Origin of the sequence: Streptomyces sp. NPDC093795 (assembly GCF_044764665.1) — a bacterium.
Lineage (GTDB): Bacteria > Actinomycetota > Actinomycetes > Streptomycetales > Streptomycetaceae > Streptomyces.
On record NZ_JBIWIO010000004.1, the window covers coordinates 339,452 to 397,122 of the forward strand.

45 protein-coding genes and 4 pseudogenes (1 of these 49 cut by a window edge) are annotated in these 57,671 nt (G+C 71.5%); 30 read left to right on the forward strand and 19 right to left on the reverse strand.

Translation table 11 applies throughout. The features are described 5' to 3' along the window. Positions 1-443, reverse strand: the beginning of a protein-coding gene (locus tag ACIRB7_RS13695; protein ID WP_403596941.1) for an ATP-binding protein. 1,765 nt of this gene lie to the left of the window's left edge; 443 of the gene's 2,208 nt are visible here — the first part of the coding sequence; its start codon is at positions 441-443; the stop codon falls past the left edge of the window. 297 nt (positions 444-740) lie between these two features. Here ACIRB7_RS13695 and ACIRB7_RS13700 point away from each other — a divergent pair. Beyond that, positions 741-1,112 (forward strand): annotated as a pseudogene (locus ACIRB7_RS13700) (PPOX class F420-dependent oxidoreductase); the annotation flags it as partial. 69 nt (positions 1,113-1,181) lie between these two features. After that, the gene (locus ACIRB7_RS13705; RefSeq protein WP_403597687.1) at positions 1,182-1,553 is read left to right on the forward strand and encodes a VOC family protein; all 372 of its coding nucleotides are present in this window, start codon (positions 1,182-1,184) and stop codon (positions 1,551-1,553) included. An 18-nt stretch (positions 1,554-1,571) separates the two neighbouring features. Here the strand turns inward: ACIRB7_RS13705 and ACIRB7_RS13710 are convergent, their stop codons facing one another. Beyond that, on the reverse strand, positions 1,572-2,606 hold the full coding sequence (locus ACIRB7_RS13710; protein WP_403596943.1) for a sigma-70 family RNA polymerase sigma factor: 1,035 nt from the start codon (positions 2,604-2,606) through the stop codon (positions 1,572-1,574). A 198-nt stretch (positions 2,607-2,804) separates the two neighbouring features. Between ACIRB7_RS13710 and ACIRB7_RS13715 the strand changes: the two genes are divergently transcribed. Together ACIRB7_RS13715 and ACIRB7_RS13720 are read left to right on the forward strand one after the other, a co-directional pair. Next, entirely contained in the window at positions 2,805-3,200 is a 396-nt protein-coding gene (locus ACIRB7_RS13715) for a hypothetical protein (protein ID WP_403596945.1), read from the forward strand. Positions 3,201-3,380: 180 nt separating this feature from the next. Then, positions 3,381-4,889: a right-handed parallel beta-helix repeat-containing protein gene (locus ACIRB7_RS13720; RefSeq protein ID WP_403596947.1), complete on the forward strand. Its 1,509-nt coding sequence runs from the start codon at positions 3,381-3,383 to the stop codon at positions 4,887-4,889. Positions 4,890-4,968: 79 nt separating this feature from the next. On the opposite strand, the gene ACIRB7_RS13725 is transcribed toward ACIRB7_RS13720, so the two are convergent. After that, positions 4,969-5,457, reverse strand: coding sequence for a carboxymuconolactone decarboxylase family protein (locus ACIRB7_RS13725; protein WP_403596949.1), 489 nt, complete (start codon positions 5,455-5,457; stop codon positions 4,969-4,971). Between the two features lie 357 nt (positions 5,458-5,814). Between ACIRB7_RS13725 and ACIRB7_RS13730 the strand changes: the two genes are divergently transcribed. Both ACIRB7_RS13730 and ACIRB7_RS13735 read left to right on the forward strand, forming a co-directional pair. Beyond that, a complete protein-coding gene (locus ACIRB7_RS13730) occupies positions 5,815-7,410 on the forward strand; it encodes a hypothetical protein (RefSeq protein ID WP_403596952.1) in 1,596 nt (531 codons plus the stop codon). A gap of 185 nt (positions 7,411-7,595) precedes the next feature. After that, a complete protein-coding gene (locus tag ACIRB7_RS13735) occupies positions 7,596-9,167 on the forward strand; it encodes a carbohydrate-binding protein (protein ID WP_403596955.1) in 1,572 nt (523 codons plus the stop codon). A gap of 34 nt (positions 9,168-9,201) precedes the next feature. On the opposite strand, the pseudogene ACIRB7_RS13740 reads toward ACIRB7_RS13735, so the two are convergent. The 3 genes and pseudogenes from ACIRB7_RS13740 to ACIRB7_RS13750 form a co-directional block, all read right to left on the reverse strand. Beyond that, positions 9,202-10,541 (reverse strand): annotated as a pseudogene (locus ACIRB7_RS13740) (ABC transporter substrate-binding protein). Between the two features lie 537 nt (positions 10,542-11,078). Further along, on the reverse strand, positions 11,079-11,921 hold the full coding sequence (locus ACIRB7_RS13745; RefSeq protein ID WP_403596958.1) for a pyridoxamine 5'-phosphate oxidase family protein: 843 nt from the start codon (positions 11,919-11,921) through the stop codon (positions 11,079-11,081). Next, positions 11,918-13,231, reverse strand: a complete 1,314-nt coding sequence (locus ACIRB7_RS13750) for a globin domain-containing protein (RefSeq protein ID WP_403596960.1) — start codon at positions 13,229-13,231, stop codon at positions 11,918-11,920. Before ACIRB7_RS13750 ends, ACIRB7_RS13745 begins: the two co-directional genes overlap by 4 nt. 651 nt (positions 13,232-13,882) lie before the next feature. Here ACIRB7_RS13750 and ACIRB7_RS13755 point away from each other — a divergent pair. Beyond that, a complete protein-coding gene (locus tag ACIRB7_RS13755; RefSeq protein ID WP_403596963.1) occupies positions 13,883-15,160 on the forward strand; it encodes an extracellular solute-binding protein in 1,278 nt (425 codons plus the stop codon). Between the two features lie 121 nt (positions 15,161-15,281). On the opposite strand, the pseudogene ACIRB7_RS13760 reads toward ACIRB7_RS13755, so the two are convergent. The 4 genes and pseudogenes from ACIRB7_RS13760 to ACIRB7_RS13775 form a co-directional block, all read right to left on the reverse strand. Then, positions 15,282-15,581: pseudogene (locus ACIRB7_RS13760) on the reverse strand (FAD-dependent oxidoreductase); the annotation flags it as partial. Positions 15,582-15,699: 118 nt separating this feature from the next. Further along, positions 15,700-17,256, reverse strand: coding sequence for an FAD-dependent oxidoreductase (locus ACIRB7_RS13765; protein ID WP_403596966.1), 1,557 nt, complete (start codon positions 17,254-17,256; stop codon positions 15,700-15,702). Continuing rightward, complete coding sequence (locus ACIRB7_RS13770) at positions 17,253-17,972, reverse strand: class I SAM-dependent methyltransferase (RefSeq protein ID WP_403596969.1); 720 nt, start codon at positions 17,970-17,972, stop codon at positions 17,253-17,255. The genes ACIRB7_RS13765 and ACIRB7_RS13770 overlap by 4 nt, the downstream gene beginning before the upstream one ends. A gap of 64 nt (positions 17,973-18,036) precedes the next feature. Next, positions 18,037-19,233, reverse strand: coding sequence for a lycopene cyclase family protein (locus ACIRB7_RS13775; protein WP_403596972.1), 1,197 nt, complete (start codon positions 19,231-19,233; stop codon positions 18,037-18,039). Between the two features lie 219 nt (positions 19,234-19,452). Here ACIRB7_RS13775 and ACIRB7_RS13780 point away from each other — a divergent pair, with 219 nt between their 5' ends. The 4 genes from ACIRB7_RS13780 to ACIRB7_RS13795 are packed head-to-tail and all read left to right on the forward strand — an operon-like array spanning position 19,453 to position 24,588. Further along, positions 19,453-20,967 (forward strand): polyprenyl synthetase family protein, encoded by a 1,515-nt coding sequence (locus ACIRB7_RS13780; RefSeq protein ID WP_403596975.1) that lies wholly within the window; start codon positions 19,453-19,455, stop codon positions 20,965-20,967. After that, a complete protein-coding gene (crtI, locus tag ACIRB7_RS13785; protein WP_403596978.1) occupies positions 20,964-22,487 on the forward strand; it encodes a phytoene desaturase family protein in 1,524 nt (507 codons plus the stop codon). The genes ACIRB7_RS13780 and crtI overlap by 4 nt, the downstream gene beginning before the upstream one ends. Then, a complete protein-coding gene (locus ACIRB7_RS13790) occupies positions 22,484-23,581 on the forward strand; it encodes a phytoene/squalene synthase family protein (protein ID WP_403596980.1) in 1,098 nt (365 codons plus the stop codon). The genes crtI and ACIRB7_RS13790 overlap by 4 nt, the downstream gene beginning before the upstream one ends. Further along, positions 23,578-24,588: a DUF5914 domain-containing protein gene (locus ACIRB7_RS13795; RefSeq protein WP_403596983.1), complete on the forward strand. Its 1,011-nt coding sequence runs from the start codon at positions 23,578-23,580 to the stop codon at positions 24,586-24,588. The genes ACIRB7_RS13790 and ACIRB7_RS13795 overlap by 4 nt, the downstream gene beginning before the upstream one ends. Before the next feature lie 77 nt (positions 24,589-24,665). Here ACIRB7_RS13795 and ACIRB7_RS13800 read toward each other — a convergent pair whose 3' ends face one another. Then, a complete protein-coding gene (locus tag ACIRB7_RS13800; protein WP_403596986.1) occupies positions 24,666-25,244 on the reverse strand; it encodes a fasciclin domain-containing protein in 579 nt (192 codons plus the stop codon). 105 nt (positions 25,245-25,349) lie between these two features. On the opposite strand from ACIRB7_RS13800, the pseudogene ACIRB7_RS13805 reads away from it, so the two are divergent. The 16 genes and pseudogenes from ACIRB7_RS13805 to ACIRB7_RS13880 all read left to right on the forward strand — a co-directional run. Beyond that, positions 25,350-26,138, forward strand: a pseudogene (locus tag ACIRB7_RS13805) (cryptochrome/photolyase family protein); the annotation flags it as partial. 210 nt (positions 26,139-26,348) lie between these two features. Continuing rightward, positions 26,349-26,612: a hypothetical protein gene (locus ACIRB7_RS13810; RefSeq protein ID WP_403596989.1), complete on the forward strand. Its 264-nt coding sequence runs from the start codon at positions 26,349-26,351 to the stop codon at positions 26,610-26,612. 9 nt (positions 26,613-26,621) lie between these two features. Beyond that, positions 26,622-27,734 (forward strand): AI-2E family transporter, encoded by a 1,113-nt coding sequence (locus tag ACIRB7_RS13815; protein ID WP_403596992.1) that lies wholly within the window; start codon positions 26,622-26,624, stop codon positions 27,732-27,734. Positions 27,735-27,873: 139 nt separating this feature from the next. Then, positions 27,874-29,406, forward strand: coding sequence for a hypothetical protein (locus ACIRB7_RS13820; protein WP_403596995.1), 1,533 nt, complete (start codon positions 27,874-27,876; stop codon positions 29,404-29,406). 267 nt (positions 29,407-29,673) lie between these two features. Further along, positions 29,674-30,942 carry an AAA family ATPase gene (locus ACIRB7_RS13825; RefSeq protein ID WP_403597689.1) on the forward strand — a complete coding sequence of 423 codons (1,269 nt, stop codon included), beginning with the start codon at positions 29,674-29,676 and terminating at the stop codon, positions 30,940-30,942. 158 nt (positions 30,943-31,100) lie between these two features. Next, positions 31,101-32,306: a VWA-like domain-containing protein gene (locus ACIRB7_RS13830; protein WP_403596997.1), complete on the forward strand. Its 1,206-nt coding sequence runs from the start codon at positions 31,101-31,103 to the stop codon at positions 32,304-32,306. Between the two features lie 256 nt (positions 32,307-32,562). After that, complete coding sequence (locus ACIRB7_RS13835) at positions 32,563-32,715, forward strand: hypothetical protein (RefSeq protein ID WP_403597000.1); 153 nt, start codon at positions 32,563-32,565, stop codon at positions 32,713-32,715. After that, positions 32,712-34,718 (forward strand): ATP-binding cassette domain-containing protein, encoded by a 2,007-nt coding sequence (locus ACIRB7_RS13840; protein WP_403597003.1) that lies wholly within the window; start codon positions 32,712-32,714, stop codon positions 34,716-34,718. The genes ACIRB7_RS13835 and ACIRB7_RS13840 overlap by 4 nt, the downstream gene beginning before the upstream one ends. 234 nt (positions 34,719-34,952) lie before the next feature. Next, positions 34,953-36,419: an NUDIX domain-containing protein gene (locus tag ACIRB7_RS13845; RefSeq protein WP_403597006.1), complete on the forward strand. Its 1,467-nt coding sequence runs from the start codon at positions 34,953-34,955 to the stop codon at positions 36,417-36,419. A gap of 49 nt (positions 36,420-36,468) precedes the next feature. Then, positions 36,469-36,870, forward strand: a complete 402-nt coding sequence (locus tag ACIRB7_RS13850; RefSeq protein WP_403597008.1) for a hypothetical protein — start codon at positions 36,469-36,471, stop codon at positions 36,868-36,870. Next, on the forward strand, positions 36,792-38,003 hold the full coding sequence (locus ACIRB7_RS13855) for a methyltransferase (protein WP_403597011.1): 1,212 nt from the start codon (positions 36,792-36,794) through the stop codon (positions 38,001-38,003). The genes ACIRB7_RS13850 and ACIRB7_RS13855 overlap by 79 nt, the downstream gene beginning before the upstream one ends. 132 nt (positions 38,004-38,135) lie before the next feature. Next, entirely contained in the window at positions 38,136-39,194 is a 1,059-nt protein-coding gene (locus ACIRB7_RS13860; RefSeq protein WP_403597012.1) for an NUDIX domain-containing protein, read from the forward strand. Further along, on the forward strand, positions 39,095-39,559 hold the full coding sequence (locus tag ACIRB7_RS13865; protein WP_403597692.1) for a phosphotransferase family protein: 465 nt from the start codon (positions 39,095-39,097) through the stop codon (positions 39,557-39,559). Before ACIRB7_RS13860 ends, ACIRB7_RS13865 begins: the two co-directional genes overlap by 100 nt. 123 nt (positions 39,560-39,682) lie before the next feature. Continuing rightward, positions 39,683-39,820, forward strand: coding sequence for a hypothetical protein (locus ACIRB7_RS13870; protein ID WP_403597015.1), 138 nt, complete (start codon positions 39,683-39,685; stop codon positions 39,818-39,820). After that, the gene (locus ACIRB7_RS13875) at positions 39,817-40,020 is read left to right on the forward strand and encodes an NUDIX domain-containing protein (protein ID WP_403597018.1); all 204 of its coding nucleotides are present in this window, start codon (positions 39,817-39,819) and stop codon (positions 40,018-40,020) included. The genes ACIRB7_RS13870 and ACIRB7_RS13875 overlap by 4 nt, the downstream gene beginning before the upstream one ends. A 47-nt stretch (positions 40,021-40,067) precedes the next feature. Continuing rightward, a complete protein-coding gene (locus ACIRB7_RS13880; protein WP_403597020.1) occupies positions 40,068-40,214 on the forward strand; it encodes a hypothetical protein in 147 nt (48 codons plus the stop codon). Positions 40,215-40,338: 124 nt separating this feature from the next. Here ACIRB7_RS13880 and ACIRB7_RS13885 read toward each other — a convergent pair whose 3' ends face one another. Then, positions 40,339-40,578 carry a hypothetical protein gene (locus ACIRB7_RS13885; RefSeq protein WP_403597023.1) on the reverse strand — a complete coding sequence of 80 codons (240 nt, stop codon included), beginning with the start codon at positions 40,576-40,578 and terminating at the stop codon, positions 40,339-40,341. Positions 40,579-40,749: 171 nt separating this feature from the next. Between ACIRB7_RS13885 and ACIRB7_RS13890 the strand changes: the two genes are divergently transcribed. Then, positions 40,750-41,022: a hypothetical protein gene (locus ACIRB7_RS13890; protein WP_403597025.1), complete on the forward strand. Its 273-nt coding sequence runs from the start codon at positions 40,750-40,752 to the stop codon at positions 41,020-41,022. A gap of 121 nt (positions 41,023-41,143) precedes the next feature. Here ACIRB7_RS13890 and ACIRB7_RS13895 read toward each other — a convergent pair whose 3' ends face one another. The 3 genes from ACIRB7_RS13895 to ACIRB7_RS13905 all read right to left on the reverse strand — a co-directional run bounded on the left by ACIRB7_RS13895 (position 41,144) and on the right by ACIRB7_RS13905 (position 51,440). Further along, the gene (locus ACIRB7_RS13895; RefSeq protein ID WP_403597028.1) at positions 41,144-49,327 is read right to left on the reverse strand and encodes a SpvB/TcaC N-terminal domain-containing protein; all 8,184 of its coding nucleotides are present in this window, start codon (positions 49,325-49,327) and stop codon (positions 41,144-41,146) included. A 582-nt stretch (positions 49,328-49,909) separates the two neighbouring features. Beyond that, positions 49,910-50,125 carry a hypothetical protein gene (locus ACIRB7_RS13900; RefSeq protein WP_318211914.1) on the reverse strand — a complete coding sequence of 72 codons (216 nt, stop codon included), beginning with the start codon at positions 50,123-50,125 and terminating at the stop codon, positions 49,910-49,912. Between the two features lie 397 nt (positions 50,126-50,522). Beyond that, on the reverse strand, positions 50,523-51,440 hold the full coding sequence (locus tag ACIRB7_RS13905; protein ID WP_403597694.1) for an NADP-dependent oxidoreductase: 918 nt from the start codon (positions 51,438-51,440) through the stop codon (positions 50,523-50,525). Between the two features lie 293 nt (positions 51,441-51,733). On the opposite strand from ACIRB7_RS13905, the gene ACIRB7_RS13910 reads away from it, so the two are divergent. Further along, positions 51,734-53,428: an alkaline phosphatase D family protein gene (locus tag ACIRB7_RS13910; protein ID WP_403597031.1), complete on the forward strand. Its 1,695-nt coding sequence runs from the start codon at positions 51,734-51,736 to the stop codon at positions 53,426-53,428. A gap of 235 nt (positions 53,429-53,663) precedes the next feature. On the opposite strand, the gene ACIRB7_RS13915 is transcribed toward ACIRB7_RS13910, so the two are convergent. Further along, on the reverse strand, positions 53,664-54,026 hold the full coding sequence (locus ACIRB7_RS13915) for a PRC-barrel domain-containing protein (RefSeq protein ID WP_403597033.1): 363 nt from the start codon (positions 54,024-54,026) through the stop codon (positions 53,664-53,666). A gap of 220 nt (positions 54,027-54,246) precedes the next feature. On the opposite strand from ACIRB7_RS13915, the gene ACIRB7_RS13920 reads away from it, so the two are divergent. After that, positions 54,247-54,441, forward strand: a complete 195-nt coding sequence (locus tag ACIRB7_RS13920) for a hypothetical protein (RefSeq protein ID WP_403597036.1) — start codon at positions 54,247-54,249, stop codon at positions 54,439-54,441. Between the two features lie 220 nt (positions 54,442-54,661). Here the strand turns inward: ACIRB7_RS13920 and ACIRB7_RS13925 are convergent, their stop codons facing one another. From ACIRB7_RS13925 to ACIRB7_RS13935, 3 genes are read right to left on the reverse strand one after another with little or no spacing between them, the layout of a single operon-like run. After that, positions 54,662-54,874 carry a hypothetical protein gene (locus tag ACIRB7_RS13925; protein ID WP_403597038.1) on the reverse strand — a complete coding sequence of 71 codons (213 nt, stop codon included), beginning with the start codon at positions 54,872-54,874 and terminating at the stop codon, positions 54,662-54,664. Beyond that, positions 54,871-55,836, reverse strand: coding sequence for a class A beta-lactamase (bla, locus tag ACIRB7_RS13930; protein WP_403597041.1), 966 nt, complete (start codon positions 55,834-55,836; stop codon positions 54,871-54,873). Before bla ends, ACIRB7_RS13925 begins: the two co-directional genes overlap by 4 nt. Before the next feature lie 52 nt (positions 55,837-55,888). Then, positions 55,889-57,571 carry a penicillin-binding transpeptidase domain-containing protein gene (locus ACIRB7_RS13935; protein WP_403597044.1) on the reverse strand — a complete coding sequence of 561 codons (1,683 nt, stop codon included), beginning with the start codon at positions 57,569-57,571 and terminating at the stop codon, positions 55,889-55,891. Positions 57,572-57,671 lie beyond the last annotated feature (100 nt).

Sequence of the window (57,671 nt, forward strand, 5' to 3'; positions counted from 1 at the left end):
CGGCTCCCGGCAGCGAGGCGGAGGGCCACCGAGGTCGTGCCGCTCCCCGGGGGCCCGGACAGCAGCGCGACCCGAGGCCGCCCCTCCCAGGGCCGGGTCGCCTCCCGCATCAGCTGCTTCAGGACCTTCTGCCGGTTGGTGAACGCCCAGGGGGCGGGCGGCATGTCGCCGCCGGAGGCCGCCGTCACCTGCTCCTGACCGCTCTCCACGAGCAGCGCCCACGCGTCCGCCTGCTGGGGATCGTGGCCCAGCCGCGCGTACAACCGGCCGGCCAGCGCCTGCCGGTCCTCCGCGGCGGCCGGAAGCGGGGTCTCCCGCCCGAGGGTTCTTCTCACCAGCGCGCCGGCCGACAGGGTCAGGTTCTTGCCGACCTCTCCGGCGGCCCCGTTCCCCACCCCCAACAGGAACGTGGTGAGTGCGCTGAGCGCCACGACCTCCAACACGTAGGCCCCTTCCCCCTGGTCGCCGATCCGGCTCTGACCCGACTGCTGTCCCGACTGTCCGGACTGTATCGCCGGGACTCCGGATCGAGGCAACACCATGCGGTTGTCGGCAACTGCTGTCCCGGCCGCCGTACATGGGACGGACAGGCGACAGCGCGCCCCGGGGGGCGTGCCCCGGCGCGCGGTCGTACCCCGAATGTGTCAGCTCTCGATACGGGGGGTGGAGTGGAGCATCCGGCCTTTATCCGGTGCACCCCACCGGTGACTTTGATTAGCCTCTCCGGCATGCCCATTGCGATGAACGACACCGTACGCGGCCTGCTGGACGCCCCGCTCCCGGCCGTCCTGGTCACCCTCAACCCCGACGGCGGCCCGCAGAGTTCGGTGGTCTGGGTGAGCCGTGACGGTGGCGAGCTGCTGATCTCCACCGAACAGGGCCGGCGCAAGGAGCGGAACATACTCCGCGACCCCCGCGTCGGCCTGACCGTCTTCGACCCGGCCGACCCGAACCTGTACGTCGAGATCCGCGGCACGGCCACCGTCACCGTGGACGCGGGCCGCGCGGTGGCCGTACGCATCGCCGAAGAGTACGAAGGTCCGGGCGCCGGCAAGGAGTACCTGGAGGCCCCGCCGGAGGAGATCCGCGTAGTCGTCCGCATCACCCCCACCAAGATCCTCGGCAACGCCACCAAGGCAGTCCAGGGAAGGCACGAAAGGCTGGAGCGCCCGGTTTCGGCACTGCAGAACGTGGCGGTCGACTGTGCGGATGCCTACGAGCTGGCCCGGTTCTGGAGCGGTGTGACAGGCCGTCCGCTGCACCCGGACGTCAGGCCGGGTGACCGGGAGACCCAGGTGATGCTGGCGGAGGGCCCGGTGCTGTACTTCAACCAGGTGCCCGAGGCCAAGACGGTCAAGAACCGGATCCATCTCTGTCTGCGCCCCGAGACCTCGCGGGATCAGGAGGTGGACCGGCTCCTCGGCCTCGGTGCCACGTTCGTCGGTGACCACCGGAATCCCGACGGTTCGGGCTGGGCCGTCCTCGCTGATCCCGAGGGCAACGAGTTCTGCGTTCTGCGCAGTGACTCCGACCGCGCCGCCGTGAACGCCTGACGCTGACGGGCGGGTTCGTCAGCTCTGTCCGTCCTCGGTCCACGGACGAAGCTTCTCCGGGTTGCGGATCGCCCAGATACGAGCGATGCGACCGCCGGCGAGGCTGAACGCCGCCACGGTCACCGTGACGCCCGCGTGCTGGGCGACGAGGCCGGGCCGGCCGTTGACCGTGCGCTCCAGGAGCGTCAGCCCAGGGGCCCTGTCGGCGATGTGGATCAGGTACTGGGCGATGTGCTCGCTGCCGTCGACCGGGCGGAGGACGGTACCGACCAGGCCGCCGCCGTCAGCGGTCATGGTGGCGTCCGGGTCGAGCAGCGCGACGAGGGCAGCGATGTCCTTGGCCTCCCACGCCTCTTTGAAGCGCCGCACCAGCCCGGCCTGTCCAGCGTGCCCGGCCTGGCCGGCCTGCCCGGCCTGCCCGGCCGCAGGAACCGCAGGCCCCTCCGGAACTTGCGGAACCTCGGTGACCACCGGCTCCGCGGGATCCTGTGCGGCGCGCATACGCCGACGGGCAGAGGACGCCAGCTGCCGACAGGCCGCCGGCGTCCGGCCGACGATCTCGGCGACCTCCGCGAAGGGGTACCGGAAGACGTCGTGCAGGATGAACGCCACGCGTTCGGCCGGCGTCATCGACTCCAGTACGACGAGAAAGGCCATGCTCACCGACTCGTCCAAGGTGACCCGGTCGACAGGGTCGGCCGACTCGGCCCCTCCCCCGCCCGACGCCCCGCCGGTCCACTCCGTCCGGTCGGGCAGCGGCTCGGGTATCCATGCGCCGACGTAACGCTCGCGCCGGACCCGTGCGGACCCCAGCAGATCCAGGCAGACGCGGGTGGCCACCGTCGTCAGCCAGGCACCGGGCGACTCGATGGCCTCCTGGCGTGCGCGCGACATCGCGTACCAGCGGGCGTAGGTCTCCTGTACGGCGTCCTCGGCTTCGGCCAGCGAACCGAGCAGCCGGTAGGCGAGGTTGATCAGATGCCGCCGCTCACCGACGACTTCGGCGAGTCCCGGCTCGGACCGTTCGGGCCCCGACTCGATCGACGTACTCATGACCCCGACGCCCCCTGCGTTCCTACTCGTCTGCTTGCGCTTGCGCTTCCGCGTCGTCCGCGTCCGCTCCCGCCTCTTCGACGAAGGACCGCGCCGAAGTGTGAGGCAGGCGCTCACCTCACATTTCGCGGGCCCACATCGTCGGACCGTCGAGACAGTACCGATCCACCGCCGCGAGGCAGAAGAGGGGGCCGCGCCATGGCCACACAGACGACGGCAACGAGGGCAACGCCGGGCAGGCTCACGTTCCTCCAGGTCACGATCGCCCTGCAGACCTTGGCGCTCGCCTTCCAGGCCGCCACCTCCGGCATGCTCCTGTCCTCGGCCCTCGGTGCGATGCTGCACGACGTCGGATCGCGCGTGATGTACGGCGCGTCGATGCTGTACGTACTCGCCGCGGTCCTGGCATGGCGACCGGGCGGCGGTTCACCCCGACCCGTCCTGTACGCGTCGGGCTTCCTCGTACTCGCCTCGCTGCAGGTGGTACTGGGCATCGCGCACATGCCGTCGCTCCATGTCCCCCTGGGCGTCCTGATGTGCACCCTGAGCGTCCTGGCACTGGCCCGGTCGATACCCCGTCGCCCGGTGGGGTGAAACGTACCGGCTGCCCGCCGATACCCGCGCGAGCCGACCACCGAGCTGTTCCTGTCCGGCAACGCACGACGGATCTTCGATCCCTGATCGAAACTCGATCAATCGACGGAACTTCATTGACGCGATGATCGAGCGCACATAGCTTCTGGCGGCACCAGACCCCCAGAAAGGTGTCGCGCCATGACCATCGGAGTCTTCCCCGGGCGGCAGGTGATGGGCCGCGGGCTCATCGCCGCCGCCCTCGCGCTGACCGGCACCGTCGCCCTCACCTCCGCGCCCGCTTCGGCCGCGGGGACCACCGTCCACGTGGACTGCTCGCGGCCGACGGCAGGTGACGGCAGTCAGACCGCGCCGTTCAACAGCATCGGCCAGGCCAACGCGCGGACGTACTCCCCCGGCGACACGCTCGCCTTCGCGTCGGGCACGACCTGCACCGGTTCGCTCGCCCCCAAGGGCAGCGGCACCGCCTCCGCCCCCATCAACCTCACCCGTTACGGCGTCGGCGCACTGCCCGTGATCGACGGCGGCGGAGCCCCGAACGCGGTCTCCCTCACCAACCAGGACCACTGGCGGATCAGCGACCTCAAGCTGACCAACCCCGCCGCCTCCCTCGCCCGACGCACGGGCCTGCGGATCTCGGCCACCGACGGGGCGGCGCACCGCGGTTTCGACATCGGATATCTCGTCATCGACCGCGTCGCCGGTCAGACGAACAAGAACAGCCCCACCACCGAGGACTTCGTCCAGTCCGCCGGCATCGTCACGGGCGCGAGCGGCGCGAACTCCACCCTCAACGACGTCCACGTCCACCACAACCAGATCAGCAACACGGGAGGCGGCGGCCTCAAGATCCGTGTCGGCGCCATGGCGGTCAAGGGTTCCGGGGTCCTGATCGAGCACAACGTCATCAAGGACGTCGGCGGCGACGGCATCATCGCCAGCTACGCCGACGCGCCCATGATCCAGTACAACAACGCCTCCGGAGTCGGCAACGGCGCGTACCCCTTCTCCGGCGGCAACTTCGCCGGCATCTGGGTGCTCGGCGACCACAACCCGACCATCCAGAAGAACGCCGTGTACGGGATCACGCGGATGTCCGTGGCCGACAGCCAGGCGTTCGACTGCGACTGGGGAAACACCGGTACCTGCACGATCCAGTACAACTTCAGCCGCGACAACATCGGCGGCTTCTTCCTCGACTGCGACGGGTGCGGCACCATCGGCGGCGCCAAGCAGATCATCCGCTACAACATCTCCGAGAACGACTGTCGTATGAGCAGTGTCAGCGCCGGCCGTTCCGCGCTGCACATGTACAACAACGTCTTCTACTGCACGGACAGGAAGTTCGCCATCACCCTGCCCGACGAGAGCGTCGTCGAGAACAACATCTGGGTGGGCACGAGCGACTCCCGACTGCCCACGGGACCCGGGGTCTCCTGGCTGTGGAACGTCTTCCAGGGCGTGCCCAGGCCGACCGCGAACGGCATCGTCGGTGATCCGCACTTCGTGAACCCCGGCGCGGGTGGCGACACGATCCACTCCGTCGACGGCTACAAGTTGCGGTCGACGTCTCCCGCTCTGAACAACGGCTCCGTCATCAGCGGCAACGGCGGCCGCGACTACTGGGCCAACCCGGTGTCCTCGACGACGAAGCCCCACCGCGGCGCGTACACCGGCCCCGGGCTGTAGGGCCCGTCGGCCTTGGCGGCAGGCAGGCCCGCAGAGGCGTGCCTGCCGCAGAGAGGCCCGCGCTGTCGAACGGATCAGCTCAGTCCCACTGTTCGTCGCCGAGAGAGGTCACCGGCTGCGGCTTTCCGATGACCGCGAGGGCGATGAAGAAGTTGATCTGGCCGATCGCGATGGTGAGGGTGGCCAGCGCCTTGTCGTCGTAGTGCTTCGCCACCTCGGCGTACAACTCGTCGGAGACGCGCTCCTTGCCGTGCGGGGCCGGCTGGAGGGTGGCCTCCACCAGGGCGAGGGCGGCGCGCTCGGCACCGGTGAAGTACGGGGCGTCCTGCCAGGAGGAGACGGCGGTGATGCGCTCCTCGGACTCGCCGGCCTTACGCAGGAACGCCGTGTTCAGGATGGTCAGATAGGTGTTGTGGACGATCTGACCGGCGCGGAGATGGACGAGGTTCATCGTGGTGCGCGGCACCGAACGGTTGCCGGTGGCCCGGAAGAGGGCGGCGCTGACGTCGCTCAGCTCGGGGACGAACTCGCCGGGGTCGGTCATCCGGGAGATCGAGGGGTTCGCCATGGCTGCTCTCCTTGTGTGTCGCCGCGTCGGCTTCGTGTCGCCGTGAGCGGTTCCGTATCGCCGTGGTCGGCGTCTTCACAGCACTGACGGACGGACCCACGACGATGTGACAGCAATCCAGGAAGAGTTTCCGCGCGGTGGGCACCGTAGCTCGCCGCAACCTCCACCTCTCCCTCACCGATCGGCACCCGAGCTCGCCCGAACGGCTGAGATATGCCTGATTTGACATCAATTGCGCTGCCGACGGGTGTCGTTGTCGACATGGTGATCGAGTTTGCGTTTCGCTCAAGCGTTCTGAAACCCTCCGTTCGACCTGTCTGAAACACATGAGCACATGAACAACGGAGGCAACCTCACATGCCCACTAGGCGCATCCGACGCGCTTGGCTGACGGCGGCTGCCGCGGCCTCGCTCGCGTTCACCGGCCTCGCGGCCCCGGCCCAGGCGGAGGACGTTCCGCCGGGCGCCCCGGAGGCCTGGGTCCAGGAGCCCCGTACGACCGAGGGCACCACCCCGCCGTTCACGACCCACGCCTGGACCGCCCCCGGCGGCCCGGCCTCGCCCGGCGACTTCACGATGTCGCCCGGCGCGCTGAACGCCGAGACCACCACACGGGTCGCGCGCCTGGACTCCGTACTGCCCAAGTCGGGCGTCCAGAACCTGCTGGCCGGGGCGAACCGCACCATCGAGCCGTGGTGCTCCCGCGATTCGTTCGGCACCGCCCCGAACCCCGACATCAAGTACTGCCTGCAGAGCGACGACTCCACCTCGCGCGAGTGGGTTCCCCAGGGCATCACCGGCGTCTCCGACGCCAAGGACAACGAGCTGTGGGGCGACGCGGGGAACATCCAGCTGTTCGCCTCGTACGACGGCTGGGACCCGGGCCGTGAGACCGACCCGGACCCGGCGACCGGCGACTGCACCACCGCCGAGCTGGAGGCGGACGACGCCTGCAACCAGAAGGGCGTCCGTATCACCTTCGTGCAGAGCCGGACCAACCCGGCCACCGGCAGCCCCGAGGTCAAGTACCGGCACGTGCTGCTGGGCTGGACGTACGTGAACTCGGCCGACCACGTGTCCTTCGACGGACTGCACGCCGCCGAGTACCCGATCCAGAAGGGCGTCCACGCCGGCGGGATCGTCTGGTACGGCAACTACCTCTACGTCGCGGACACCCGCAACGGTCTGCGCGTCTTCGACATGCGCTACATCATGGACCTGGACCCGGACGGCGACCCCACCACGCACGACGTGATGGGGACCGACACCGACGGCGTGAAGACCACCTCCAACGTCGAGGTCAAGACGAAGGTCGGCCGCCACAACAACGTCTGGTACAGCTTCGGCTACCGCTATGTGATGCCGCAGGTCGCCGCGTGGAAGTTCAAGGCGACGCAGAGCAACCCCAAGGGTTCGTACGCCTGCGTCTCCACCGGCGCCCCGAAGGCCTCCCACATCTCGCTGGACCGCAGCACCACCCCCGACCGCCTGCTCATGGGTGAGTACTGCCGACCGGCGAGCGGCTACCCGTCGACCGGCCGCATCGCCTCGTTCCCGGTCGCGGCCCTCGAGGGGCGCTCGGCGGACGTGACCGCCGAAGGCTGGGCCAACTACCTGCCCCTGACCAACGGTGGCGCGCAGGGCGCGGCGGCGCACGGGGGCACGCTGTACGTGAACGAGTCGAAGGGCACGGACGAGCCGGGCAACCTCTGGCGCTACACGTGGAGCAACGGCCAGCTGGTCCAGGACGGTCAGGCCGTCAAGACGGCCCGTGGCGCCGAGGACCTCTACGTCGAGCGGGGTACGGGCCGGCTGTGGTCCCTCTCCGAGCACCGCCCGGGAGTGGCCGCGGACTGCACCGCGAACCGGGACACCGCTGATCCGGTGGGTACGGACTACTGCCAGCGGGTGCTCTACGGACACAAGCTGAGCTGGCTCGACGGCCAGCCGTAGCCGAGGAGGGGCGTCCCCGCCACCGACGGATCCGTATCCGCGCGGCGAGGGCGCCCGATCACGTATCTGAACAAGAGTCACGGACGTAGCCATTGACGTGTCCAGGAGGACAGCCCTAGCGTCTCAGGAAAGCGCTTTCTCGTCCAGTCCCCGGAACGCCCTCCCTCCCCTCCTGGAGACCTCAGATGCATCTGCGATCCGTCACAGCCTGCGTCAGCCTGCTGGCGGGCACGCTCGCCGCCCTGTCCCTGAGCCCGGCTCACGCGGCCTCCGCCCTGTACGAGGCCGAGGCCTCCCCCGCCGTCTGCAGCGGCACCATCGACTCCGACTGGTCCGGCTACACCGGCGGCGGCTTCTGCAACGGCACCAACGCCACCGGCGCCTACGCGCAGTTCACGGTGAACGCCCCCGCCGCCGGGACGGCCACCCTCGCCGTCCGGTTCGCCAACGGGACGACCACTCCGCGGCCGACCGGCCTGGTCGTCAACGGATCCACCGTGCAGACGCCGACGTTCGAGGGCACCGGCACCTGGACCGCCTGGACCACCAAGACCCTGACCGTGACGCTCAACGCGGGCAGCAACACCATCCGCCTCAACCCCACCACCGCCGCCGGGCTGCCCAACATCGACTCCCTGAACGTCACGACGGGCGACGCCCCGCCGCCGGCGGCCGGCGCACTGTACGTCGCTCCGAACGGCACGGACAGCGCGTCCGGAACGCAGTCGAACCCCACGACGCTGACCTCCGCGATCAGCCGCATCGCCGCCGGCGGGACGATCTACCTCCGGGGCGGCACGTACCGCCACTCCACGACGATCACCGTCCCGCCCGGCAACGACGGCACGGCGAGCGCACGCAAGAAGCTGTCGGCCTACCCCGGCGAGACCCCGGTGCTGAACTTCTCGGCCATGACCGAGGACCCGGCCAACCGCGGCCTGGCCCTCAACGGCTCGTACTGGCACGTCAACGGCGTCGTCGTCGAGCGGGCCGGCGACAACGGGATCTTCGTCGGTGGCAGCAACAACGTCATCGAGCGCACGGTGACGCGCTTCAACCGCGACACCGGGCTCCAGCTCTCCCGTATCGCCTCCACCACGCCCCGCGAGCAGTGGCCGTCGAACAACCTCGTCCTGAGCGCGGAGTCGCACGACAACGCCGACTCCGACGGCGAGGACGCGGACGGTTTCGCCGCGAAGCTCACCGTCGGCGGCGGGAACGTCTTCCGCTACGCCGTGGCCCACCACAACATCGACGACGGCTGGGACCTCTACACCAAGACCGACACCGGCCCCATCGGAACGGTGACGATCGAGGACTCCCTCGCGTACGACAACGGCACCCTCAGCGACGGCTCCCAGGCCGGCGCCGGCGACCGCAACGGCTTCAAGCTCGGCGGCGAGGACATCGCGGTCGACCACGTGGTCCGGCGTACGATCGCCTTCCGCAACGGCAAGCACGGGTTCACGTACAACAGCAACCCGGGCAGGATGACGGTCACCGGCAACATCAGCGTCGACAACGCCCAGCGCAACTTCTCGTTCGACGCGGGAACTTCGGTGTTCCGGAGCAACACCTCCTGCCGCGCAGGCAGCGGGACGAACGACCGGACCATCGGTGACGTCGACACCTCGAACCAGTTCTGGTCCGGCACGAACGGCACCCGCTGCTCCTCGTACACCGGAGCCCTGAGCTGGTCCTACGCCTCGGACGGCCGCCTCGTCACGGCCTTCGGCGGCCGTACGGTCACCTGGTGAACCCGGAGTCCTGAGCGTCGACCACGCCGGAGGGCTATTCGTTGACGGTGAAGCCGTGGTCGGTCCCGTACGTGACGCCGGCGTCCTGCCAGGCCTTCAAGCCGTCGGCGAGTGTGGTCGGGGAGACGTACGCCTTGCCGACGGTGTCGTTGAAGATCGAGTTCGCGTACACCTGGAAGGGCAGGTAGGACCAGTCGGCGCCGACGTTGCGGGCGGACTCGGCGAAGATCCGGTTGGCCTGCTGGCCGCCGAAGTACGGGAACCTGGTGTCGAGGAACGCCTTCGACTCCAGGTCCGTGCGGGTGGCGGGGAACGCGCCCTGGGCGACCCGGGTGCTCGCGCCGGCACCGGTGGTGGCGAACTCGGTGAAGGTGTAGGCGAGTTCCTTGTTCTTTGCGGCCTTCGGGACGGCGAGCGAGCTGCCGCCGTTCTCGGCGGTGGTCTTCTCGCCCTTCGTCCACTGCGGCAGCGGGGCGACCCGCCAGTCGCCGGAGGCGGAGGCGACACCGGAGGTGAGGTTGGCGGGCATCCAGGCGCCGATGGCCAGGGTGGCGATGGAGCCGTCCGCCAGGCCCTTGTACCAGGCGTCGCTCCACGTGCTGATCGGGGCGACGAGCTTCTCGTCGAGGAGCTTCTGCCAGATGGCCGTGTACTTCCTGGTGCCCTCGTCGTCGAAGTTCACGGTGACGTCGGTGCCGTCGGTGCGGTACGGACGGCCGCCGGCCTGCCAGACGAGGCTGGTCGTGGCGCCGGCGTCACCGGTGTCGTTGGTGATGAAGATCTTCGGGTCGGCCTTGTGGAGGGTGCGGGCCGCCTCCACGTACTCGTCCCAGGTGGTCGGCACCTTGACGCCGTGCCTGTCGAAGACCTTCTTGTTGTAGAAGAACGCCATCGGGCCCGAGTCCATCGGCAGGGCGTAGACCGCCTTGTCGCCGGTGACGGCGTTCCACGGGCCGGGCGTGAAGGTCGTGCCGTACTTCTGGGCGCCGTAGGGGGAGAGGTCCTCGACGGACTTGTCGAGGTCAACTGGCCGAGGGCGTAGTACTCGATCTGTGCCACGTCGGGGGCGCCGTTGCCGGCCGCGATCGCGTTCTGCAGGGCGGTGTACTGCTTGTCGCCGGTGCCCGCGTTCACCAGCTCGATGTCGACCTTCGGGTACTTCTTCTCGAAGTCCTCCGCCACCTTCTTCAGCGTGGGCTCCCACGCCCACACCGTCACCTTTCCGCCCTTCTCGAGCGCGGCGTTGATGCCCATCGGCGAGGCGGTGGCAACTCCGGTGTCCTCGGCGTCGGAGCCGCAGGCCGTGGCGGTCAGCGAGAGCGCGGCGAGAACGGCGAGCGGGCCGAGCAGTCTGCGGAGGGTGAGCGTACGCAGGGGAGGCGTTCCTCTGTTCCGGCTCGTGAGCCTGGAGGATGCCCGTCCGTAGCCCTGCCGTCGTCTCCGCGTTCATGCCTTCAGAATGAGCCGCCGTGGAGTGCTCGGCATGTCGTGAGGCGGCGGAACGGGCGCGCGTCGTGCCGCGTCTCGCGCCCGCACTCGGGCAGTCACCGCACCTCCTTCGACGGCGTCCACCGCCGCCGGAGGAATGACGGCCGCGGACAGGGGCAGCCGGGGTGTGACACCCCTGTGGAATCGAACGAGGAGAGCCTGATGCACAGCACGCCCGAGCCGGAACTTCCCGACCCCGTTCCGGCGACTCGTGACCCCGTCACGCCGGACTTGCCCGCGCCGGGACCGGGCGCCCCGGACCTCCGGGGCGCTGGAGGCAACCGGCCCCCGTCCGATGAAGAAGTAGACGACGACGGCAAGCAGCAGAAGGACACGGAAGAACACGACGAGGGCCGCCCGGCTGCCGGCCCGGGCACTCCGGCGCCCCAGGAGCAGACCGACTAGAACCGGTCCGGCCGCACGTCATCCGGCGGAGGCGCTCCTGCTGAACCAGCCCCTGAACATCGGCGCCTCCGCCACGGCCTCGGCTTCGGCATGCCTGCCGGTACGGGCTGCGGTCGCGGGCCGCTCGGCCCTCGCAAGCAGCTTCTCCGCCTCCGCCCGCCAGGCCGCCGCGTCCGCACGGGGCGGCGGCAGGAACGGGCCCCGCTCCGGCGCCTCGGCAGCGGCGCCGAAGAAGTCGCCGCCCTTGCGCTTGAAGTCGTCCGTGCCCCACGAACGGCCGGAGCCGTGCCGCGGGGCCTTCTGGAGGTGGGGAATGTGCTTGGCGCAGTGGATGTACGCCTCCTCGACGGCGACCACCACCCACACCAGGGCCCGGCGGCCGGGCACCGGGTCGACCGGGAGCCCGGAGTGGGCGCGGCGCATCTCGTCGTCGGCCACGACCCTGGCCCGGCCGTTGACGTGCAGGCCGATGCGGTCGCGGAGGAAGTCGACCATGAGGATGCCGACGTGCGGGTTCTCCTCGATGTTGCCGAGGCTGGCGTGGACGCCGTTGCCCCGGTACTCGGGGTAGGCGAGCGTCGCGTCGTCCAGGACGTGGAGAAAGCCGGGCGGGCCGGCACGGAAGGTGTTGTCGCACTCGCCGTGCCGGTCGGCGGTGGCCAGGAAGAACATCTCCTGCCGGGCGACGAACTCCCGCATCCGCGGATTCAGCCGGTCGAGGACCTGGTCGGCGTAGAAGCGATCGGCGCGCTCCGCGGTGCCCAGACGCTGCTGGACCTGATGCTCGCCGTCGCTGCCCGGGCGGTGGACGCGCAGGGAGTTCTCCCCCCGCTGCCCGGCTGTCTGTTCGAACGTACTCACGTCGTCGCCCCGACCAGTTCCTCGATGGAGTCGTGTCGTATGCGGTGGGCGGGGATGCCCATGCCCACCAGGGAGTCGACGCTGCGGCGGATCATGCCCGGCGGGCCCGACAGGTAGGCGTCGTAGGTGTGCCAGGGGCCGAACTCCCGTACGGCCTCCGGGATGCCGCCCGACAGCAGGCCGACAGGTCCGTCGTCCACGACGGGACGGACCGAGAGCCAGGGGTGCGACTGCTGGAGCCTCAGCATGGTGTCGATGTCGTACAGGTCGTCGTTGCGGCGGGCGCCGTAGAACACGTCGACGGTGCGGCGCCGGCCGTGCCGGGCCACGTCCTCCACCAGGGCTTTGATGGGCGCTATGCCGGTGCCGCCACCGAGACAGAGCAGTCCGCTGTCGGTGGTGTGGTCCACCGTCATGGAACCGGCCGGGGGACCGAGGCGGATGACGTCCCCCGGGCGGGCCTGGTGCACGAGCGCGTTGGAGACCCAACCCGCCGGTACGGCCTTGATGTGGAAGGAGAGCAGTCCGTCGGAGCGGGGGGCCGAGGCGAACGAGTAGTGCCGCCAGACACGCGGCCACCAGGGAGTCTCCAGGGTGGCGAACTGTCCGGCGAGGAAGGGGTACGGCTGGTCGGGCCGGACCGTGACGATCGCGATGTCCCTCGTACGCATCTCATGGCCGACCACCTCCGCCTGCCACCAGGCCGGCGAACGCAGCTCGTCCTCCGTCGCCGCGTCGATCATGATCTGGGAGATCGTGGTGTACGCGCCGACCCACGCGGCCTCGGCCCTGGGCCCCCAGCTTGACGGGGCGTAGCGGGCGAGGGCACCGATCAGCGCCTCGCCGACGGCCGGATAGTGCTCGGGGAGCGTGCCGTACTTCCTGTGACCCCGGCCGAGGTGGGTCAGGTACGCGGTCAGGGTGGCGGTGTCGTCGGCGTGGGTCGCGGCCGTGAGCAGCGCCTTGAACAGGCGGTCGCGCTGGGTGTCCATCGCGGCGGGGAAGAGGGCCCTGAGCTCGGGGTGGCGCAGGAAGAGAAGGGCGTAGAAGTACGAGGTCACCTTGTCGGCGATGGGCTCGATCTCGGCCATGGTGCGGCGCAGGAGCGCGGCGTCGGACGTGTCCTCGGGCGTCGGCCGGGGGTCGGCGTCCTGGCGTACGGCCCCGGGGTCGAACGCGTGCGCCTCCGGGCGCGCCGGCTGCCGAACCGTGGCCGCCGCCTCCCCCGGACTGCGCCCGAACCAGGCTCCGCCCCCGGCACTGTCGCCGGATCTGCCGCCACCGGCCGAGGGGTTCGTCGGAACTGCCATCGGTCTGCCTCGCCTCGAACGTCTTCGATCGGTCTCCGCACGCGGGCCCGCGTGCGCCCGGCTTCCCTCTCTCCGCGGAATTCCCGCCTATGCACCCCTGGCCCTGCAAAACCGCCGGCACACGTCACCGGCGACGGAGGACGTTCACCTGGACGAGTGGACGGGCCCGACCATACATCGCCCGTCCTACTCCCGGGTGACGCCGCCTCCACGGTCCAATGTGGTCATGGATGCGCTGGTCAGACCACGGTTACCGATGGGTCAGGCCGATACGCGAAGCCGTTTTCCCCGGCGCGGGACCCGTGCGCCTACCGAAAACGCACGGGGTGAACAAACTTCCTTCACAACGCGCTACCCAGCGACATCCCTACAGATAAATGACAAAAGCCGACGGGCAGCCTCCCTTCCGCACCGTCCTCGGTGTGGCGCGACAGCGGGGGGCGTTCATCCGTCAACGCTCCTCTCCGGAGTCGTTCTGGACATCGTGGCGCGGTTTACGCGCGCCGGAATCAGCGTCGGCATATCGGAAAACACCACTCGGAAACGTCGCCGTTGGAGATACGACCACAAACGTCGACCGGGGGGCGCAATTCGCCCCGGGGTCGGAGAGAATTCCCGGCGCACTGTCCAGAAGAACAAGAGGAACGATCCGTGCGACCAAGACTCTTCGGCGTGACCGCCTCCATGGCCGCCTTCGGGCTGCTGGGCTCCCTCGTCACCGGCTGCGGCTCGTACGAGAGCGGGGGGACGACGCTGCGCCTGGTGGTCCCCGAGTACGGCGACACCCCGACGACCAGCTCCAAGGCGTACTGGGACAGGCTGACCACGGCCTTCACCGCGGCCCACCCGGGCACGACGGTCGAGGTGACGATCCACCCGTGGGCCGACGTCGACCGCGAGGTCACCCGCATGCTCCAGGAGGACAACGCCCCGGACGTGGCGCTGATGGGCGCGTACTCCGACTTTGCCGCGCAGGGCCGCCTCTATGCCGCCAGTGAGGTGATGTCGATCAGGACGGAGGCGAACTTCCTGCCCGCACTCGCGGACGCGGGATCGGTCGACGGCACCCTTTACGGCTTCCCCTTCGTAGCCAGCAGCCGGCTGCTCTTCTCCAACACGGAATTGTTCGAGAAGGCAGGGGTGAAGCCGCCGAAGACCTGGTCCGACCTGAAGGACACGGCCAAGGCGCTGAAGGAGGAGGGCGTGCTCTACCCCTACGCCCTACCGCTCGGCCCCGAGGAGGCACACGCAGAAGCCCTGATCTGGGAACTGAGCAACGGCGGCGGCTACACCGACGAGCAGGGCAACTACAGCCTCGCGTCCGAACGGAACATACAGACGTTCCGCTGGATCCAGGACAATCTGGTCGCACCTGAGCTGACCGGCCCGGTCCCGCCGGCCCAGCTCAACCGGAAAGACGCCTTCGCGGCCTTTCTGCGCGGCGACGTCGGGATGGTCAACGGCTATCCCTCACTCCTCCACGAAGCCCGGGAGAAGGGCATGAAGGTCGCCACGTCACGCATGCCGGTGTCGGACACACTGGAGGCCGAGAGCGCCCCGCCGGCCGTGGGCGTCGCCGACTGGATGATGGCCTTCAAACGCGACGACAACCGGCAACTGGTCGGCCGCTTTCTCAACTTCGTCTACGAGGACAAGAACCTCACCGAGTTCGCCAGGCTTTACCACCTGCTGCCGTCGACGGTGACCGCCACCGAGGCGTCCCAGGACTCGGCGGCGGACCCCGGCGCCGAGCAGTTCTTGAGCGCCCTTCGCGGTGCGCGGCTCTATCCGGTCGACGATCCGTCCTGGCTGCAGGTCAGCGACACCGTCAAGCGGAACATCGGCAAGGCTGTAGCGCCGTCCGCCGAACCGAAGGCCGTGCTGCAGGACATCGCCGAGCAGGCCCGGGAGGCGGGGCGGCAAAGGTAGCGACGACCCGACGCCGGGTCCGCCTCGGCGAGTCCGTCCCGGGACGGAGGTCGTGGCGACATCGCCGAGGCGGCCTGTCCTCTGCGTTCCTCACCCTGAGGTCAGCCGCTCCCTCGTCCGGCGGTCTGCGGCTGGGGTCGCTGAAGCGGAGTCGGCCCGAGGGGATGTGGATGAGGACGCCGGGGGTGAAGGGCCGCAGTCGCAGGTCCTTCAGGGGCAGTCGGCGCCGGACCTGGGGGTAGGACGTGTTGAAGACCTGGAAGCCGCGGTCCACCACGAAGCCCTCGACCCGGTCCGTACCCATCCGGCCGCCGACCTCGTCGCCGGCTTCCAGCACCCGTACCCCGACGCCGGCCGCCAGCAGGTCCCGGGCGCAGGCGAGCCCGGCGACACCGGCTCCGATCACCAGCACGTCCGTCACGTCCTGGGCTGTGGGGACACGACCACCTCTCCCGTCGCTCGTTCTCGTTCCCTGTTCCGGTGTTCCGCCCGCCACCGGTCCCCGGATGCGGCAGCGCCCGCCGCCTGCCGCCGCCTCTTCAGCGGCCCGCCCACGCGGCGGCCTTCCGCAGGACGGCGGCGCGGCCGCGCTCCGGCACCGTCCAGAGGGTCTGCCCTCGTACGCCCCACCGCTCGAGGAGGGCGTTCGCGGCCAGGAACCCGGTCGTGGCCGCCCGTTCCATCAGTGCGACGGGCAGGTCGGTGCGTACGACGTCGCCTGCCACCACAAGGCCGGGATCGGAGGTGCGGACGGTGGGGCGGTCGGCGTAGCCGCCCACGGGGAACAGCGGGCAGTCCTCACGCCATTCGTGGCGCGCGTCGACCACCGTGGCGGTCCGGGTCTCCGGGTACACGCGGTGCAGCTGCTCGACGAGGCTCCGCTGGACGGCGGTGCGGGGCGCGCGCGGGTCGACGGCGTAGGCGTGGAGTTCGACCACAGATCCTCCGGTACGGGCCGCCCAGTGGGCCGCCTCGTCCTCCCAGCGGTCCAGCACGCTGATGTTGTCGAGGCCGCCGAAGCCGCTGGTGCCGAGGAAGCCGGGCCGGTCGGGGGCGACGGGCCGGTCCAGCCACAGCCGGGTGACCAGGAAGGGCGGGGCCGTGCGCAGGCGGGCGACGCGCTCCCGCCAGGCGGGGTCGCCGAGCCGCTCGGAGCGGGCGACCAGGGACCGCAGACCGGCGGTGTCCAGGGCGAGGACCACGGCGTCGTACCGGCGCTCGCCGTGGTCCCCGGCGACCTCGAACCCACCGCCCCGGGCGGGGGTGACGTGCTCGACGGCACTGCCGGTGCGCACCTCGGTCCCGTGCCGCCGCAGGTATCCGACCAGGGGGTCCCACAGCGCCGTCGGGAAGGGCGAGCGGGGTACGTCGAAGAGCAGGCCTTCGGCGGAGCCGAGGAAGTAGATGTGGAACATCAGCGCCATCTCGGCCGCCGAAAGGTGTCGCGGGTCGGCGAAGAAGCTCCGGGAGAACACCTCGAAGGCCAGGTGGCGGGCGCGTTCCGGGAAGCGGACGGCCTCCAGGAAGTCGTAGGCGCTGACGGAGTCGAGGCGGTGATAGACCTCGGGCACGCGGACGTCGAGCAGCGGCAGGGCCGCGACCGGGTCCATGGCACGCAGGTCGCGCAGCCCGAAGGAGGGGCTGAGGGCGACGAAGCCGAGCGCGCTCCACGGCGGGGTGCGCGGCACGTGCCGGAAGCTGTCGCGCAGCCCGTCCGCGTGCAGCAGGGGGTAGTCGGGCAGTCCTCCCAGCCGGGCCAGGGCGGGGTCGGTACGGCGCAGCAGGCCGCGCAGGTTGTAGTACTGCCGAAAGAACGCGTGGAAGCCACGGCTCATCGTGACGGTGCTGCCGTCCCGCAGTCGGGTCGGCCAACCGCCCACCCGGCCGCCGACGTGGGGGTCGCGCTCGTACAGCGTCACCGCCACCCCCCGCTCGGCCAGCGCGGTGGCGGCGGCGAGGCCGGCGACCCCGGCGCCGACCACGGCGGCCGAGGGCCGGCCGGCGGCGTGACCGGCTCCCGGGCGGGCCGGCAGGACACGGGCCCGGCGGTCCCGGCCCCTGCGCGCCGCGGGAAGGCGGTACGCCGGTACGGTCATCGGCCGTCCTCCCCGCGTGCGGCCACGAAGGTGTGGGTGATGCCCGTCTGCCAGCCCGGCAGGGGCAGGGCCCGGACCTGGTCGAAGCCCGCCGCGCTGATCCGGTCGGCGAACCGGTCGGCCGTGTCGAAGCCGACGACGCTGCGCCAGAGGTGGCGGTAGAGCGGGCCGTCCCCCAGGAGGGTCGCGGCGGGCTGGACGATGCCCCGGCACACCAGCGTCCACACGGCCCGGTCGGCGCGGCGCCCGCTGAGGCTGTACTCGTGTACGCCGAGCCGTCCGCCCGGTCGCAGGACGGCACGGGCCGTGGCGAGGACGGCGTCGGGATCGGCGACGTTACGGAAGAGGTAGGCGGCGAACACCGCGTCGAACGGTCCCTCCACCCCCGCGTCCGCCAGTCGCTCGGCCGGCGCGTGGACGAACCGCACGCCGTCCGCCCACGGCTTGGCGGCGGCCCGCTCCAGCATGCCGGCCGAGGCGTCGACGGCCGTGACGGCGGCGGCCGGGAGGACGGACCGGATCGCGGCGGTCGAGGCGCCGGTGCCGCAGCCGAGGTCGAGCACGCGCAGCCCCTCCCCCCGCCCCCGCAGGCCGAGGCGTCGCACCGAGCGCCGCAGCTGCCCGTGGTAGCCGGGATTCACGGCCACCAGCGCGTCGTAACTGCGGGACGCGTGGTCGAACGCGGCGGCGAGGTCCTCGTCGCGCAACAGGGTCATGCGGTCTCCAGGGGCGGGGCGGGTGGGGGTGGGCCGGTCGCAGGGGCTGGGCGGCGGTCCGGCGTCAGCCGAAGGGGCGGCGCTGCAGGCCGGGTAGTTCGGCGGCGGTGCGCAGCATGGGGCCGACCGGGGTGTGCCGGCCGATGGAGAGGTCCTCGAACAGGCCGGTGCTCCCGTCGAGGAAGCGCAACAGCCGGCCCATCGGGACGCGGGTGAACAGCCGGGCGAAGAGATCGGGGCCGTCGACCCGGCCGCTGTCCAGAGCGCGCAGGAGTACCGAATCCATGGCGCGGGCCCGGGCGGAGTAGGCGGCCGGTGGCACCGGTCTGCGCCCTTGCCGCAGCGCGGCGGCGACAGCCCGTGTCTGGCGCTGGAGTCCGGCGAAGGCGTATCCGGTGGACGGCCGGGTCGCACCGCCCGCGGCCCCGATCCGGAACACCGAAGCGCCGACCCTTCGCGGCATGGGAGCGTCCGTCATGGGGATCACCCCGGTCTCGGTCGCGACGATCTCCAGGTCACCGACACGCAGCACGTCGTCCGCGTAGTGCCGTACCGCCGCCTCGTAGCCCCTCGCCGTCAGGACGCGGGGGGAGAACTCCGTGTACTCCACCAGGGCTTCGCACGGGCCGGTGGGCAGGACGTAGCCGAAGGAGAGCCCGGCGGGCGGCTGGGGGGTGCGGAAGTCCATCAGGTCCGCGGTCCCCCGGTCGAAGACGGGCCGCGCGGTGCGTACGAACCAGCCGTGGAAGTGCTGGAGCAGGGTGGTGCGGGCGGCCGGGAGGCTGCCCAGAGGACGCGAGTCGAACACCCAGCGGGCCTCCAGGACGTGGGGGCCGTGGGGGCGTCCGTCGGGCCCGGCCAGCCGCACGAGGGCCCCGGAGGGGGTCTCCTCCACGGTGTCCACGACGGCCTCCACGTGCCGGACGTTGGGGCTGCGCGCGAGGTCCCGGGCGACCAGGGACTCGAAGTCGTCGGAGCGGATCATCTTGTACCGCAGCGGTGCGATGTCCCCCTCGATCGCGGGCCCGGTCGGCGGCCGTACCCGCAGGTGGCGCCAGTCCGATCGCACCGCGGCGTCGAAGCGGCCCCGGCCGGCCTCCCAGAAGCACCAGGTGCGCGGGGCCGGCCGCAGCGGGCCGGGCGGGGCGCCGACGAGGATCACGGAGGGCGTACGGGCCCCGGGCACGTGGCCGTTCAGCCGGTGGGCCAGGGACAGCCCGGCGGCTCCCGCCCCGATCACCACCACGTCCGCCTTCAGCACGCGGCTCCCTCCGTCCCGGTTCTGGTGCCCCCGACCCGTACCGATTCCCCCCTGAGCGGGCATTCGGATGCGGTCGTCGAAGACAGGCCACCCAGACAGATGAGTCCATACGGTGGCATTAGCGCGCATTACGGGTACCCGATCGACACCGCATCCGTATCACGGGAAGGGACCGAAGAGGCGTAGAGAGCGATCGATGCCACGACGAGAGGAACCGGGATGCGCCCCACCCAGGCGAAGGACCACCCCGCGGCCACGCCGTCGCCCCTCCCCCGCCTGGTGGCCCCCTCGGGGTCCTCGGCGGGGCCGCCCGCGGGGTCCTCGCCGCGGCGGACGCGCCCGGGCCGGGCGGGCACCGACACGGCGTCGCACGGCGCGGGCCCTCCGGAAGGCGTCGTCCTGACGACGGTCGGACCCCCCGCCTCCGACACGGTCGAACCCGCGTCCGTCGACGCGGACGTGCCCGCCGCCATCGGCCACGTGCTGGAGCGGTTGCTCGCCGACCGGCTGACCCGGGCGGGCGCCCTGGACGCCCTCTTCGCGCGCGAACTGGCCGAACGGGTCGCCCACTTCACCCAGGACGGCGGCAAACGCACCCGGTCGCAGCTCCTGTGGTGGTCGACGCGCGCGTGCGGCGGGTCAGGCGCGTCGACGTCCACGGCGGCCCTGCGCATCGGGGCGGCGCTCGAACTGCTCCAGACCTGCGCCCTCGTCCACGACGATGTGATGGACGGCTCGACGCTGCGGCGCGGCCGTCCGGCGCTGCACACGGACGTGCGGGACCGCTACAGCGGCACCACGTCACCGGCCCGCGTCACCCGATTCGGCGAGGCGACCGCCATCCTGGCCGGGGACCTGGCGCTCGCGTGGTCGGACGACGCGGTGGCCGAGACGCCGCTCGACCCGGGGACGGCGAGCGTGGTGCGCCGGCTGTGGAGCGACATGCGCACGGAGATGGTGGCGGGCCAGTTCCTCGACCTCCAGGGCCAGCTGACCGGTTCGCGCTCCCAGCCGCGCGCCCTGCGCGCCGCCTGTCTCAAGAGCGCGTTGTACTCGGTCGAGCGCCCCCTCGGGCTGGGCGCTGCCGTGGCGGGCGCGGACGACCGCACCATACGGGCGCTGTGCTCGGCGGGACGCCACATCGGCATGGCCTTCCAGCTCCGCGACGACCTCGACGACGTCTTCGGTGACCCCGGGCGCACCGGCAAGAGCTGCGGCGGGGACATCCGCGAGGGCAAGCCGACGTTCCTTGTCGCCGTGGCGGTGGCGCGCGCCGAGGCGACGGACGACCAGGCGGCCCTGAAAGTGCTCGAACAGGCGCTCGGCGACGAGGGTCTGACTCCGGAGGGGCTCGACGAGGTGCGGGACGTCCTGGTGCGTACGGGCGCCCGGGCGGCGGTCGAGTCGAAGATCGACCGCCTGTCGGCGCAGGGACTGCGCCACTTCGACGGCGCCCTGCCCGACACGGACGCCAAGGGCCGTCTGCGCGGGCTGCTGACCGCGGCGACGGTGTCCCGCGCCACGGACGGCGCACCGGCCCACTCGTATCCGGGGCCGTCCACGGCACCGGCAGCCGCCGCGGCTCCGGCTCCGGCGTCCGCTGCGGCTTTGGCGTCCGCTGCGGCTTTGGCGTCCGCTGCGGCTTTGGCGCACTCTTCCCTCCCGGTCGGCTCCCCCACCCCACCCGGCTCTCTCGCCCCGGTGGGCTCCGGAGCGCCGGAGGTCCGTCGATGACGCCTCGCTCGCTGTCCGGCCGTACGGACCACGTGGTGGTCGTCGGCGCGGGCCTGGCCGGTCTGTCGGCGGCCCTCCATCTGCTGGGCGCGGGGCGCCGGGTCACCGTCGTCGAACGGGACGACCTGCCCGGCGGCCGTGCGGGCCGACTGCATCTGAACGGGTACCGGATCGACACCGGGCCGACCGTGCTCACCATGCCCGAGCTCGCCGACGAGGCCTTCGCGGCGGTCGGCGACAGCCTGCGCCGACGGGTCGACCTCATCCCGCTCCACCCGGCCTACCGGGCGTCGTTCGCGGACGGCGGCACGCTGGACGTGCACACCGACGGCGAGGCGATGGCCGCCGAGGTGGAACGGTTCGCCGGGGCCCGTGAGGCGGCGGGCTACCGGCGGCTGCGGGTCTGGCTGGAGCGGCTCTACCGGGCCCAGATGCGCCGTTTCATCGACGCGAACTTCGACTCCCCCCTCGACCTCCTGAACGGAGACCTGGCCCGGCTGGCGGCGCTCGGCGGCTTCGGCCGCCTCGACCGGCGTATCGGAAGCTTCCTCAAGGACGAACGGCTCCAGCGGGTCTTCTCCTTCCAGGCCCTGTACGCGGGTGTGCCACCGGCCCGTGCCCTCGCCGCGTACGCCGTCATCGCCTACATGGACACGGTCGCCGGGGTGTACTTCCCGCGCGGCGGCATGCACGCCCTGCCGCAGGCCATGGCGGACGCCGCCGCCGACGCGGGCGTCGAGCTGCGGTTCGGCGCGCCGGTGACCCGGCTCGAACGGTCGGGCGAGCGCGTCACCGCCGTCGTGACCGCCGAGGACCGCATCCCCTGCGACGCGGTCGTCCTCACGCCGGACCTGCCCGTCGCCTACCGGCTCCTCGGCCGCCGCCCCCGCCGGCCGGCGCGGCTGCGGCTCTCGCCGTCCGCCGTCGTGCTGCACGCGGGCACGGACCGCACCTGGCCGCAGCTGGCCCACCACACCATCTCGTTCGGCGCCGCCTGGCGGACCACGTTCGACGAACTCACCCGTCAGGGGCGGCTGATGAGCGATCCGTCCCTGCTCATCACCCGGCCCACGGCCACCGACCCGGGCCTCGCCCCGCCGGGCCGCCATCTGCACTACATCCTCGCTCCCTGCCCCAACACCGACATCGGCCCCGGCGGCGCCGCCTGGGGCGAGCTCGGCCCGCGCTACCGGGCCGAGCTGCTGGCCGAGCTGGAGCGGCGCGGTCTCCACGGCATCGAGGCGGCCGTCGAGGACGAGTCCCTCGTCACCCCGGCCGACTGGCTGGGCCAGGGGCATGCGGCGGGCACTCCTTTCTCGGTGGCCCACACGTTCCTGCAGACGGGGCCGTTCCGGCCCCGCAACCTGGTGCGGGGCACGGAGAACGCCGTGCTGGCCGGCTGCGGCACCACCCCCGGCGTGGGCGTCCCGACCGCCCTGGTGTCCGGGAAGCTGGCGGCGGCCCGGGTCACCGGCGGGGCCCGGCGGCGCTCCGTCCGTACCGAGGGGGCAGCGCGATGACCGCACGCGAACTCGACTCCGCGGGCATCACCGACCCGGCGCTGCGGGCGGCGTACCGGCGGTGCCGTCAGCTCAACGCGGCGCACGGCAGGACGTACTTCCTCGCCACCCGACTGCTGCCGGCCGATCGCAGGCCCGCCGTGCACGCGCTGTACGGGTTCGCCAGGTGGGCCGACGACATCGTGGACGCGATGGAACCCGACGGGGAGGACGGCCCGCGCGGTACGCGTCTGGCGGCGCTCCAGCGGCAGCTGCACGACGGCCTGCGGCAGGGCGGCGGCGACGAACCGGTGGTGCTCGCACTCGCCGACACCGCGCGCCGTCACGCCATCGCGCACCACTACTTCACGGACTTCATGGCCGCCATGAGGTCCGACCTGGAGGTCACGGACTACGCCACCTACGCCGACCTGCGCGGCTACATGCACGGCTCGGCCGCCGTGATCGGCCTCCAGATGCTTCCGGTCCTCGGCACGGTGGTGCCGCACGAGGAGGCCGAGCCGCACGCGGCGGCCCTCGGGGTGGCGTTCCAGCTGACCAACTTCCTGCGGGACGTCGGCGAGGACCTCGACCGCGGGCGGGTGTACCTGCCCGCCGACCTGCTGGCCGGGCACGGCGTCGACAGGGAGCTGCTGCGCCGGTGCCGGGACACGGGGCGCCAGGACCGGCGGGTCGTGGCCGCGCTGCGGGAGTTCGAGGCCCTCACCCGCCGCGTCTACCGCGAGGCGGAACCCGGCCTCGCCATGCTCGATCCGCTGTCCCGCCCCTGCATCCGCACCGCGTTCATCCTGTACGGCGGCATCCTCGACGCCGTCGCCCGGGACGGGTACGCGGTGCTGCACCGCCGGGCCGTGGTGCCGCGCCGGGAGCGGGCGACGGTCGCCGCGGACGGCCTCGTGCGGGTGCTCGCGGCCCGACTGCGCCACTGGAGCCGGCCCGCGCCGCCGCGCATCCCGACGCGCCCGACGCCACCCGCCGGCCCGGCCCGACAGGCGCCACCCGCCGCTTCGGCGAGCCCGGCGTCACCCTCCCCCCAGGCCCGACCCGCGCCGCCCGCCACCCCGGCCCGGCCGGTTTCCGAGGAGGTCGCGTGAACCCCGAACCGTCCGCACGGCGCCCCCGTCTGCCCCTGTCGCTGCGCCGCGGTCCCGTCCCGTGGGACCGGCAGCGGCCCACCTGGCGGGATGCCAAGCCGGCCCTCATCGCGAAGGCGCTGAAGCGGGCGCAGGCCCGGCCGTCGGGGAACTGGTTCGTCGTGGGGGCCGCCGCCGCACTGCGCGACGACCGGCCCCTGGCCCGTACGATCGCGGGCCGTGAGGTGGTTGTCTGGCGCGGCGCCGACGGGCGGCTGGTCGCCGGACCCGGGGTCTGCCCGCACCTCGGGGCGCCCCTCGCGGACAGCCCTGTCCGGTGCGGGACGCTGGTGTGCCACTGGCACGGACTCGCCCTCGACGGGGCCTCGTTCGCGGGCTGGGAGCCGTTGCCGGCCTTCGATGACGGGGTCCTCGTCTGGGTGCGGCTCGACGAGGTCGGCGGGGAGCAACCCCTCGACGCCCCCGTCGTCCCGGTCCGTCCGGCGCCCGCGCGCGGGGTGACGGCCGTGTACGAGGCCACCGGGGTCTGCGAACCCGAGGACATCGTGGCCAACCGTCTGGATCCGTGGCACGGGGCCTGGTTCCACCCGTACTCGTTCGTCGACCTGACGGTGGTCGGCTCGCCCGAGGAGGAGGCCGCCGACGACCGCTTCACCGTCGACGTCTCCTTCAAGGTGGCGGGACGCCTCGTGGTGCCGGTACGGGCGGTCTTCACGGCTCCCGAGCCGCGTACCGTCGTCATGAGCATCACCGACGGTGAGGGAGTGGGCTCCGTGGTGGAGACGCACGCGACCCCGCTCGGGCCTGACGAGCGGGGCCGCCCCCGCACGGCGGTGACCGAGGCCGTGGTGGCCGCCTCCGACCGTCCCGGCTTCGGCTTCGTACGCCGGGCCGCCCCGCTCCTCCGCCCCGTGATCCGCACCGCGGCGGCCCGGCTGTGGCGCGACGACCTGGCCTACGCCGAACGCCGCTGGCAACTGCGCTCGGCGGGCCGGTTCCCGGGCTGACGCGGGGCCGACAGGGGTCGGTCACCGCCGTGGCGCAGCTCGCCTGCACCGCCGCGCGGGGGCCGCGTGCGGGCTCCTCACTTCGGCATGAGCACCGTGTCGATGATGTGGACGGTCGCGTTGGAGGTGTGCACATCGCCGCAGACGATGGCGGCGGTGTCGTTCACCTTGTACGCGTCCCCGGAGCCGGCCGTGGTCAGCGTGCCGCCTTGCAGGGTCTTGAACGATCCGTCCGCGAGGTCCGCCTTCTCGACCGGTTCGTCGACCACGTGGTAGGTGAGGATCTTGGTGAGCATCTCCTTGTCGGCGAGGACCTTGTCCAGGTCGGCCTTCGGGATCTTGGCGAAGGCGTCGTTGCTGGGCGCGAAGACGGTGACGTCCTTCGCGTTGTTCAGGGTGTCGACCAGACCGGCCTTCTCGACAGCGGTGACGAGGGTGGAGAGGGCCGGGTTGTTCGAGGCGGCTGTGGCGACCGGGTCGGCTGCCATGCCGTCGAACGAGCCGGCGCCCTCCTTCGGCACCGAGGCGCACCCGGGGCCGAACGGGCTGCCGCCCTCTTCGGCCGACGCCGGCGGAGCGAGGGCTCCGAGCGAGACCGAGAGGGCCGCGGCGGCCAGAGCGGCGGCGACGCGACGTCGGGTCAGCGTGGTGTTCATGACGTGCTCCTTCCATCGGCCGGGAGCCGAACGGCCTCGGCCGTGGATCGGTTGTCCTCTCATGGGGACATTCGGCGCCGGACGGGTCCGCGGATGGGGTCGACGGCGCTTTTCGGCGCGCACGAGGACGCCATGCTCGCCGGCGACGGCACCATGAGCCACAGCCTGCTGTCCTCCTCGCTCAATCTGGGGCTCCTCGACCCGGCCGAGTGCGTGGAGCTCGCGGAGGCCGCCTGGCGGGCGGGCGAGGCGCCGCTGAACTCGGTCGAGGGCTTCGTACGGCAGATCGCCGGATGGCGCGAGTACGTCTGGCAGCTCTACTGGTACTTCGGTGAGGCCTACCGGACGTCGAACACGCTCGGTCACACCGCTCCCCTGCCCGACTGGTGGGACGAGCTCGACGCGGACGCCGTGTCGGCCCGCTGTCTGACGACGGTGCTCCGCCAGGTCAGGGACACGGGATGGACCCATCACATCCCGCGTCTGATGGTCCTCGGCAGCTACGCCCTCCAGCGCGGCTGGGATCCCGCGGCCGTGACCGACTGGTTCCACCGCAGCTTCGTCGACGGCTACGACTGGGTGATGCTGCCGAACGTGGTGGGCATGTCGCAGTACGCGGACGGCGGCAGGATGACCACCAAGCCGTACACATCGGGCGGTGCCTACATCAACCGCATGAGCGATCTGTGCGGGCCGTGCGCATACCGCCCGGACCGGCGGGTCGGTACGGACGCCTGCCCGTTCACGGCCGGCTACTGGAACTTCCTGCACCGCCACCGCGGCACACTCCGGCACAACGTCCGGATCTCCCGCGCGGTGCAGGGCCTCGACCGGCTGAAGGACCTGCCGGCCCTCCTCGAACAGGAGCGGGACCGGGGTGAGGGACCGCCCTGAACGCCCGAAGCCTGACACATCGACTTCGGCGCGTTCACCCTCCGGTGCGCATTCCTGGCCAGTGCACGTCAAGCGTGACTCCCGCGTCGGGTGGCGGGCATGCCTCCCTCCGAGACGCCGGACGGGGCTCGAAGCGCGGGTTCTCCGCCACACCGGAGCCCTCCGGGACACCGCCTGAGGGCGAGAAGCCCGACGGACAAGGGAGTTGCCATGACGGCCATCACCAAGATCTCCGCGCGCGTGAAGACGGCGAACGTCTCGGGAGCCGACACCGGCGCCTGCGTCTACCTCGGCATCGGCGGCCGGGAGTTCCTGCTGGACAGCACCGGCGCCGACTTCACCGTGGGAGCGGACCAGACCTTCACCTTCGGTGAGGGAAACAACGTCAACAATCCCGAGTACGACGATCCGCATTCCCCGCAGCTGGACACGCTCCACCTCGGCGATATCCGGCCGGGCCGCGAGCATCAATAAGGTGAACCCATGCCTGACATGTTGAGTTCAACGAAGACTGCCGCCGCGCTGCGCAGAGCAGCCCGCGTCTCCGCCGAGTCGCTTCTGGTCCTGGTGATGGCAGCGGTGGCCCTGTGGATCCTGGGTCGCATGTGGTCGGTCGTCTGGCCGCTCATAGTGGCCCTGTTCCTCACCACCATGACCTGGCCCCTCACCCGCGTTCTGCGTCGGCTCGGATGGGCACCCGCCCTGGCCGCGGCCGTGGTCACCGTCGCCTTCCTCCTGGTGGTCGCCGGCATCGTCGCCCTGATCGCGGTGCCGGTCGCGGCCCAGTCCGGAGAGCTCGCCGACGGCGTGGTCGAAGGCATGCAGAAAGTGCGGGAGTGGGCCGCCGGGCCACCCCTGAACATCGGGGACGACCAGATCTCCGGCGCCTTCGACGCCGCGATCGCCCGACTCCAGGACAGTGTCGGCAGCATGGTCACCACCGTCGTCTCGGGCGTGGGCACCGTGTTCAACGGTCTCGTCACGGCCGTCCTGGCGCTCTTCCTGATGTTCTTCTTCCTCAAGGACGGGCCGCGTTTCCTGCCGTGGCTCACCCGCCAGCTCCCCGGCCGCCTGGCCGTCGACGTCCCTGTCGTCGCCGCGCGCGGCTGGGAGACCCTGGGCGCGTTCGTGCGCTCGCAGGCGTTCGTCGGCTTGCTCGACGCCGTCTTCATCGGCCTGGGCCTGTGGTTCCTCGACGTCCCCCTGGTGCTTCCCCTGGCCGTGCTGACCTTCGTCTCCGCCTTCGTACCCATCGTCGGAGCGCTCTTCGCCGGCCTGGTCGCGGTCCTCATCGCGCTGGTGTCGAACGGCCTGACCGACGCGCTGCTCGTACTGGCGATCATCGTCGTGGTGCAGCAGCTGGAGGGCAACGTCTTCCAGCCCATGATCCAGAGCCGCGGCCTCGGCCTGCACGCGGCGGTCGTCCTGCTCGCCGTGACGCTGGGCGGCAGCCTGGCCGGCATCGTCGGCAGCCTCCTCGCGGTCCCCGCGGCCGCGCTGATCTCGGTGATCTGGAACTACCTGCGCGAGCAGCTCGCCACCCCCCAGCAGGAACCGGACCCCGAAGAGCCGCACACCGCGTCCGTCACACCGTAGGAGCCGCGTCCCGCTGAGCGTCGTTCGATCGGCCGCCGAAAAGTCCTCAGCGGCTCGTACGACGGTGGGTTACGATCCCGGAGATGATGAACTTCTCCTCGTACCGATTGGGGGACTCGTTCGCTCAAGGTGAGTGCTGATGGCACATCACTTCGCGAACGAGATTCCGACCCGCCTGTTGATGTGGCAGCGCGTGCGCGAGTACGCCGTGCCACCGTCCATGATCGAGACCGCGACCGCACGGCGTGCGGCCGGTGACTGGGCGGGGGCTTGCGCCGCTGCCCGGATCGACGTCGATCTCGATCTGCGTGCCGTGGCCGAACGCCACGGCGCACCCCTCGCCGCCCGACTCCGTGCCGACCTGCGTCGCCTCGCGCCGGATCTGCTCCGCTGGCACATGCCCCGGATCGCCCCGGACGGACGGCTCCGCCCCGGCCTCACCCTGACCCTGGCTCGTTACGGAGATCCCGGCGCCGTGCCGCTGAGTCTGGTGGTGCGGACACCCCCGGCCTGGGCGGATGCCGGGCAGCGGGTGTCGCTCGCCGTGTGGGAGGGGTCCGGGAACGATGTCCCCGGACACCCGCCGCACGCCCACCCGCATCCGTCTCCGCATCCGTCTCCGCATCCGCATCCGCATCCGCATCCCGAACGGCGTTTCCGGTTCGACCTCCACCGGCATCTCTGGGACGCGGGAAAGAGCCGCGATCTGGCGCGGCGGTGCGGTGCGGACGAGCCACCGCCCCCGCCGCCGGTCCGAGATTCGCCCTCCCTCCAGGCTGCCCCGTGGGCGGTCGGACGGTGGGCGGCCGAGGCGGAGTTGCTGTTGCGGTCCGAGGGGCTCGCTCCGCGCGGGGCCTTCACCGTACGGCTCGGTACGGGACGACGTGCCGTGCTCGAACTCGTCGCACCCGACGACAGCCACGCCCCGACCTTCAGACCGCTACGCAACCCGTTGCCGCCGCAGGAGGTGGCGGCGCTTCCGGTACTACCGGAAGCAGCGGCCCGGTCCCTTCCCGACCTGGAACTGCTGCGCGCGGGGCTGATCACGGCGGAGCGGCTGCATCCTCTCGTCGCCGGGGCTCTGGCGGCGTACGTTCCCGGAGCCGCGTCCGGCCTCGACGCGGCGACCGGACCCGGCCGCGAGCACGGTGATCCGCACCGGGTGGAGTGCAGGGGCGAGGTCCACCGGATCGCGCTGAGGGACGGGGTGTTGTCGGCGATCGACCACGACCGGGCCACTCTGCGTCGGGAGGAGCTGCTGGTCGCCCTCGGCGGCCCGCCGCTGCCCTGCCTGCGGGCGATCGATGCGGTGCACCGCACCCCTGAGACCCTGCCCGCGGTGCGAGAGCGGCTTGCTCACGGTGACGTCTCAGGGGCGCTGGCCGTCGTCACGGCGCTCCTCGGTCCTGACGCGGTCCTGCGTGACGGTCCGCTCCGGGAGGAACTGATGTCCGCCGCGGCCCGCCGCATCGACCACGGCCTCTTCCGCGCGGGGCTGGTCTCCGAGCACTCCGCTGCTGGTCAGCGCGCCGACGCGGCGGGCGGGAAGAGCAGTACGGGCTCGGGGACCGCGTACGCGAGCCGCCGCCCGCGGCTCGACCGCAGTACCCCTCTCCTCACGCGCCGCAAGCGAACCAGCCTGGCCCGGCCCCGGAACGGCCTGTCGCGCTGACCGCTCCGCCCCACTGACCGGCCTGCCCACTGACCGGTCTGCCCCGCTGACCGGTCCGCCCCACTGACCGGTCCCGCCCCACTGACCGGTCCGCCCCGCTCACCGGTCCGCCCCACTGACCGGTCCGCCCCGCTCACCGGCTCTACCTCCTGCACTCCCCTGCTAGCTCGTAACGCGCATCGAGCGCCCTCGTATCCCACGACATCCGGGACGGGTCACCCGTCCCCTCATTCCCCTCAGGTGATGCCCATGACCTCCAGCACCCTCATGCCCTTCCCCGCCTCCGCCGACGCTCCTGGTGTCGGTACGGGTACCCGTCTCGCCCTGGCCGACGACCTCCTCGCACTCCTGCGCACGACGACCACCGAGCCGCGTCCCGACGAGCAGCTCGAAGCGCTCACTCTGGCCGTCGCCGCCGACCTGCCCGTACTGCTCTGGGGCGAACCGGGCATCGGCAAGACCGCGGCTCTGACCCAGCTCGCCACCTCCCTCGGCCTGCCGCAGACGACCGTCATCGCCAGTGTCCACGAGCCGTCCGACTTCTCCGGGCTGCCGATCGTGGGCGACGACCCGGGGGTGCTGGGTGTTCCGATGGCGCCACCGCGGTGGGCCGTGGAGCTCGTACGCGCCGGGCGAGGCCTGCTGTTCCTGGACGAACTGTCCACCGCAACCCCCGCTGTGCAGGCCGCGCTGCTCCGGGTCGTCCTGGAGCGGAGGGTCGGCGAGCTGCAACTTCCCCCGGGCGTACGGATCGTGGCCGCCGCCAATCCGCGGGCGTCGGCGGCGGACGGGTGGGAGCTGAGCCCTCCCCTGGCCAACCGGTTCGTGCATCTGTACTGGGTGCACGACCGGGAGGTGGTGGTGCGCGGCCTCGGCGGGGTCTGGCCGCGGGCCGAGCTGCCCCGGCTGGCCCCGGAGCGGCTGCCGGAGGCGGTGGCCTTCGCCCGCCGCGCGGTCTGCGGCTTCCTGCATGCCCGGCCGACGCTGATCCATCGGCTCCCGACCACCGAGACACGGCGCGGGGGTGCCTGGCCCTCGCCCCGGAGCTGGGAGGCCGCCCTGACCCTGCTGGCCTTCGGAACGGCCGCCTCCGTCTCGCGGGAGGTGCTGGCGCTGCTGGTGCGAGGGGCGGTGGGGGACGGCCCGGGACTCGAACTCCTCGCCCACCTCGACCGGATGGACCTGCCGGACCCCGAGTCGCTGCTGGCCGATCCGGGCTCCGCCGAGCTGCCGGAGCGCGGCGATCTGCGCCAAGCGGCGCTGGAGGCGGTGGTGGCCGCCGTGGGGACGCGTCCGGAGCGGGAGCGGTGGGAGGCGGGCTGGGCCGTACTCGTCCGGGCGCTGGAGACGGGCGCCCCGGACCTGTTGGTCTCCCCTGCGGCGGCACTGGCCGCGCTGCGGCGCGACGACTGGGAGATCCCGGAGGCGGTGGAACGGCTCACCGGCGTGGTCGATCTCGCCCGGCGCGCCGACCGTTCGGTGGAACGTGCCGCGGCGGCGGCCGACGCCAGGCGTGCGGCGGGGGCGCGCCGGTGACGGGGGCCGCGCGGCCCTCGGCGCCGTACCGGAAGTCCCCGTCACCGCTCCCGCGTCCCATGGCTCCTCCCCCGCCGCCCCGTCCGCCACGGGCCGCCGTACCGACGCCGCCCGCCGGCTCCGGCAGGTGGAACAGGCCGCCCGGACTCCCCCTGGACATGGAGAAGTTGCTGGCCGCGCGGCTGCACGCGGTCAAGGTCCGTCCCTATCTGGCGGGCGCGCTCTTCGCGTTGCACGTGGTGGAGGACCGGTCGGTGCCGACGATGGCTGTGGACGCGTACTGGCGCTGCTACGTCTCCCCGGGATTCGTGGCGTCGACTCCGGTGGAGGAGCTGGCGGGCGTGTGGGTGCACGAGGTCTCCCACCTGCTCCGGGATCACCACGGGCGGGGGGAGCGGTACGCGAAGGAGTACGGCGAACACGGGCCGGGCGAGCGGCTGCGACGTAACATCGCCGCCGACTTCGAGATCAACGACGACATCTACGGCGACGGCCTGCCCCGGCCGGCCGGGGCGGTGCTGCCGTCGCTGCTGCGGCTGCCCGAGGGGCAGTTGATGGAGGAGTACCTGCGGACGGCGTCGATGTCCGGGCTCGCCGCCGATCTTGCCTGGCTGGACTGCGGCAGTGGCGCCGACGGCCACGCCCGGCCGTGGGAGCTGGGGCCCGACGGAGCGCACGGGCTGAGCAGGCAGCAGCAGGACGCCGTCCGTTTCCGGGTCGCGGAGGGGATCAAGGGCCGGCCCGGAGACTCGCCGGAGGGGTGGCGGCGGTGGGCGGAGGAGGCGTTTCATCCGCCGCAGCCGTGGCGGAGTCTGCTGGGGGCCGCGATCCGTTCGGCCGCGGGAGCGCCGGGGACGGGCGAGGACCACAGTTACCGGCGCCCGTCGCGGCGCTCGGCCAGTGTGCCGGGGGTGGTGCTGCCGAGCCTGCGCCGTACGCCGCCCAGGGTCTGCGTGGTCATCGACACCTCCGGATCCGTGAGCGACGCCGAGCTGGGCAGCGCGCTCCTGGAGGTGGCGGCGATCTCACGGGCGGTGGGCGGGCGGCGCGACCTGGTCTCGGTGATCTCCTGCGACGCGGCGGCCGGTGTCGCCGTGCCGCTCTGCCGGGCGGAGAACATCGAACTGATCGGTGGGGGCGGAACGGACCTGTGCTCAGGTTTCGCCCAGGCACTCCGCGCCCGGCCACGCCCGGACGTCATCGTCGCCCTGACGGACGGCCAGACGCCCTGGCCGTCGGCGCAGCCGCCCTGCCGCACCGTCGTGGGTCTCTTCCCGCGCCCCGCCCGCGCCGCGGACGAGGAGAACCCCGACTACGTCCCCGACACGCCTCCCGCCTGGGCGCGTGTCGTCACCATCACCTGAACCGACACGGCGGACAGCCCGGCGGTCCCGCATGAGGCATGAGGTACTGGTTCGCCGAGGCGGGCCGCCGCAAGTCCCCTGAAGGGTGATCGGCGTGTTCGAGACACCCGATGGCCCTGCTCGTCAAGGCACGCCTGCCCTCTCACACGCATTCGAACATTCGTCCCGAATCTGCCCCCTCATGCCCCGTAACGGGTGAAGGAGACGGCCGTTTTACGAGCACACACGTACCCATCGAGCCCATCCGGAGGCCTCCATGCATCCCGTGCCGCTGACCACCGAGTACGCCTCCGGATTCGAACGACAGGAGTCCTGTACGCCCACGCGCGGTATCTCCCCGCGTCCGGCGTTCCCCGCCGCCGCCTCCGCCGCCTCCGCTGCCGTCTCCGGCGCGAGGTGGGCGGCGTGAGCGAGTACAGCGAGGAGAAGACCCTCGGAAACACGGTCCCCGGACCCCGGGCCGCCCCGCTCACCGCGCCGCCCCGGACCCTTCCCGTCGGTTCCGAGGACGGGGACATGACCGAGGAGATGGAGGAGGCGTACTGGTCCGTTCACGACGGTGCCGCCGCGCGTGCGACCGTACGGCAGGTCCTGGTACGACTGCCGCGGATCACGGGACGGATCGGGCAGCTCGCGTGGCGGGCCGACCGCCCGGCGACCGTCGCCGTCGTCGCGTGCCAGCTGGGTTCCGCGGCCATGAGCGCGCTCGGGCTGATCGCCTCGGTCGCGGTGCTGCACGAGCTGTTCGCCCAGGGCCCCACCCCCGACCGGGTGCGCGCCGCCGTCCCGCAGATCCTGCTCGTCGTCGGATTCATCGCCGCGCGGGCCCTGCTGGAGGCGGCGGTCGCCGTGGCGCAGGCCCGGGTGACACCCAAGATCCGTACCGCCCTCGAGAGCGAGTTCTTCCAACTGACCGCCCACGTGCGGCTTGAGGCGGTGGAGGACGCGGACTGGCACGACGAGGTCTACCGCGCCAACGACCGGGGGCTGTTCTACGCCCGGCAGATCGTCGGCCAGGTCGTGTCCCTCGCCTCCGCCGTCCTCGGTCTCGCCGGGACCATCGGGGTGCTCGGCATCCTCCACCCCGCCTTGCTGCCCCTGCTCCTGCTGTCCGTGCTGCCTGTCGGGATGGCGGCCGTACGCAGCGCCCGGGCCCGCTTCCACAGTTTCAAGCGGTGGAACGCCCTCCAGCGCCGGGTCCGGGTCTTCTCCTGGCTGCTCCTCGACCAGGACGCCGCCGCCGAGCTCCGTTCCGACACGGCGCAGGGCGCGCTCCTGGACGAACACCGCCGTCTGATCACGCGGATCGCCGCGGAGGACACGCGCCTGGGGGTACAGGCCGCCCTGCTGAACCTGGCCGGCCGCGGGGTCGGCGGGGTCGGCACCGGCGTCACGTACTGCGCGCTCGGCGCGATGCTGATCGCCGGCTGGCTGCCCCTGGCCGCCGGTGCGGGCGCCGTCCTCGCCATCCAGGCCGGGCAGACATCCCTGACCCGGCTCGTCGAAATCGCGCACCTCGTGTACGAACACGCGATGTGGGTCGACGACCTCCTCGCCGTACAGCAGCGCTGCCGCGGCCTCCAGCAGCGGGCCACCGGACTGCACGCCCCGGAGCAGGTGAAGACGATCACCCTGGAGGACGTGTCCTTCACCTACGCGGGGAAGGACACCCCCGCGCTCGACGGGGTGTCCATGACGCTCACCGCGGGCGAGACCGTCGCGTTCGTCGGTCTCAACGGCGGAGGCAAGAGCACCTGCGCCAAGGTCCTGGCCGGGCTGCACGACGTGCAGCGCGGGCGGATGTGCTGGGACGGCGTCGACGTACGGACCATGGACGCCCAGTCCCTGCAACGGCAGGTCGCCTGCGTGCTCCAGGACCCCGTCCGCTTCCCCTTCAGCGCCCTGTCCAACGTGACCGTGTCCACCGGCAGCCTGACGGAGGCCGACCCCGAACGGGCCCTGGCCGCCGCACGGGCCTCCGGCGCCGATCAGGTCCTCGCCGCCCTCCCCGGACAGTGGGAAGCCCTGCTGTCCAAGCGGTTCCGTGGCGGCCAGGAGCTCTCCGGCGGGCAGTGGGCCAAGGTCGCCGTGACACGCGGCCTGTACAAGAACGCCCCCCTGCTCCTCCTGGACGAACCGACCGCCAGCATGGACCCCCCGTCCGAGCACGCCGTCTACGAAGCGGTACTGCGCGGCCGGCTGCGCGAGGACCAGATCACCGTCCTCATCTCCCACCGGCTCGCCAGCGTCGTCGACTGCGACCGCATCTACGTGTTCGACGCGGGCCGGATCGTGGAGTCGGGGTCGCACGACGACCTCATGGCCCTCGGCGGCCTCTACACGCAGATGTTCACCCTCCAGGCGGGCGGCTACCAGGCCCGCACCACCGCCGAGGAAGGGGCCGCTTCGTGACGACGAGCACGCCCCCGACCCGGCTCGCCACGGTGACGCTCCTGCCCGCCTCCGAGTCCGGCATCGTCGCCGACTCGGTGAGGCGGAGGAGGTACGCCGTGACCATCTCCGCCGGCGCTCTTCCGACAGCATCGCACCGCCACGGACCGGACGCGCGGTCAGCCGCCGGTCCGGCCGCTCCGTCGCCCCGCGGCCTTCCCCGCATCCTCTCCCCGATCACCGTGAGGTCCTGACGTGTCCCCCTCCGCCTCGCACATCCGTGCCGTGGTCGACGCCTACCTGGGGCGCCACCCCGGCGAACGTCACGGACTGACCGACCTGCTCACCGCCCTCGAAACCGGTGGTGATCCGACCAGCCGCTCATACCTGCCGGGGCACATCACGTGCAGTGCGGTCGTCATCGACTCGAATCTCCATGTCCTGCACGTTCTTCACAGGGGCACCGGGCTGCACCTCGCTCCCGGCGGGCACGTCGAGGCCGACGACGAGACGCTGCTCGCCGCCGCGCTGCGCGAGGTGCGCGAGGAGGCCGGAATCCCTCCTGGCGCTCTCAGCCTCACCCATGTGTTCAGGGACGGGCCGATCGACATCGACGTCCACGACATCGACGCCGACCCTGCCAAGGGCGAGCCCGCGCACCAGCACTACGACGTCCGCTTCGTCTTCCACCTCGCCGACGGCGCCCCGGAGATCGAGCTGCGGGCCGAGGAGGTGTCCGGCGCCGCCTGGTTGCCGTTCGGCGAGGTGTCCTCCCCGACTCTGCGCGCCAAGTTGGCGGGGTCAGGGCTGGACGGCGTGGTCGAGCCGGTGAACGCCTCCGCGGTGATCCACGACGGCGACGGCCGCTATCTGCTGCATCTGCGGGACGCGAACAAGCCCTGGATCTGGCAACCGGGATCATGGTCGCTGCTCGGCGGCGGCCGTGAACCGCAGGACGCCTCGCTCCTGGACACGATGCGCCGCGAGCTGGGGGAGGAAGCCGGTCTCGTCATCCCGGACCTGGATCCGCTCGCGGTCGAGAACGTCATCGGAACCGACGGCACCGCGGTGCCCATCCAGCTCTTCGTCGGACGGTGGAACGGCGACCCGGGCGCGCTGCCGCTGACCGAGGGGGTGATGCTCGCCTGGGTCCACCCCGAGAAGTTCCCCCACATGACGATGCTGCCCTCGACCCGGGAACTGCTCCGAAAGCACGCGGCCGACCACCCGGCCGGGGCCGCCGACCCGGCGACCGTGCCCACGCGCTCAGCGGCCCCGCCCGGGAGCGTGCCGCACATCGTCGGTGTGCACCTGTATCTGGAGCGCGACGGCCACGTACTACTGGGCCGCCGCCACCCCGACTCCGCGTACGCCGGGAACACCTGGCACGTCCTCGCCGGCCACTGCGAGGCGGAGTCGGCGACCGCGTGCCTCGTCCGGGAGGCGTACGAGGAGGCCGGACTCGTGATCGACCCGGCCGACCTCGAGCTCGTCCACACCGTCCACCTGGTGGACCGGCCAGGGGACCAGCCGCGTATCGGACTCTTCTTCCGCGCCCGCCACTGGGAGGGCACCCCCGAGCTGCGCGAGCCTGACAAATGCGTCGGCTGGCAGTGGTGGAGCCCCAAGGACCTGCCCGAGCCGACCGTCCCCTACACCCGCGCGGCAATCGAAGGCATCCAGGCCGGACGCCCCTACACGGAGATGGGCTGGTCGCGTTGACCGACTTCGCCAGTATCGGCACCCCTCCGACTGAGCCGGGGTGCGAGCTGTGACGGCTCCGGCGAACACCGCGCTCGACGCCGGTGCGGCGGGCGCGGCATCGTGGCGCGGCAACGCGAGCTTCCGGGCGTACTGGGCCGGTGAGGCCGCGGCCCTCGCGGGCTCCTCGCTCCACGGCGTGGCGCTGCCCGTGGTCGCCGTGCTGGAACTGGACGCCACACCGGGGCAGGTGTCCTGGCCGGCAGCCGCCTCGACGGCGCCCGCATTCGTCCTCGCCCTGCCCGCAGGGGCAGCCGGCGAACGGTGCTCGAAGAAGCAGATCATGGTCGGCACCGACCTCGACCAATCCGTCGCCCACGAAGGAGGAACCTCGTGTCCACTGAACTCCACACCGCTACGAGCGGACGCCGTGCCGCCATGGTCGAGCGTCTCGAGTCCGAAGGCGTCCTAGCCGACCCACGGCTGCGGGATGCGTTGCTTCAGGTACGCCGCGAGGTGCTCCTCCCGCACGCCTACATCCGGGTCAGCGGTCCGGATGCGGACCCGATCGACTGGCGCCTGCTCGACGGCTCCCACCCCGACGACCAGGCGGAGTGGCTCGACCTGATCCACAGCGACGAGTCGATCCTGCTCCAGCGTGACGGCGAACCCCTCGACGCCCTCGGTCGGGGGCCGGTGACGGGCGGCCACATGACGTCCATGTCCACCTTCACCCCGGCCACCCTCGAAGCCCTGCAGGGCCTGCGACTCGCCCCGGGGCTGCGGTTTCTCGACCTCGGGACCGGTCCAGGTGTCTCCCTCGCGCTCGCCGCCGCCGTCACCGGCCCCGGTCTCGCCGCGGGTGTGGAGCGCGATCCGCACATGGCCGCGTTCGCCCGACGGAACCTGGACACACTCGGCCTGGGCGCGGTGGTCGTCGAAGGCGACGCCCTCGACGGACACCCGGCCGGCGCGCCGTACGACCGGATCCACTCCGGCATCGGCGTGCCCAGCGTCCCACCCGCCTGGCCGGAACAGCTCGCCCCGGGAGGCATGCTGCTGACGACTCTGGCGACCCGCACCCCGAGCTGGCCCGGGCAACTCCTCATCACCCGCACCCCGGCGGGCCGGATCGAGGCGGTCCTGAAGGGGAGACCGCGCGGGTACAGGCCGCTGCTCGGCTACCGCTGGCTCACCGCCCTTGACCACCGCGCCCGGATCAGGGCCACCCCTGGCATGGCGCGGCTGACCCCGCTGGCCCCGCCGGCGGACGACGCGTACGGCTTCTGGATCGCCGCCGCCTACCTGGCGCCGGGTCTCGTGCGCGACTTCCAGGCCGAGACGATGACCATCGTCGCCCCCGAGGACGACTCGTGGGCGGTTGCCGGCCCGGGCGACGGCACCGTACGCGTATACAGGTCGCGCGATGTCTGGGCCGAACTCGAGGCCGTGTACGCCCGCTGGGACCAAGCCGGCCGCCCGGACACGTACCTGGTCGACATCCCCGACGGTGCAGGCCCGCAGCACGTCACCTCCGGCACCGGACCGAAGGCCCTCTCCTGGGCTCTGCCTCCGCTTGCCACCGTTCCCCCACAGCCGTCGTAGTCCCGCCACACGATGCCGGTACCGACTGGCCCGGACCGGCCGGTACCGAACTCAGGAGATTGCCATGAAGGCCTTGACCACCGACGTTGCCGGGTTCATCGGCTCCACCCTCGCCTCGCTCGGGAGGCGCGCGTGAGCGGCGCCAGGCGGCACACCGAGCCGGTGGACGTGCATCTCATCGCCGTCCGCGAAGGGAAGAACGGACCTGAGGTGCTGCTCTCCCGCAGAGCAGGCGCGGTCTACGCGGCCGGCCTGTGGCACGCTCCGTCCGGCCACCTGGACCCGGACGAGAACGTCGTCGTCGCCCTCGCCCGGGAGACCCGCGAGGAGACCGGCGTCCTCGTCGACCCGAACGACGTACGCGCGGCGGTCACCGTGCACCACCGCTCCCCCGGCGGCGGCGCGCGCGTCGGGTTCTTCTTCGAGGTACGACGGTGGAACGGCACTCCGCAGATCATGGAGCCCGAGGTGTGCGACGCGATGGGGTGGTTCCCGTTCGACGCGCTGCCGGAGCCGATGGTCGCGTACTGTCGGGCCGGGCTCGACGCGTATCGGGCCGGGGCCCGCATGGCGGTCCACTTCCAGGAGCCCGGCGATCCCATCGCGTACGACCCGAAGGCAGACAGGCTCCGCCTCGTCCACGCCGCGGGTCCCGGCGGGCCGCTGCCCGGGCCGGAGGTGGAGGGGTTCGCCGAGCGGGCCGTCGGCCGGATCGCCGAGTGGACCGACGTGTCCTGGGCGCGGGCGAACAGTCGCGTGTGGCGTGTGCGGGGTGCCGCGGGCGGTGTGTGGTTCGTGAAGGTCCACCAGAACGACAGGTTCCATGCCCGGGAGACCACGGCCCTGCGCAGCTGGGTGCCGCGGCTTGAGGGCACCGGGCCCCGCCTGGTGGCCGCGGACGCCCAGCTGCGGACGGTCGTACTGACCGCGGTCGAGGGCCGGTCGCTGCACGGGGCGGTGCTGTCACCGGGCGAGGAGCTCCGCGTGTTCCGGGCGATCGGAGAACTCGGCGCGCGCATCCACGCCGGCCCCCGCCCCCGCCCGACCCCAAGGCTCCGCCCGTCGACCCGTACGCCAAGCTCGAACGTCACCTGGAGGCCGCCCGGCCTCATCTCGCGCCCGGGGATGAGGAGTACGTCCGGCAAGTCGCGGAACACGCCTTGCTGCTGCCGCCGATGGACTCGGTGGTGACCCACGGCGACTTCCAGCTCCGCAATCTCCTCCTCGCCGACGACGGCACCCTCCGGGTCATCGACTTCGAGCGCAGCGAACTGCAGGGCGCTGTAAGGGACTTCGTTCGGATACTCGACAACTTCGACGGCCGGAAGGACCTCTTCGCTGCGTTCCTCGACGGCTACGGCCGTCCCCTCACGGAGGCCGAGGAGGCGCACCTGGTCGCGAGGGCGGTCCTGGACGCGGTGTCCGGGATCGCCTTCGGGACCGTGAACGGCGACCCGGAACTCGTCGAACGCGGACGCCGAACCCTCGCCCGCCGCCGTCCCACCGGCGTCATCCTGCCTGCCCCGACAGCTCCCGACGGAGGTCCCTCGCGATGACACACAACAGCACAGGCATGCCGCTCGAGGCAGTATCCGCTCCACGGCCGGCTGCGCTCGGACTTCGTCCTCTCGGGGCCGCTCGACGAACCGTGGCTCGTCATCTGGCGCGATCACCTCGCCTTGCGGCTCCAGGCCGGGGGCGACGCCCGCGCCTACGTCGTCGACGCGCCACTGTACGAGGAGTTCGGCATCACCGGCAATCCGGCGCTGATGCGGGTGGCGAGGTGCCCGCAGGCCCGGGAAGGGGGCGAGGAATGACCGGGACGTGGCTCCCGCCCGAGGAGTACGCGGCGTCGCTGCCGAAAGCGACCGTCTTCGGCAGCGTGTTCTTCACCGACGCGGACGACCGCCCGCTTCACCTCCACGCCGTCTACAGCGCCGAGCATCCCTGGCAGTGGCCCGGCGGTACGGCGGAGGCGGGCGAGCGGCCGTGGGAGACGGCCGTACGCGAGACCTAGGAAGAGACCGGCCTTGTGGTGCCGGGCCACCACGGTTACTGGCCGCCGTGTTCGGCCTGCCCGGCGCGCCGTGGCCCCTGGCGACCGCGGGCTTCGTCTTCGACGGCGGACGGCTCACTGGTCGGCAGATCGCGGGCATCACCCTCGCGCCGGCGGAGCACGACGAGGTCGGGGTCCACGCGCTGGTCAAGTAGCCCATCTGTAAACCGCTCTCGGGAGCGGGAGGGCACCCAAGCGCCCCGTTGGCGAGACCGCCGCGGGGCCCTGTCCATTTACGGATCCGGCCCCGCGGCGGGGATGGTTGTCGACTGGGCGGGGTTATCGGCCGCTGTGGTCGATGACGTTGCCGTTGGAGCAGTTGTTGACGTGGTCGCCGACCCAGTCGCCCAGGACGGGAACGACGGCCACCTCCTGGAGGCACACGGCGGCGGCGGTGAAGTTCCAGGCGTTGGCGGCGTTGACGCCGCCGCCGAAGTTGGAGTCGTTGTCGGCGTGGGCAGGGGCGGACATGGCGGCCGCGGCAAGCGCGGTCGCGGCGATGGTGATGATCTTCTTCATGTCGACTGCACCGAGGCCGAAGCGGAAAAGACACAGGATTTTAGGCCACCCAGCTGTCCGCCGTCCCGCAGCGCCAGATCTGTCCGAGGGCGGGTGGGGTCGGCTTTTCAGCCGGCGAGGCCGCGGCCGAGGTCGGGGGCGTAAGAGCGGTTGACGTTGTAGTGCAGCCGGGTGTGTCTGCTTCGCGCGCCGATCGCGGACCAGGGAGCCGCCGGCGACGACAAACTCATCGCCGAGGTGACGGTGCCCGCCCAGGCACCGGGCGCGACACCGTTCACGTCGTTCGACGACGCGGCGCCCGACGACCGGGCCGGGGTGGACACCGAGAAGTACCGCTACTTCATCCTGGCGACGGCCAAAAAGACGAGCCCCACAGCAACCGCACTGTCCGGCCAGGCGTCCCTGCACACCTTCCAGATGAGCTACGTCCCACCGTCTCCTTGACGGGCGGTGCACCCGACGTGACTCGGCATGCTCCCTCCCGAGACCAGCGGACCCCAGCGGACCCCCGATCCCCCGCCAAAGGACAGGCGGCGGGTCGGGGGTCCCGGTGTGGCGGCGTCCGCTATCTCGGCCGGTCCTCGATCAGTCCGGCTTTCTTCAGCGTGTCGTACTGGGCCTTGATCTCCGCGTGGAGGGCCTGGGCAGTCAGGCCCTTCTCCCCGTATCTCTCGTACAGGCGGATACCGAACGAGATCGCGGCGATGTCTCCCTTGTTGAGTTCCTGATTCTCTATCAGGTCGACGACGCCCGCACCCCCTTGCAGCTCCACGGAGCTGAAGCCGGCCGCCGCGCCCACGTAGCCGTAGTGGACGTTGGACCAGAAGTCGTCCCGGATCCGGCCGCCGGTGTCGCGGATGTCGGACGTACCCCACACCTGGCCGTCGGTCATCTCCTGGATCTTGCCCTTGTGGTCCCACGGGCCGCCGGTCTTGACGAGGTCCTTCCACATCGTCAGCGCCTTCTTCTTGTCGGCGTACGTGTTCGGCTTGAACCACCTCGTCCACTTGCCCGTGTTGAGGTCGTGCATCTTCTGTACCGGGCCTGAGCGGGAGTTGTCCGTCATCTCTCCGGCCATGTAGGCCGTGATCGCGTCGTAGGCCGCCTCGGGTGCCCGCCCGCTGGGGTCGACCAGCTTGACGGGATTGTTGTGCGCGTACGTGTACGCGGCGAGGTTGCGGGGTTCGGTGATCCCGCCCGCGAGCTTGGTGTCGAGGTACTCCGGCAGGGCCGGGTCGGCGCTCGCCCACAGCTGGGTTCGCGGGTTGTAGTAGCGGGCGCCGTGGTAGCTGAGGCCCGTCTCGCTGTCGAGTTCCTTGCCCGTGTACTGGTACGGCGTGTCCGCCTGCCCGGCCCGTTCCTCCACCCAGGTCTCCCCGGACGCGAAGTACTCCAGGTGTTCGGTCACCGCCCCCGTGCCGTCCGTGACGTACCCGGACGAGCCGAGGTGGTCGGTGTGGAAGAACGACCGGGCGTTCTCGACTCCGTCCGCCACGGTCTTGGTCGTCAGGCGGCTCTCGCCGATGAAGACGTGCTTGTAGCCGGTGCCGTCCCGTTCGCTGTAGTTCCGGTTGGGGTACAGCGAGAGGCTTTCGCCCTTCTTGGCCACCCGCTCGCCCGCCGCGTCGTACACATAGGACACGGTGGCGTCCGCGCAGCCCGCCGGGCTCTGCTCGACCGTCGAGGCCGTGGTGTCCTGGTTGCAGGCGAGGCGGTTCTCCTCGTCCCACACGTACTGGCGGCGCTTGCCCGCCGCGGCGGTGTTCACCGTGGCGGTGAGGTTGCCGTTGGCGTCGTAGGCGTTCGCGACCGGGCCGACCCGGCTCGGCGCGTGCGGCTTGTCACCGCCGTAGGCGTAGGTGTAGTCGTACGTGGTCCTGTCCTGCACCTCGGCCGGGTTCGACGGGTCGTCGACCGGCTCGATCGGCCCGGGGGACCCGGTGCCGACCGGGAAGGCGGGGACGCCGCCGGTGATCTCGTGGCGCTGGGACTTGCCCGTGATGTTGTGCACGGAGTCGTAGCCCAGGGTCAGGCTGTACGTGTTGACCTGGTTGTTCTTGTCCGTGTACTGCCCGGACGCCGACGTCAGCCGGTTCAGGTCGTCATAGCCGTACGTCTGGGAGCTCGGACCGCCGATCACCGCGTTCCGCGGCGCGGAGTTCGCCAACGCCGTGACGTTGCCCGCGGCGTCGTAGGTGTAGCCCACGTCCTGGAACGTCGACGCGGCGGGCGTGGCGGGCGTGGCGGACTTCAGCGTCGCCAGCCTGCGGTCCTCGGCGTCGTAGGTGTACGTCGTGCGCACCCCGTTGCCGGTCTCCTGGAGGGTCTTCTGGCCGAACTTGTCGTAGTCCAGCCGTTCCAGGTACGTGTAGTCGGTGCCGCCCTTGGCCCCGGTCGCCCGCGTGACCTGGCCACCGGAGTCGTAGGCGTAGGTGAGCACCTCGCCGTCGGGGTAGGTCAGCTGGAGCACGCGGTTGAAACTGTCGTAGCGCCACGCGGTCGTGTAGGTGCGGGGTGAGCCGGCGACGGCGCTGATCACGCGCGTCTCCCTGGTCAGCTCGCCCAGCGGCCCGTAGCCGCGGGTGGTCGTTCCGGCCGCGTCCCGGACCTCGGTGATCCGCGACGCGGCGTTGTCCGCCGCGCCCGGGGCGCCGTAGGAGTAGGTGACGTCGTTGGCCGGGAACCTCGGGTACCGGACTGCCTTCAGCCGGGAGTAGTCGTAGTCGTACTCGATGGTCTGGTCCGTGGTCCGCAGGTTCGCGGTGGTCTTCGCCGTGATGTTGCCGGCGAGGTCGTAGCGCGTCTCGGTCCGGCCCGCGTCCGGGCTGTCGTACACCGTGCGCCGCCCGAGGCCGTCGTATTCGGCGCGGGTGACGTTGTTCTTGTCGTCGGTGATCGCCGTGATCCGGTCGAGCGGGTCGTACGCGTAGCTGGTCCAGACGGCCGTCGAACCGCTGAACTCCTTCACCGCCGCGGTCGTGTCGCGGACGCCGGTGTAGACGCGGCGCTGCTTGCCGTTGGCGTCGGTCGCCGTGTTCTCGAACCGCGTCACACCCGCTCGGTCGGGCCCGACTCCGTACGCGTTGGCCGTGCTGGTCCCGTCGGGCCGCAGGATCCTGACCGACCGGTCCAGGACGTCGAACGACTCCTTCGTCGGGGCCACCGTGTCGAACGCGGCGTTGAACGTCGTGTTCGCCGCGCCCTTGGGTTCGGTCACCGGGTGGTACTTCTCCGTCGTGCGGCCGAGGAAGTCGAACGTCAGCCGCCCGGACACCGTCATCACCGGCTGTGGCACCGACCCCGGCGACGCGGCGACCGACGCGTCCTTCTTGGTCTGCAGCACCCGCTTCAGGCCATCGCTGAACGTGACGGTGTCGATGGTGTCCGCCCGCGCGCCGCCCGCGTCCCGGTCCAGGTGCTTCGTCGTGGCGTACGGGACCGCCGCCTCGGGGTGGTGGTCGAGGTCGACCGTGACGCGGTCGCCGCCCGCCTCGTACGGGCCGGTCACCGTGTCCAGCCGGCCGACGCTGTCGTACGACATCGTCAGGGGCTGGTCGTTCTGGTCGGTGCTCCGCTCCGGCAGGCCGTACTTCAGGTTGTGCGTCGTGGCCGACCGGTATCCGAAGCTGTCCACGACGGACTCGATGTGCACGCCGACGACGGTGTCGTAGCCGTACTCCAGCCGGTAGCGCTGACCGGACTCGTTCGCCGGCCGCGTCACCGACCGCAGGTTCCCGTCCGGGTGGTACTCCAGGTCCGTGACCGCGATGTCGGTGGGCGTCGCGTACTCCCGGATCTGCCGCAGCGCCCCGGTCGCGCAGTCCACCGTGGCCTCGCGGTACCGCAGCGTGGTGTCCGTCGCGGTCGCGCGCTGGGACACGGATTCGGCCAGGCCGACCAGGTGGCGGTCCCGGCACGCCGGGTCCGACGTGGTGTACGCGAAGTCGGTCTGGACGTCGTCCTCGACGCCGTCGTCCCCGGCGTCGAAGGAGCCCGTCAGGTTGCCGTGGTCGTCGTAGGTCAGCACGGTGTGCGTGGTCTTCGCGGGTTCCCGCGCGCCCTCGTGGAACTTCTTGTCCACCCGGATCGGCTGCGGGAACACCGACGCGGTGGTGCTCGTCGGATCGGCCGCCGTGCCCGTGGCGGTGTCGTGGAGCCGGTAGGTCCTGACGGTCTCGGTGAACGGGCGGCCCGCGCCGTCGGTGGTGAGAGTGCGGGCGAGCAGGCCCCTGGTGTACGGGCTGTCGGTCCTGTACTCGTCGGTCACCGACCGGTAGAGGGCCTGGTCCGCACCGGGATCGCGGACCTCCGAGACGACCTTGCCGAAGCCGCGGAACTCGCGCTCCAGCCGGTCGTACGTGCCGTTCTCGTACCGGTAGGTCGTGAGCTGCTCGTCGGCCCCGTCGCCGGTCCGGCCGTCGAACACGGAGGTACGGGACAGGACCCAGCGGCTTTCGGGCATGGCCTGGGTGTTGCCGGTACGGGTGTAGTCCAGGTCGATCCGCGCGCCCATCGGGCGCGACACCGAGCGCAGGAGGTTGGTGCGCCCGGTCTTGTTGGCGGCGACCAGCATCTCGTTGTCGCGGGTCGACCTGACGTGGTCGGCGAGGCCGTCGCCGTTGACGTCGCGCAGGCTGGTCTCGGCCCGGCTGATGCCGGTGGAGGCGCTGGCTCCGGGGTTGAAGACGAAGACGCCGACGGGAGTGGGCAGGCCGACGGTGAAGTAGACGCCCGCGCCGAGACTGGCGTTCTTGTCGACGGCGATCTCGGGGAAGCTGCCGCGGAAAGGGGCGGGCGCGGTGAAGCCGGTGCCGGTGTTGACCGCGACCTTGATCGCGTTGGCCCCGTCCGTGAACACCCGGTCGGTGAGGCCGTCGCCGTTGACGTCCAGCATGCTCGCGTTCGTGAACGAGGTTCCCAGCTCGGCGGAGAGGCCGCCCGCGAAGCCGTAACGGTCGACGTTGAACCCGAGGTTGACGCCGACGTTGCGGGTGGACGCGTCGTTGACCGGTCCGGCCGACCAGGGCTCGCGGGCGGCGAAGGAGTAGCCCAGGTTCAGCTGGGCGTCGCCGTTGCCGAACACCTTGTCGGGCAGCCCGTCCCCGTTGACGTCGATCAGGTCGACGCGGGCGTCGGACTCGCCGCCGCCGAGGCTGCCGCCGATGCCCAGCGACGGCTGGAGAGCGCCGGTGGAGGAGGTGTTGGCGCTGGTGCTCGCGTCGGGCGCGGCCATGCCCAGGGCGCTGGCGATGGTGGCGGTCTCGCTGCCCGCGGAGAGCGACACGTTGCCGGAGACGTTGTCCGCCTCGCGGACGTTGCCGCCGAGGGTGCCGCGCGTGGCGCCGAGCGCGCCGCTCATGTCGGAGAACTGGATCTCATTGGCGCCCACGACGTCGGGGTAGCCGTCGCCGTTGAGGTCGAGGTAGTCGACCGAGCCCGCGGTGATCCCGCCGACCACGGTGCCGCCGAACGGGCCGGCCGCGAGGGTGGCCGACACCTGGCCGGTGACACCGCGGCGCATCACCGCCCGGTCGCCCGCCACGTCGGCGTCGGTGACGACGTCGATGGTGTCCGCGCCGAGACGGGAGCTCGTCGCCATCGCGGCGGTGATCCAGGAGGACTCGTCCTGGGCGGCCCAGCCGCCCTTGGCGGGAACGGGGGCGAATACCGCGAGCCGCGGCATGGTGAGCCGGGGGTTCGCGGCGAACACCGGGACGTCCGCCTCCTTGGGCTCCTTGGGGAGCGCGTCCTTGAAGCTCTGGTCCAGCGTGAGTTCGGCCTGCTTGAGCGGCTGGGTGGCGCGCTCGCGGTTGCCCTGGTAGCCGATCACACCCCAGCCGCGGTAGGGCTGGGCGAAGGCGCCCTGCCCGACGGAACCGTGCACGGCGCTGGGCGCCGGGGCGAAGGTCGGCCAGCTGGACGTCACGTCGTAGGTGACCGACGCGGACTGCTCGACGAGCAGGCCGAGCAGCCCGGTCTCCGTCGTGGAGTAGTCGATGTAGAGCTCGTCGCCGGCGGTGACCGGCACGGTCAGGTCCAGGTTCGCGCCACCGAAGTAGGTGTCCTTGGCCTGGAAGATCCGCTTGCCGAGCAGCTGCCCGCCGCGCTTCTTCACCGTGAACGCGATCTTGGCGTCACCGAGGAGCCCGAAGTTGAGGGAGATCTTCGGCCGCACCTTCATCTGGCCGGTCCTGGTCGCCTTGTAGGTCTGCTGCGGCGCGGTGAGGGTGTCCGCCGGGAACATGGTCATGTCGTACGGCGGGGTGATCACCAGCGTGGGATTCCCGGCGGCGTCGACGACCGACTCGACCCCCTGCGCGGCCGTGTAGTGCGCCTTCGGCGCCCAGCTCACCGCCGAGGGGTCGATCGGGGAGTCGGTCTTCAGCTTCCATGACATCTTCTCGAACATGCTGACCGGGATGCTCACGTCGATCGCGGTGGTGCCGGTCGACGCGGCGGGCAGGACCTTGCGGAACACCTCGGTGCCGGGGTGGACGCCGTTGCCCTTCTCGATCACGACGGTCACGTCGTCCGAGGTCGCCTTGGACTTGACCACGTCACCGGTGAGCCGCAGCGTGCCGTTCACCGGCACGGTCACCAGGGACGGCCTGCCGCCGAAGGTGAAGTCCGTCGACGCGCGGAACACGGTGCTCGCCAGCCCGTTCGCGTCCGTGCCGGCCGGCAGGTCGGTATAGGTGATCGCCGGGTCCCACGCCACGGTGTCGTACTCGCCGTCCAGGATGGACTGGGTACGGAAGTACAGCGCGTCGCCCTTCTTCACGGGGATCGACGCCACGTTGCCCGGGGTGAACCGGGCGTGGTCGTCGGGGCCGATCCGCTGCGCCCAGAGTTCGGCGTCCTTGTGCTGGATGGTGACCCGCACGCCGTCGGCCTTGGTGTAGGCCGCCCGCGCCGCCGAGGGGTCCTCGGTCAGCTGCACGCCGCCGTCCACGCGGACGGTGCCGTCGAAAGGCGCGACCCAGCGGCGCACCGTGTCGAGGAGCGGCGAGTTGTCCACCTGCTGGTTGAACTGCGCGGTCTGGTCGCCGACGATCGCGCCGGTCACCGCGCCGCCCCCGATCGGCGCCGGCGTACGGGCCGAGTCGGCGCTGTAGGCGGGCTGCCCCTCGGCGTCCAGGTAGCCGAACAGCACGCCGCCGTTGTTGACCAGGTCGGTGATGCCGTCGCCGTTGACGTCGCTGAAGAAGCGGTCCGAGGTGGTCGTGGTGCCGACGAAGTCCAGCTGGGCCGAGGTGGTGAGGACGTACGCCTCGACGCCGATGGTGCCGGACAGCGTGCGCTCGGTCGAGATTCCGGGGAGGTTGGTGAGCTTGATCGGCGTGTCGCCGAACTTCGGCGCACCTCCCGGTGTGGCCAGATTGGGCCGGTAGAAGACGTCGTTCTTCTTGCGGAACACTTTGTCCGGCAGGTTGTCGCCGTTGACGTCGACCAGCGACGACAGACCGTCGGACTGGCCCGCGCTGAAACCGACCTTCAGCCCGACGGAACCCTCCTTGGTCGGCAGCCCCTGCACGTTGTAGCCCGCGAACAGGTGCGCGCCGAAGCCGGCCGACGTGTTCGCCGAGATCGCGCTGGCCTCGCCTTCGCGGATGTTGACCCCGAGGTCGTCGTCGGGCACCGACCAACTCGTCGCGTCGGCGAATGTGTTGTAGTTCCCCGACTGGTCGCGGACGTCGTCGAAGTAGTCGAACGTGTGGGTGTTGAACAGCTGGTTGCTCTCGCTGAACTGCGATACGGAGGTGAGCAGCGTCTTGGCGAACGCGCCGGTCCGGTAGTTCAGCTCGTAGGCGCGGATCAGCTGGTCGTCCAGCTTGACCTCGACGCGCCGCAGCAGGTCGGCGGTGACCTTCTTGAACCCGTACCTGGCGTCGATCCGCACGTCCGCCCGGCGGGGCTCGCCGCGCTCACGGTCCCGGATGAACGTCACCGAGTACCTGCCGTCGGTGTCGCCGCGCCCGGTGTAGGTGATCTTCTGCGGGTACAGGTCGCTGCCCGGAACCGTGGAGTCCGCCGTGCCGCCGTCGGCCACCTTGGCGTACCGGTAGCGCAGGACGTTGTCGTTGCCGTCGCGGATCTCCCGCGCCGCCCAGGTGGCGACGCGCCCCTTGCCGTCGGCCAGCGAGCTGTCGGCCGTACCGCCGAAGAGTGTGCGGACGCCCCGCTTGTCGGTGACCTCCCACCAGTAGTTCGCGGGGCTGTCGCCGTGGCGCACGATCCGGTCGAACCGGCCCTCCACCCGGGAGTGGAACACCTTCTCCGCGGTACGCGCCTGTAACGCGCTCCGGTGCGCCACCGGGGTCAGCTGCTCACCGTTGAGCAGATAGGTCTCGGTCTCGAGGCCGGTGTCGTAGCGCGGCACACCCCACCGTGTGTCGACCGTGACCATCGGCGTGGCGAGGTCCCACCCGACGCCGAGCCACCCGTTCGCCCCGGAGGAGTTGTAGGTGACGGCCAGCTTCGGCTCCAGACCCGCGCGCCCCTTCGGCACCTCCAAGGGGTACGACAACCGCGCGTCACCACTGTTGTTCGCCGAGGGCGCCTCGACCAGGTTCACCCCGGAGCCGGGGTCGGCCGCCTTGATGTCCTTGATCTGGTTCGGGTTGAACGACGTGCCTTCGGGATGCTCGGGTCCCTTCACCGTCGATTCGGCACCGGCCCGCGGTTCCGCCGCCGTGACCCACCCCGGCGGCGCCGCCCCGAGCGTCGGCAGCGCGACGACCAAGGTCACCAGCAAGATTTTGACGCGCGCACGAGCCGACGCGAGGACAATCATGTCCCCGACCCCCTCTGGAGACCGAATTCGACCTAGAACACGGGACTTTCGTGGAATTGCGGCCAGTAACCCACCCCGGCGACCGCTCGCTTGAACGTACACGTTCAAAAAGTTCGCGGACAAGGTCGGTAATCGGACTCACGCCAGGCTGGGGCTCGATCGATTCAGTTCTCCAGGCGACCGTTGCGTGCGTCGCGGGTGAACCGGCGCCGGATCGCCTCGGTCGACACGGTGCGTGTCCGGATCGCGGCCGCTCGCATACTTGATCATCTGGTCGTACTGCTGGGCGATGGGTTCCCAGCTGATCGGGAGGGCCGGCGCCGGGGTCCGCTGCGGGTGGGCGTCAGGGTCGCCGGCCACCGCCGGTACGGTCTCACCTTGTTGATCCGCTAGACGCACGCCGGCAGGTCGAGCACCCGATCTCCGACTGGCCATGCGATTCCCTGCAGTTGGGCTCGACAGCGAACCAGGGCATCCCCACCGAGGCCACGTGGCCGACCGCACTCGACGTGGAGAACGCCACGCCCCCTCCGCGTTTCAGGCGGCCTCGTACTCGTGCGCCCTGACTCCGCGCCACTCCACCCAGCGGGGATCATCGAGCAACTCCTCGGCGTCCTCCAGGCCGGCTCGTCGGAGAAATTCGACGACGTCCCGGTCGCTGTGGGCGAGTCCGAGGATGCCGCCCTGGCGGACCGTAACCCGGCGGCCGCCGGTCGGCGAGGGGGGGTGGACGACTATCGGAGCGATGCTCATGCCTCCAGGGTGCACCCGCCCAGGCGCGGACGCCGAGCTCGGCGTCCGCGCGGGCTTTGCCCCACATCACCTCAGCAAAGCCGTCGCATGTACTCCCGACCACAGGACAGGCAGTGGGTTTCCCGAGGTCAGCGCACTCGTCCGCGCGGCTTCAGCGGGGTGGCGGGCAGTTCCGCATCAGCGCAGGTCAGAGGCGTTTCGAACCATCGGCGGTCAGCAAACCGTCAGCATGGGTCTCGAAGGGGTTGCCCGTCATGGCGGCCAAGACCCTCGCCCATGGAACGGGCACGTACTTCAAGGACTGCGAGCACGTCCCATCCCGGTGGGCAGAGTGCCCACAGCCGGGGAGGCTGACGTCGGGCGTGGGGGGGGGACCGGCTTCAGGCGGGGGTCGGCTTCAGATCTCGATGACGATCTTCCCCGCGGTGTGGCCTTCCTGGCTGAGGGCGAAGGCCGCTCCGAGTCCGGAGAGCGGGAAGGTCGCAGCGACATCGACCGTGAGTCGGCCCTCGTCGGAGAGTCGGCCCAGAGCCGCGAGATCCTCGCCGGACGGCCTGACCCACATCCACTGGCCGCCCGCGCCGAGCACCCTGTGGTCGGCGACCGAGGCGTGCCGCCCGCCGTCGGCCAGGACGGCCAGGGTGGTCTCCAGGACACCGCCCACGAAGTCGGCGACGACGGTGACCCCGTCCGGAGCCAGTTCACGGACGCGTTCGGCCAGCGCCTCCCCGTACGTCACGGGCTCGCAGCCGAAGCCGCGCAGCCGGTCGTGGTTGCGCGGGGAGGCGGTGCCGATGACCCGCGCGCCCAGCGCCCGGGCGAGCTGGACGCCGAAGGACCCGACGCCGCCGGCCGCGCCGTGCACGAGGACGGTGTCGTCGGCGGTCGTGCCCAGGCGCGTGAGGAGCTGATGGGCGGTCAGGCATGCCAGCGGCAGTCCCGCGGCCTGTGCCCAGTTCAACGAGGCGGGCTTGGCGGCGAGGGCGCGTACGGGCACGCTGACGTACTCCGCGAAGGTGCCGCCGTGCACGTAGTCCTTGCGGGCGTAGGCCATCACCTCGTCGCCGACCGCGAACTCGGGCACGTCGATGCCGAGCTTCTCGACGGTGCCGCTGACGTCCCAGCCGGGGACCGCCGGGTGGACGACGTCCATCAGGCTGTCGAGGCCGCCCGCCATGATCTTCCAGTCGACCGGGTTGACCGCGGCGCACCGGACCTTGACGAGGACCTCCCCGGGAGCGACCTTCGGCAGCGGCAGCCGGGTCTCGCGGAGCACCTCGATCCCGCCGTAGGTCTCGTACGCCATCGCCCTCATGGTGTCCTCGGACATCTCCGCAACCTTTCCTCTGCCGTTCGCTGCGCCGCCCATCTGAGCACGGCGTGTCCCCGGCGCCGCGGACGACTCGCTCGTCCTCGGCGGGCTACCGTGCCGGCGGGGCCTGCCGGGTGACGCCGGAGCGCGGGCCGCTCGGGTCGTGGCGGTCCTTGTGCGCTGGGGGCCCGGTCCGGGAGAGGGCGGGTGGGCGCTGGGTCGCCGTTTCCGTCGTCGTTCAATACTGTGCACAGCGGCCGTTCCGTACCGTGCGGAGTGCTGGAAGGGGACTCGTGATGGCCGGTCTGAGGCTGGGCCCGCTCCTGCGACACGTGGACTGGGAGTCGGGCACGAGCGCGACGGTGTGGGTCGAGGCCGACCGGGCGTGCACGGCGGAGGTCCGGTGCCCGGGGGGCGCGGGGGGTGCGACTCCGACGTTCCTCGTCGCCGGTCACCACTACGCGCTGGTGGTGGTGACCGGGCTCGCCCCCGGGTCCGTCACGGAGTACGAGGTGCTCCTGGACGGCGAGCGGGTGTGGCCCCTCGCCGGCTCGTCCCAGCCGCCCAGCACCATCCGTACCCCGCCCGTCCATGCGACGGGCGCGGTGGTCGCCTTCGGTTCGTGCCGGTGGGCGGCGCCTGCCGTGGGCGAGCCCGATCCGGTGGGTCCCGACGTCCTGGACACCCTCTCCGCGCGGCTCGCCGCCGACCCGGAGGACGGGCGTCCGGACGTTCTCCTCCTCCTCGGTGACCAGGTGTACGCGGACGAGACGTCGGCCGGCACCCGTGCGTGGATCGCCCGGCACCGGCGGGCCGCCGGTACCGGTTCCGCCGCCCCGCCGGACCAGGTCGCCGACTACGAGGAGTACACGCACCTCTATGACGAGTCCTGGGGCGATCCCGAACTGCGCTGGCTGCTGTCGACCGTGCCCAGCTGCATGATCTTCGACGACCACGACGTCATCGACGACTGGAACACCAGCGCCGCCTGGGTGGCCGAGATGCGGGCGACGCCCTGGTGGCACGAGCGGATCACCGGTGGGCTGATGTCGTACTGGGTCTACCAGCACCTGGGCAACCTCTCCCCCGCCGAGCTCGCCGAGGACGAGCTGTACGCGGCGGTACGGGCGGCCGACGACGGCACGGAGGTGCTGCGCGCGTTCGCCGAACGCGCCGACGCCGACCCGGCGACGGTGCGCTGGAGCTATCGCAGGGACTTCGGCCGCACCCGGCTGCTGATGGTCGACACCCGGGCCGCGCGGGTGCTGGAGGAGCACGACCGGGCGATGCTGGACGCCGAGGAGGCGGCGTGGCTGCGGACGCAGGCGTTCGACGACCCCGGTGGTGTCGACCACCTGCTGGTGGGGACCTCGTTGCCGTGGCTGCTGCCCCCGATGGTCCATTTCGCGGAGGGCTGGCACGCGGCGCTGTGCCGGGGCGAGCGTGGCCCGCGGTGGGCGCGCTTCGGTGAGTGGCTGCGCCGACGGGCGGATCTGGAGCACTGGGCGGCGTTCACGTCGTCGTTCGAGAGGCTGACGGAGACGGTCGCGGAGGTGGGGAGGGCCGGGACGGCGCCGGCGACGGTGTGCGTGCTGTCAGGGGACGTGCACCACGGGTATGTGGCGGAGCCCGTCTGGTCTGCCGGGGGGCAGCCGCGTTCCCGTGTCTTCCAGTTCACCTGCTCACCGCTGCACAACTCGGTGCCCGCGGTCATGCGGGTCGGGTTCCGGTTCGGCTGGAGCCGGTTCGCGAAGGGGATCGGGCATCTCCTCGCCCGCCACGGGCGGGTCGCGAGGCCGGCGGTCAGGTGGGAGCGCACCGGCGGGCCGTGGTTCGGCAACCAGTTGATGACGCTGACGCTGCACGGGCGTACGGCGCGGCTGCGGCTGGAGAGGGCCTCGGCGGGGGCGAGGCGGGGGTCGCGCGGGACCGACCGGGCGGGGGCACGGCTCATCGGTGTCATCGACCGGAGTCTGACGGACGGGAGCTGACCCCCGCCCGGGCGGGGCCGCCGGTGGCAGCCGGGCCGACGCCGGTCCTGGGATGCCGGGGGCGCGTTTTTCGCGTCCTGGATGCCGGTCCCGGAGGGCGGGGGCGGGTTGCGCGTCCTGGCGTGGGCCGCTCCCCCGGTGGCGTACCGGGGTGCGGGGGTCCGGGCGGGTGCGCACGGTGCCTGCCTGTGGGCGGAGGGGGCGGGCTTGCCGGAGGGGAGGGGTGGGGCTTGTCCTACAGCGGGCCGGCCCCGCCGGTGTGTCCGTAGTACGCAGCCACCTGGTCGCGGTACGCGATCTCGTCGAGGTGCTTCTCGCGGTGGAACTCGGGGGCGTTCTCGATCTGTGCCCTGCTGAGGTCCAGGTGGATCCTCTTGTCCTCCGCGTCGATGCGGGAGATCGTGTTCGCGGGCAGGAGGACCTCCTTGCCGAAGATCCATACACCGGTGTCGACCACGATGTAGGCGTCGTCGACCTCTTCGGAGTGCTTGTCGACCTTGCCGATGCTCCCGTCGAGCGCCTCCACCCTGTAGCCGGTGAGGTCCGTGCCGACGGCGTAGTTGAAGGACGGCCGGTAATTCCATGCGTTCTCAGTCACGTACGAACAACTCCTTCGTGTCACCCTCTGGCGAACGCGTGCCCCGTCACGCCGTTCCCATGCCCGGGGGCCGGCATGGGTAGGGGGCCGTGCGCGGCGGGGGGTGTCGCGGGCGCGGCCCTGGTAGGGGGTGTGGGGGCTGGCTTGGTCTTCAACGTCCGGGGCGTTGGTCAGCCGCTGAACGGGGCCGGTGATCTCAGGCGCGTGGGACCCTCTCGGCATGCGCCTGGTAGCTGGCGGAGCCACGCCGACCTCGCGGTTGGTACTGGTCAAGGACCTCGAAACCGACGCCGGGTACGCCTTCGAGCCGGCGAGCCCCCTCTTCCTGGCTGCTGGTGGTCGAATCGCTCTCGAAGACGGCAGGCTTGTCGTCGTGCGGGCCGGTGGAGTGCGATTGTTGCCGGCCGGCGACTGATCCCAGGCTGCGGAGCCGTTCCGGCGCCCACTCCGGTACGCCGCCGTGCCCGTGTCGGTCGAGGCCGTCGCGGTCCGCCGGGTCCAGGCATCCATGCTTCGTTCACTTCAGAGGAACCGTGGACCTTCGGCCGGCCGAAGACATGCCGGCCCTCGATCCGCACATAACCGCCCGCCCCGGGCCCTCACGCACCGCGAAGGCAGGAGGACCACGCGGCGGCTCAACCCCGGTCCCAGGCGCTACGGGAAGGCTGCCGCAGTCTGCGGACGGGCATCGCCTTCGCCGCCGCCACCGTCATCGGCCTCAGTGCAGAGGCCCCGACCGCCCTTCCGGCCGGCGCCGCGGACGAGAGCATCGCGTCCGGTTCCGGCACGGTGACACCGCTCCAGGTGGCGCCGTCGTCGTAGCTGACGGAGACCGGGAGATCGTTCACGGGGACATCGCTCGGGCAACCGCACGAAGGGCGACCTCGGTGGCGCGGGCGATCAGGGCGTCGTCGCGTTTGGCGTCTTCGGTGTCGCGGCGGGAGAGGACGGCCAGGGCGATGGGAGCGGCGTCGGGTGGCCAGATGATGGCGATGTCGTTGCGGGTGCCATAGCCGCCGGAGCCGGTCTTGTCTCCGACCTGCCAGCCGTCAGGAGTGCCGGCGCGGATGGTGTGGTCACCGGTCGTGTTGCGCTTGAGCCAGTCGGTCAGTACGGCCCGCTTGTCCGTCGGGAGGGCGGTGCCGAGGACGTATGTGCGCAGATCCTCGGCGAGGGCGCGGGGCGTGCTCGTGTCGCGGAGGTCGCCGGGGACCGCGTCGCTGAGCGCGATCTCGTAGCGGTCGCAGCGGGTGACGTTGTCACCAAGGGAGCGCAGGGCGTCCTGGAGTCCCTGGGGGCCGCCGAGTTCACGGAAGAGGAGATTGGCCGCGGCGTTGTCGCTGTAGCGGACGGCGGCGTCGCACAGCTCACGCAGGGTCAGTCCGGTGGCGATGTGCCGCTCGGTGATCGGCGAGTTGCTGATGAGATCGTCACGGCCGTAGCGCACGAGCCGGTCGATCTGCCGCAGGGAGTTCCTGCTGAGTACGGCGCCGGCGAGCAGTGCCTTGCAGGTGGAGGCGTAGGCGAAGCGTTCGTCGGGTCGGTGGGTCACGGTCCGGCCGCTACCCGTGTCGAGTGCGTAGACGCCCAGCCGGGCGTCGAACGTCCGCTCCAGTTCGCCGAACGCCCGCGCCGTACGGGAATCGGCAGGCGGTGCCGAAGTGGAGGGCTTCGAGGTGGTGGGGCTCGGACCGGATGTCCTCGGGGAGGCGCCGTCTGGAGGGATGGTGCACCCGGAGATCGGCAGGGCCGCGGCCCCGGCGAGCATGGCGAGGGCGGCACGACGGGAGACATGAGTGCGGAGGTGCATGAGGTGCGGGCGTTCCTTTCTGAAGCGGTCGCTCGGACAGGCTGATCCCTGCTCAAGGGGTCAGGTTGCGCAGGAAGCGCGCCGCGACCGGGCCCGCGTCGGCGCCACCGGAACCGCCGTCTTCGAGGAGTACGGCCCACGCGAGGTCTGAGTCGCCCTGGTACCCGATCATCCAGGCGTGGGTGCGCGGCGGGTTTTCGCTGCCGAATTCAGCGGTTCCGGTCTTCGCGTGGGGGCGACCGTGCAGGCCCTTCAGCGCGTGAGCGGAACCGGAGGTCACGGTGGTACGCATCATCTCGCGCAGCCTGCCTGCGACCTCGGCGTCCAGCGCCGCCGGTGCCCGGTATTTCTTCTTCACCGCGTCCGGCACCAGGACTGGCTGGTTGAACGTCCCGCTCTTGACGGTGGCCGCGACGGATGCCATCACCAGCGGTGACGCCTGGACGCGTGCCTGGCCGATGGTGGCGGCGGCCTTGTCGTTGTCGGTCGTGGTGACGGGAACGCTGCCGTCATAGGTGGTCGTGCCCACGTCCCAGCTGCCTCCTATGCCGAACCCCTGCGCCGCGTCCCGCAGGTCGGTGTCGGAGAGCCGGTCGCGGGCGTTGACGAAGTACGTGTTGCAGGACTGGGCGAAGACGTCCGCGAAGGTCGAACCGGTGGGGAGTTCGAACTGCTTCTGGTTCTCGAAGCGCTGTCCGTCGACACTCGCGAACTTCGGGCAGGCGGCGGGGTCCCCGGGGTTCATGCCGCCCTCCAGAAGGGCCGCCGCCGTGACGACCTTGAAGACGGAACCGGGCGGATAGCGGCCTTCGAGGGCGCGGTTGAAACCACCGGGCCGGTTGGCGGCGGCGAGGATGTGACCGTTGCGCGGGTCTATGGCGACGATGGCCGCATTGACCTCGACCCCGGTCAGAGCGTCGGCCGCCGCCTCCTGGACGCGTGGGTCGACGGTGGTGCGCACCGGGCGGCCTCGGGCCGGCTCGGCAGCGGTGAGGTCCTTGACGGCGTGCCCGCTCTGCCGGTCCGCGACCACCACGGATTTGCTCGCCTTTGTGCCCCCGGACAGGATGTCGTCGTAGCGGGCCTCCAGACCGGACGTCCCCTTGCCGCTGACGGGGTCGACGGTGCCGACGAGGCTCTCCGCACGGAGCGGATCCCCCTGGGCGTCGAGCACCTTCGCCCTCTCGTTGCCGCTCTTGAGCGCAAGGGTCTGCCCCGGTTTCAGCTCCGGATGGATCACCGGCGAAGTGAACTCGACCTTCCACGTCCCTGACGTGTCGATCACCTGTGCACCGGAGCGCCAGGTGACATCTCCCGCGCCCGGTACCGCCATGGTCACCGTGAAGGGGAAGTGCACTTCCCCTTCACCCTTCTTCAGGCCCTCGCCTCCGACGATGGTGGTCTTGGAGGGCTTGAGGTTGGTCAGGACCGATGTGAGGAGCGACGCGGCGTCGTCAGGGGTGTCGGTGTAACCCCCCGCCTTCCGCGCGTCGTGCCGGGCCCACGCGGCGAGGAACGCGGCGAAGGGCTCGCGGGCGGACGCCACGTCCGCGTCTTCTTTCCCGTCGCCGCCCCAGAGGCCGAAGGCGGTATACCCGCCTCCCGCCAGCACGAGAAGGGACACGATGATGACCAGCGGTCGCCGCACACGCCGAGTCCTCGCGTGGGAGGCGGCACCGTTCCGGCTGTGGGTACGCGTCAAGGTGATCTCCGTTTCGAATGGGGCGGTTCGCATCTGATCGACCTGCCGGAGACGGCTCCGGCGTCGGCGGGGTGTACGGGCTCGACAGCGGCCCGATGGCGGCCCTCCCGAAACCGGCGGAGCCGGCCCCCCG

What these genes read in the sequence shown, in the direction of transcription:
- ACIRB7_RS13815 (WP_403596992.1), top strand. Translation starts at nt 26,622, where the DNA reads ATGCCTGACATGTTGAGTTCAACGAAGACTGCCGCCGCGCTGCGCAGA.
- ACIRB7_RS13750 (WP_403596960.1), bottom strand. Translation starts at nt 13,231, where the DNA reads ATGGCAGTTCCGACGAACCCCTCGGCCGGTGGCGGCAGATCCGGCGAC.
- ACIRB7_RS13900 (WP_318211914.1), bottom strand. Translation starts at nt 50,125, where the DNA reads ATGAGCATCGCTCCGATAGTCGTCCACCCCCCCTCGCCGACCGGCGGC.
- ACIRB7_RS13730 (WP_403596952.1), top strand. Translation starts at nt 5,815, where the DNA reads ATGCCCACTAGGCGCATCCGACGCGCTTGGCTGACGGCGGCTGCCGCG.
- ACIRB7_RS13910 (WP_403597031.1), top strand. Translation starts at nt 51,734, where the DNA reads ATGGCCGGTCTGAGGCTGGGCCCGCTCCTGCGACACGTGGACTGGGAG.
- ACIRB7_RS13885 (WP_403597023.1), bottom strand. Translation starts at nt 40,578, where the DNA reads ATGAAGAAGATCATCACCATCGCCGCGACCGCGCTTGCCGCGGCCGCC.
- ACIRB7_RS13710 (WP_403596943.1), bottom strand. Translation starts at nt 2,606, where the DNA reads ATGAGTACGTCGATCGAGTCGGGGCCCGAACGGTCCGAGCCGGGACTC.
- ACIRB7_RS13905 (WP_403597694.1), bottom strand. Translation starts at nt 51,440, where the DNA reads ATGAGGGCGATGGCGTACGAGACCTACGGCGGGATCGAGGTGCTCCGC.
- ACIRB7_RS13715 (WP_403596945.1), top strand. Translation starts at nt 2,805, where the DNA reads ATGGCCACACAGACGACGGCAACGAGGGCAACGCCGGGCAGGCTCACG.
- ACIRB7_RS13835 (WP_403597000.1), top strand. Translation starts at nt 32,563, where the DNA reads ATGCATCCCGTGCCGCTGACCACCGAGTACGCCTCCGGATTCGAACGA.
- bla (WP_403597041.1), bottom strand. Translation starts at nt 55,836, where the DNA reads ATGCACCTCCGCACTCATGTCTCCCGTCGTGCCGCCCTCGCCATGCTC.
- ACIRB7_RS13825 (WP_403597689.1), top strand. Translation starts at nt 29,674, where the DNA reads ATGCCCTTCCCCGCCTCCGCCGACGCTCCTGGTGTCGGTACGGGTACC.
- ACIRB7_RS13770 (WP_403596969.1), bottom strand. Translation starts at nt 17,972, where the DNA reads ATGACCCTGTTGCGCGACGAGGACCTCGCCGCCGCGTTCGACCACGCG.
- ACIRB7_RS13765 (WP_403596966.1), bottom strand. Translation starts at nt 17,256, where the DNA reads ATGACCGTACCGGCGTACCGCCTTCCCGCGGCGCGCAGGGGCCGGGAC.
- ACIRB7_RS13725 (WP_403596949.1), bottom strand. Translation starts at nt 5,457, where the DNA reads ATGGCGAACCCCTCGATCTCCCGGATGACCGACCCCGGCGAGTTCGTC.
- ACIRB7_RS13735 (WP_403596955.1), top strand. Translation starts at nt 7,596, where the DNA reads ATGCATCTGCGATCCGTCACAGCCTGCGTCAGCCTGCTGGCGGGCACG.
- ACIRB7_RS13875 (WP_403597018.1), top strand. Translation starts at nt 39,817, where the DNA reads ATGACCGGGACGTGGCTCCCGCCCGAGGAGTACGCGGCGTCGCTGCCG.
- ACIRB7_RS13830 (WP_403596997.1), top strand. Translation starts at nt 31,101, where the DNA reads ATGGAGAAGTTGCTGGCCGCGCGGCTGCACGCGGTCAAGGTCCGTCCC.
- ACIRB7_RS13810 (WP_403596989.1), top strand. Translation starts at nt 26,349, where the DNA reads ATGACGGCCATCACCAAGATCTCCGCGCGCGTGAAGACGGCGAACGTC.
- ACIRB7_RS13720 (WP_403596947.1), top strand. Translation starts at nt 3,381, where the DNA reads ATGACCATCGGAGTCTTCCCCGGGCGGCAGGTGATGGGCCGCGGGCTC.
- ACIRB7_RS13920 (WP_403597036.1), top strand. Translation starts at nt 54,247, where the DNA reads ATGCGCCTGGTAGCTGGCGGAGCCACGCCGACCTCGCGGTTGGTACTG.
- ACIRB7_RS13935 (WP_403597044.1), bottom strand. Translation starts at nt 57,571, where the DNA reads ATGCGAACCGCCCCATTCGAAACGGAGATCACCTTGACGCGTACCCAC.
- ACIRB7_RS13790 (WP_403596980.1), top strand. Translation starts at nt 22,484, where the DNA reads ATGACCGCACGCGAACTCGACTCCGCGGGCATCACCGACCCGGCGCTG.
- ACIRB7_RS13820 (WP_403596995.1), top strand. Translation starts at nt 27,874, where the DNA reads ATGGCACATCACTTCGCGAACGAGATTCCGACCCGCCTGTTGATGTGG.
- ACIRB7_RS13780 (WP_403596975.1), top strand. Translation starts at nt 19,453, where the DNA reads ATGCGCCCCACCCAGGCGAAGGACCACCCCGCGGCCACGCCGTCGCCC.
- ACIRB7_RS13800 (WP_403596986.1), bottom strand. Translation starts at nt 25,244, where the DNA reads ATGAACACCACGCTGACCCGACGTCGCGTCGCCGCCGCTCTGGCCGCC.
- crtI (WP_403596978.1), top strand. Translation starts at nt 20,964, where the DNA reads ATGACGCCTCGCTCGCTGTCCGGCCGTACGGACCACGTGGTGGTCGTC.